This window comes from Blautia sp. MSK.20.85 (assembly GCF_013317245.1).
Lineage (GTDB): Bacteria > Bacillota > Clostridia > Lachnospirales > Lachnospiraceae > Blautia_A.
In genome coordinates, this window is sequence record NZ_JAAIUN010000017.1 from 1 (window position 1) to 57,671 (window position 57,671).

41 protein-coding genes, 1 tRNA gene and 1 riboswitch are annotated in these 57,671 nt (G+C 42.7%); of the genes, 22 read left to right on the top strand and 20 right to left on the bottom strand.

Going from position 1 to position 57,671, the window contains the following annotated elements:
* Window positions 1-13: 13 nt before the first annotated feature.
* The 6 genes from G5B12_RS10350 to G5B12_RS10375 all read right to left on the bottom strand — a co-directional run bounded on the left by G5B12_RS10350 (window position 14) and on the right by G5B12_RS10375 (window position 4,999).
* Window positions 14-87: transfer RNA gene (locus G5B12_RS10350), tRNA-Arg, on the bottom strand.
* Between the two features lie 438 nt (window positions 88-525).
* Window positions 526-1,401, bottom strand: coding sequence for a DUF3881 family protein (locus G5B12_RS10355; RefSeq protein WP_021976387.1), 876 nt, complete (start codon window positions 1,399-1,401; stop codon window positions 526-528).
* Between the two features lie 33 nt (window positions 1,402-1,434).
* Window positions 1,435-2,730 carry a serine--tRNA ligase gene (gene serS, locus G5B12_RS10360; RefSeq protein WP_021976386.1) on the bottom strand — a complete coding sequence of 432 codons (1,296 nt, stop codon included), beginning with the start codon at window positions 2,728-2,730 and terminating at the stop codon, window positions 1,435-1,437.
* 42 nt (window positions 2,731-2,772) lie between these two features.
* The gene (locus G5B12_RS10365; RefSeq protein WP_118170150.1) at window positions 2,773-3,294 is read right to left on the bottom strand and encodes a DUF4446 family protein; all 522 of its coding nucleotides are present in this window, start codon (window positions 3,292-3,294) and stop codon (window positions 2,773-2,775) included.
* Between the two features lie 8 nt (window positions 3,295-3,302).
* Window positions 3,303-4,232 (bottom strand): ParB/RepB/Spo0J family partition protein, encoded by a 930-nt coding sequence (locus G5B12_RS10370; protein WP_174088167.1) that lies wholly within the window; start codon window positions 4,230-4,232, stop codon window positions 3,303-3,305.
* Window positions 4,232-4,999, bottom strand: a complete 768-nt coding sequence (locus G5B12_RS10375) for a ParA family protein (protein WP_118063702.1) — start codon at window positions 4,997-4,999, stop codon at window positions 4,232-4,234. Before G5B12_RS10375 ends, G5B12_RS10370 begins: the two co-directional genes overlap by 1 nt.
* Before the next feature lie 2,186 nt (window positions 5,000-7,185).
* Here G5B12_RS10375 and G5B12_RS10380 point away from each other — a divergent pair.
* Together G5B12_RS10380 and G5B12_RS10385 are read left to right on the top strand one after the other, a co-directional pair.
* Window positions 7,186-7,629: an SseB family protein gene (locus G5B12_RS10380; protein WP_174088168.1), complete on the top strand. Its 444-nt coding sequence runs from the start codon at window positions 7,186-7,188 to the stop codon at window positions 7,627-7,629.
* An 812-nt stretch (window positions 7,630-8,441) separates the two neighbouring features.
* Window positions 8,442-9,395, top strand: coding sequence for an alpha/beta fold hydrolase (locus G5B12_RS10385; RefSeq protein ID WP_021976918.1), 954 nt, complete (start codon window positions 8,442-8,444; stop codon window positions 9,393-9,395).
* A gap of 297 nt (window positions 9,396-9,692) precedes the next feature.
* On the opposite strand, the gene G5B12_RS10390 is transcribed toward G5B12_RS10385, so the two are convergent.
* Window positions 9,693-10,283 carry a TetR-like C-terminal domain-containing protein gene (locus tag G5B12_RS10390; RefSeq protein WP_118071876.1) on the bottom strand — a complete coding sequence of 197 codons (591 nt, stop codon included), beginning with the start codon at window positions 10,281-10,283 and terminating at the stop codon, window positions 9,693-9,695.
* A 588-nt stretch (window positions 10,284-10,871) separates the two neighbouring features.
* Between G5B12_RS10390 and G5B12_RS10395 the strand changes: the two genes are divergently transcribed.
* The gene (locus G5B12_RS10395) at window positions 10,872-14,234 is read left to right on the top strand and encodes a YhgE/Pip domain-containing protein (RefSeq protein ID WP_174088170.1); all 3,363 of its coding nucleotides are present in this window, start codon (window positions 10,872-10,874) and stop codon (window positions 14,232-14,234) included.
* Window positions 14,235-14,390: 156 nt separating this feature from the next.
* On the opposite strand, the gene G5B12_RS10400 is transcribed toward G5B12_RS10395, so the two are convergent.
* From G5B12_RS10400 to G5B12_RS10460, 13 genes are all read right to left on the bottom strand, one after another.
* A complete protein-coding gene (locus G5B12_RS10400) occupies window positions 14,391-16,004 on the bottom strand; it encodes a DUF4340 domain-containing protein (protein WP_174088172.1) in 1,614 nt (537 codons plus the stop codon).
* Entirely contained in the window at window positions 16,004-17,533 is a 1,530-nt protein-coding gene (locus G5B12_RS10405) for a GldG family protein (protein ID WP_174088173.1), read from the bottom strand. The genes G5B12_RS10400 and G5B12_RS10405 overlap by 1 nt, the downstream gene beginning before the upstream one ends.
* A gap of 13 nt (window positions 17,534-17,546) precedes the next feature.
* Window positions 17,547-18,410: an ABC transporter permease subunit gene (locus G5B12_RS10410; RefSeq protein ID WP_021976020.1), complete on the bottom strand. Its 864-nt coding sequence runs from the start codon at window positions 18,408-18,410 to the stop codon at window positions 17,547-17,549.
* Entirely contained in the window at window positions 18,407-19,465 is a 1,059-nt protein-coding gene (locus G5B12_RS10415) for an ABC transporter ATP-binding protein (RefSeq protein WP_118063689.1), read from the bottom strand. Before G5B12_RS10415 ends, G5B12_RS10410 begins: the two co-directional genes overlap by 4 nt.
* A gap of 318 nt (window positions 19,466-19,783) precedes the next feature.
* On the bottom strand, window positions 19,784-20,503 hold the full coding sequence (gene rsmG, locus G5B12_RS10420; RefSeq protein WP_021976018.1) for a 16S rRNA (guanine(527)-N(7))-methyltransferase RsmG: 720 nt from the start codon (window positions 20,501-20,503) through the stop codon (window positions 19,784-19,786).
* A 53-nt stretch (window positions 20,504-20,556) separates the two neighbouring features.
* Window positions 20,557-22,443 (bottom strand): tRNA uridine-5-carboxymethylaminomethyl(34) synthesis enzyme MnmG, encoded by a 1,887-nt coding sequence (gene mnmG, locus G5B12_RS10425; protein ID WP_021976017.1) that lies wholly within the window; start codon window positions 22,441-22,443, stop codon window positions 20,557-20,559.
* Window positions 22,444-23,002: 559 nt separating this feature from the next.
* Entirely contained in the window at window positions 23,003-24,379 is a 1,377-nt protein-coding gene (gene mnmE / locus G5B12_RS10430; protein ID WP_021975972.1) for a tRNA uridine-5-carboxymethylaminomethyl(34) synthesis GTPase MnmE, read from the bottom strand.
* A gap of 418 nt (window positions 24,380-24,797) precedes the next feature.
* The gene (jag, locus tag G5B12_RS10435) at window positions 24,798-25,808 is read right to left on the bottom strand and encodes an RNA-binding cell elongation regulator Jag/EloR (RefSeq protein ID WP_021975973.1); all 1,011 of its coding nucleotides are present in this window, start codon (window positions 25,806-25,808) and stop codon (window positions 24,798-24,800) included.
* A 21-nt stretch (window positions 25,809-25,829) separates the two neighbouring features.
* Window positions 25,830-27,152: a membrane protein insertase YidC gene (yidC, locus tag G5B12_RS10440; RefSeq protein WP_118071871.1), complete on the bottom strand. Its 1,323-nt coding sequence runs from the start codon at window positions 27,150-27,152 to the stop codon at window positions 25,830-25,832.
* A gap of 84 nt (window positions 27,153-27,236) precedes the next feature.
* Window positions 27,237-27,449: a membrane protein insertion efficiency factor YidD gene (yidD, locus tag G5B12_RS10445; protein WP_015526553.1), complete on the bottom strand. Its 213-nt coding sequence runs from the start codon at window positions 27,447-27,449 to the stop codon at window positions 27,237-27,239.
* Complete coding sequence (gene rnpA / locus G5B12_RS10450) at window positions 27,427-27,789, bottom strand: ribonuclease P protein component (protein WP_021975975.1); 363 nt, start codon at window positions 27,787-27,789, stop codon at window positions 27,427-27,429. The genes yidD and rnpA overlap by 23 nt, the downstream gene beginning before the upstream one ends.
* An 80-nt stretch (window positions 27,790-27,869) precedes the next feature.
* Window positions 27,870-28,004, bottom strand: a complete 135-nt coding sequence (gene rpmH / locus G5B12_RS10455) for a 50S ribosomal protein L34 (protein WP_005423866.1) — start codon at window positions 28,002-28,004, stop codon at window positions 27,870-27,872.
* A gap of 207 nt (window positions 28,005-28,211) precedes the next feature.
* Window positions 28,212-28,487, bottom strand: a complete 276-nt coding sequence (locus G5B12_RS10460) for a hypothetical protein (protein ID WP_118071870.1) — start codon at window positions 28,485-28,487, stop codon at window positions 28,212-28,214.
* 90 nt (window positions 28,488-28,577) lie between these two features.
* On the opposite strand from G5B12_RS10460, the gene dnaA reads away from it, so the two are divergent.
* The 19 genes from dnaA (at window position 28,578) to metK (ending at window position 57,597) form a co-directional block, all read left to right on the top strand.
* Window positions 28,578-29,948, top strand: coding sequence for a chromosomal replication initiator protein DnaA (dnaA, locus tag G5B12_RS10465; RefSeq protein WP_118071869.1), 1,371 nt, complete (start codon window positions 28,578-28,580; stop codon window positions 29,946-29,948).
* Between the two features lie 277 nt (window positions 29,949-30,225).
* On the top strand, window positions 30,226-31,341 hold the full coding sequence (gene dnaN, locus G5B12_RS10470; RefSeq protein ID WP_118071868.1) for a DNA polymerase III subunit beta: 1,116 nt from the start codon (window positions 30,226-30,228) through the stop codon (window positions 31,339-31,341).
* A 271-nt stretch (window positions 31,342-31,612) separates the two neighbouring features.
* Complete coding sequence (locus G5B12_RS10475) at window positions 31,613-31,819, top strand: RNA-binding S4 domain-containing protein (RefSeq protein ID WP_021650164.1); 207 nt, start codon at window positions 31,613-31,615, stop codon at window positions 31,817-31,819.
* Between the two features lie 4 nt (window positions 31,820-31,823).
* The gene (gene recF / locus G5B12_RS10480; protein WP_118071878.1) at window positions 31,824-32,915 is read left to right on the top strand and encodes a DNA replication/repair protein RecF; all 1,092 of its coding nucleotides are present in this window, start codon (window positions 31,824-31,826) and stop codon (window positions 32,913-32,915) included.
* Between the two features lie 82 nt (window positions 32,916-32,997).
* On the top strand, window positions 32,998-35,877 hold the full coding sequence (locus tag G5B12_RS10485; protein WP_174088175.1) for a tetratricopeptide repeat protein: 2,880 nt from the start codon (window positions 32,998-33,000) through the stop codon (window positions 35,875-35,877).
* Between the two features lie 29 nt (window positions 35,878-35,906).
* Entirely contained in the window at window positions 35,907-36,788 is an 882-nt protein-coding gene (rsmA, locus tag G5B12_RS10490) for a 16S rRNA (adenine(1518)-N(6)/adenine(1519)-N(6))-dimethyltransferase RsmA (RefSeq protein WP_174088177.1), read from the top strand.
* A gap of 401 nt (window positions 36,789-37,189) precedes the next feature.
* The gene (locus tag G5B12_RS10495; RefSeq protein WP_021975981.1) at window positions 37,190-37,657 is read left to right on the top strand and encodes a DUF1002 domain-containing protein; all 468 of its coding nucleotides are present in this window, start codon (window positions 37,190-37,192) and stop codon (window positions 37,655-37,657) included.
* Between the two features lie 535 nt (window positions 37,658-38,192).
* Window positions 38,193-39,098, top strand: a complete 906-nt coding sequence (locus G5B12_RS10500) for a 30S ribosomal protein S1 (protein ID WP_021975982.1) — start codon at window positions 38,193-38,195, stop codon at window positions 39,096-39,098.
* A gap of 35 nt (window positions 39,099-39,133) precedes the next feature.
* Window positions 39,134-40,804 (top strand): putative manganese-dependent inorganic diphosphatase, encoded by a 1,671-nt coding sequence (locus tag G5B12_RS10505; RefSeq protein WP_118063668.1) that lies wholly within the window; start codon window positions 39,134-39,136, stop codon window positions 40,802-40,804.
* Between the two features lie 13 nt (window positions 40,805-40,817).
* A complete protein-coding gene (locus tag G5B12_RS10510; protein WP_021975984.1) occupies window positions 40,818-41,399 on the top strand; it encodes a flavin reductase family protein in 582 nt (193 codons plus the stop codon).
* Window positions 41,400-41,466: 67 nt separating this feature from the next.
* Complete coding sequence (locus G5B12_RS10515) at window positions 41,467-41,973, top strand: shikimate kinase (RefSeq protein WP_021975985.1); 507 nt, start codon at window positions 41,467-41,469, stop codon at window positions 41,971-41,973.
* Window positions 41,974-42,102: 129 nt separating this feature from the next.
* Window positions 42,103-43,395: a UDP-N-acetylglucosamine 1-carboxyvinyltransferase gene (locus G5B12_RS10520; RefSeq protein ID WP_021975986.1), complete on the top strand. Its 1,293-nt coding sequence runs from the start codon at window positions 42,103-42,105 to the stop codon at window positions 43,393-43,395.
* Window positions 43,396-43,890: 495 nt separating this feature from the next.
* Complete coding sequence (locus G5B12_RS10525; protein ID WP_174088179.1) at window positions 43,891-44,892, top strand: helix-turn-helix domain-containing protein; 1,002 nt, start codon at window positions 43,891-43,893, stop codon at window positions 44,890-44,892.
* 385 nt (window positions 44,893-45,277) lie between these two features.
* Window positions 45,278-51,043 carry a SpaA isopeptide-forming pilin-related protein gene (locus tag G5B12_RS10530; protein WP_174088180.1) on the top strand — a complete coding sequence of 1,922 codons (5,766 nt, stop codon included), beginning with the start codon at window positions 45,278-45,280 and terminating at the stop codon, window positions 51,041-51,043.
* Between the two features lie 73 nt (window positions 51,044-51,116).
* The gene (locus G5B12_RS10535) at window positions 51,117-52,499 is read left to right on the top strand and encodes a SpaA isopeptide-forming pilin-related protein (RefSeq protein ID WP_174088182.1); all 1,383 of its coding nucleotides are present in this window, start codon (window positions 51,117-51,119) and stop codon (window positions 52,497-52,499) included.
* A gap of 135 nt (window positions 52,500-52,634) precedes the next feature.
* The gene (locus G5B12_RS10540; RefSeq protein WP_244096081.1) at window positions 52,635-53,495 is read left to right on the top strand and encodes a class C sortase; all 861 of its coding nucleotides are present in this window, start codon (window positions 52,635-52,637) and stop codon (window positions 53,493-53,495) included.
* 3 nt (window positions 53,496-53,498) lie between these two features.
* Window positions 53,499-54,407: a class C sortase gene (locus tag G5B12_RS10545; RefSeq protein WP_173723269.1), complete on the top strand. Its 909-nt coding sequence runs from the start codon at window positions 53,499-53,501 to the stop codon at window positions 54,405-54,407.
* Window positions 54,391-55,980 carry a pilin N-terminal domain-containing protein gene (locus G5B12_RS10550; protein ID WP_174088186.1) on the top strand — a complete coding sequence of 530 codons (1,590 nt, stop codon included), beginning with the start codon at window positions 54,391-54,393 and terminating at the stop codon, window positions 55,978-55,980. The genes G5B12_RS10545 and G5B12_RS10550 overlap by 17 nt, the downstream gene beginning before the upstream one ends.
* 240 nt (window positions 55,981-56,220) lie before the next feature.
* Window positions 56,221-56,321, top strand: a riboswitch (SAM riboswitch).
* A gap of 88 nt (window positions 56,322-56,409) precedes the next feature.
* Window positions 56,410-57,597 carry a methionine adenosyltransferase gene (gene metK / locus G5B12_RS10555; protein ID WP_021975787.1) on the top strand — a complete coding sequence of 396 codons (1,188 nt, stop codon included), beginning with the start codon at window positions 56,410-56,412 and terminating at the stop codon, window positions 57,595-57,597.
* The last annotated feature ends 74 nt before the right edge of the window (window positions 57,598-57,671 follow it).

Genomic DNA, 57,671 nt, shown 5'->3' on the forward strand with positions numbered 1-57,671 from the left:
ACGCTTTGAAGCCCGTCGCCAAGAGGATTTGAACCTCCGACCCCTCGCTTAGGAGGCGAGTGCTCTATCCAGCTGAGCTATGACGACACATGCCGCAAACCCTTGATTTTACTGGGTTTCTGGGATTTTTCCCTTCGGCCATATATAAGATTATCAACTCTTTTTCGAGTTGTCAATCTACAGATTTTTTTGCTTTGATAACATTAGAACGTTCCCCAATTTGGGGAATGCTTTGTTGTCACCTTTGGCATTTTTCAGAATAGATTCGAACTGAAAGTTGTTTTTCATTTTTTCCCTTTGGGGAATGCCTCGGCTTTCTCTTAGGAGGCGAGTGCTCTATCCAGCTGAGCTACGAGGACATATATGGTTGTGAAACATTTCGGATGCTTCCGGAAGTTTCACAACCATTATTTTACTATATTTATTTTGAAATTACAAGAATTAATTCCGTGTCTGGCAAACTCCTGTTACTTTGCCGGCAAAGCAGCGAAAGTAAAATATTCATCTCAGACCCCGAGATTTTTTTCAATAATGCAGCTGTCCCTGCAGCCAGATCGTTCCTTTAAAGCGGCGGCCAACTGCCGGCTCACCGAGAAGATCTTTGCTGTTGATGCAGACATCAAACTGCATATCGTTGCTCTCAATAGTCATCTGGCAGATTTCTTCGCCAGTCAGGATATTCTTAAATTTCATGATGTCCAGAATCTCGCCAAGTACATTGTACTGGTCACACTCAATTCCATATGGCATGAAATAGGAATCCACAATGGTTAAAATATCGTCAGTAACGATCCTCTGGGAGATCATGGAATACGTATCCATATCTTCCATTGTAAGGCTTTCCATTGCTTCCTCATCACCATTTCTTGCAGCCTCGATAAGATTCGTTCTGTTTTTGGCAAGCTCTCGCTCCACCTTTACAGCTTCTTTATCTTTCTGCACCGGAAAAAGGATCTTTCCTTCTGAAGCAAGACCGGAAACGGTTACAGGTCTGTTTCCGGGATCTTTCAGGCCTCTGCATTTTTCCTGCATATATTCTGCCGGATTCTGCAGATAAAAGATCATCGTCACACCAATACGAAGATCATCACATGCACCTGCATAAGATTCTTTCTCTGTATGACGTTCAACAGTTACTTTTTCCCTGGATGTGATTCCTGTTCCTCTGAAAAACGGGAAATAATATTCCACGTGAAACTCACCGTTCTCATCGTACTGACCACAAACGCTGATTCCACAGTCGCAGCCGTAATTCTTAGAAAACTGTACAAATACACCTTCCGGATGATTTTCCACGCAAACTTTTTCATCGTAGTTTGCGATCACATCACGGATGATCTCTTTTACTTCACTTCTTCTGGTAACCTGTGAAAAGCCAACGGCCTTTAAATAACTATGCACAAGAACACCTCCCTGAAAAAGCCTGCGTTTCTCTTACGCGCGTGTCTTTTTCTCAATCTTTGTCATACCGCCCATGTATGGCTGCAGAGCTTTTGGAATGCTTACAGAACCGTCTGCATTCAGGTTATTCTCCAGGAAAGCGATGAGCATTCTCGGAGGTGCTACTACTGTGTTATTTAATGTATGTGCAAGATATTTCTTACCATCTTTTCCGTTTACACGGATCTTCAGACGACGTGCCTGTGCATCACCAAGGTTGGAGCAGCTTCCTACCTCGAAGTATTTCTTCTGACGTGGGGACCATGCCTCAACATCAAGAGATTTCACCTTAAGGTCAGCGAGGTCACCGGAGCAGCACTCAAGTGTACGAACCGGAATATCAAGAGAACGGAACAGATCTACTGTATTCTGCCACAGTTTGTCGAACCACATTTTGCTCTCCTCTGGCTTGCAGACAACGATCATCTCCTGTTTCTCGAACTGATGGATACGGTAAACACCTCTCTCCTCAAGTCCGTGAGCACCTTTCTCTTTACGGAAGCATGGAGAATAGCTTGTAAGTGTTTTCGGAAGCTCTTCCTCCGGAATGATCTGGTCAATGAATTTACCGATCATGGAATGCTCACTTGTACCGATCAGGTAAAGATCCTCACCCTCGATCTTGTACATCATAGCGTCCATCTCAGCAAAGCTCATAACACCTGTAACAACGTTGCTTCTGATCATGAAAGGCGGTACACAGTAAGTAAATCCACGATTGATCATGAAATCTCTTGCGTAGGAAATTACTGCGGAATGAAGACGTGCGATGTCTCCCATCAGATAATAGAATCCGTTACCTGCAACACGTCTTGCGCTGTCAAGATCGATTCCGTCAAAGCTCTCCATGATATCTGTATGATATGGAACTTCGAAATCCGGAACAACCGGCTCACCGAATTTCTCGATCTCTACGTTCTGGCTGTCATCTTTACCGATCGGTACCGAAGGATCGATGATGTTCGGGATTACCATCATGTCTTTCAGAAGCTCTTCCTCAACCTCTTTCTCTCTCTGGGAAAGTTCCTCGATACGTGTTCCGGATGCAGCAACCTGTTTTTTAACCTCTTCTGCCTCTTCTCTTTTTCCCTGGCCCATAAGAGCACCGATCTGTTTGGAGATCTTGTTTCTCTCAGCACGGAGAGCCTCAACCTCCTGCTTAATCTCTCTGTTCTCTTTATCAAGTTCGAGAACCTTGTCAACCAGCTCCAGTTTGCTATCCTGGAACTTATTGCGGATATTCTGTTTTACAACCTCCGGATTCTCTCTCACAAACTTAATGTCTAACATGATATTCCTCCTGTATTAAAAATATTCTTATTTTTGTAATTTTTATTCTTTCTCGATCTCACCAAGTCCGAAGTTTACGGCTTTTCTCAAAGCTTCCACTTCTTCCTGGCTGAGGACAACATAGGATTCACCTTTTACAATTTCCTTTAAATAAAGAAAACAGTTGTCACGGCTGTGAACCGCATTCAGGATCAGACCTGTGTTATTCTTATCAAGAAGTGCCAGCGCAAAACTAAGTTTTCCGCCTACATCATCAAAGGCATCATACTTCTCAACACCATATTTGCTGAACATTACATTCAGATTTTTTTTGATAAAGCTGATGTCATGATCATGATCTTCCTTTGCCTCATACAGCCGGTCGATCTGTGCAAATTTTCTTACAAAAACTTTTTCCAGTGACTGTGCATCTCCGCCTCTCATAAACAGCTTATATTTCCGTTCCAGGCGGCTCAGACGCATATTGCTGCTCACCACATTAATCAGAAGAATGATGGTAAGGATCAGCAAAATAATGATCACAATCCCGGAATCAATTCCTATGCTTTCAAAAATTCCGCTCATTCTGCCTCCTATCTGATAGATTCGAACAGATCAATGATCCTCTCCAGTTCATCCCTGGAATAATATTCAATTTCAATTTTACCTTTGTTGTTTTTCTTTCGCTGAATGGATACCTTTGTTCCCATAATGCCTTTCATTTTTTCTTCCAGGCTTTCATAAATGGCATCCTCTGCGGTATTTCTCTCTGTTTTCTCTTTTTTTGCCGGAGAAACCAGATTTTTTACAAGTTTTTCCGTATCACGGACACTGAGTTTCTCGTCAAAAACCTTCATGGCTGTATTTTCCTGAAGGGTTTCATCGGAAATTCCCAGAAGTGCTCTTGCATGGCCTGCAGAAATCATATCTGCAATCACCATTTCCTGCACTTTTGAAGTAAGCTTCAGAAGACGCATGGAATTGGTTACCGCTGTTCTGCTCTTGGCAACTCTGTCTGCGATTTCATCCTGTTTCAGGTGAAACTCTTCCATCAGACGTTTGTAGGCCATCGCTTCCTCGATAGGGTTCAGATCTTCCCGCTGAATATTCTCAATCAGAGAAATCTCCACGATCTCCTGGTCCGTAAACTCTTTTACCACAACCGGAACTTCCTTAAGACCAGCCATCTTGGCTGCTCTCCAGCGACGCTCTCCTGCTATGATTTCAAAATAATCCTTCTTATCTGATACCAGCAGCGGCTGAAGAACGCCATACTGTTTGATAGACTCAGAAAGTTCCATCAGTGCGTCCTCATCAAAATGCCTTCTCGGCTGATTCAGATTCGGTTCCACACTGGAAATTTTTACAAGACGTTCTGCCGCAGGTTTTTCCTGTGCTTCCGTTTTTTCTTTCTTTCCCGTAGATCTTGTCCTTTTTACAGTTTCCTTTGACGTTCCACCGGCTTTATTAGGAATCAGTGCATCCAGACCTCTTCCAAGGCCTCCTGTTTTTCTTGCAGCCATTATTCGCCCTCCCTGCTGATAACTTCTTCTGCCAGAAGACGATAGCTTTCTGCTCCTGTAGATCTTGAGTCGTACAGATTGATCGGTTTTCCATAGCTTGGAGCCTCTGCAAGTCGTACATTTCTCGGAATGATCGTTTTGTATATATTCTGATCCAGGTTTTCTTTTACATTCTCTACAACCTGGAGTGACAGATTTGTTCTGGCATCATACATGGTGAAGACCACGCCTTCGATTTTCAGACGTTTATTCAATCTGTCTCTCACCAGTTCGATGGTATGTATCAGCTGTGACAGACCTTCCAGTGCGTAATATTCACACTGAATCGGCACCAGAACAGAAGTTGCCGCCGTCAGGGCATTGATTGTCAGCATGCTCAGTGACGGCGGACAATCCATGATTATGTAATCATATTTCCGACGCAGTTTGTCAGTAATCTTTTTCAGGATATATTCCTTATCCTCAAGATCTACCAGCTCAATCTCAGCACCGGAAAGATTCATATTCGATGGTATCAGGTCAACATTATCTACTACGTTTTTTATAATGGTATCTTTGGTCTCTGCTTCTCCAAGCAGCAGCTCGTAAAGGGTATTTTCTACTGCATTCTTGTCTGCGCCAAGTCCACTTGTGGTATTTCCCTGCGGATCTATGTCAATGGCAAGAACCTTTTTCCCTTTTTCAGCAAGGCAGGCCGATAAATTAATCGCCGTTGTTGATTTTCCAACCCCGCCTTTCTGATTGGCAACTGCAATGATTCGTCCCATTTTACCCCTCCTTTTTTGTATTTTTTAAGGGATTTTTACTCATTGGATACCATTATAACACTTTTATTTTTAAACCGCCACATAATGTTTCACGTGAAACAATAGAAAATGGGTTTTGAATTATTTTATTTATTGTATAGTATACCCAAACCACAGTGCTCTTAAACTGCCCTTACAATACTCTGTTTTATTGCAAAACCACAGATGATTCTTCTCAGGGCAATGATTCCACTTCTCTCTTACAGTACTATAGCAGTTCCAGGAATGCCTCAAAAAGATCGGTCCCATACGTAATCTCCGTAATGATTCCACCTCCCTCCCACAGTATTTTTACTGTAATGCCACAGAACTGAACGCCAGCGTTTTTACCGGATTTTGCCTTACAATATGCTTGCTGTTCTTACTGCAAAACTGACCGCGCGTATTTCAGTACCTGCATGGCAGTTTTTTACATTTCTTACAATATGCAGCTCTTACTGCCTGGCACGTTCTGTTATGCATTTATGAATGCAATTATTTCATATTTTATTATCAGCAATTGCTGCTCTTTTTCAGCGTATATGCCCCCAAGTTTGTCACCATTTAACCAAATCAAGTAAGTCCCCTGCTTCAATTGCGAAAAACAATAAGCAGTGGGTGGGGGACTTGCTTGTATCAGGAGGAGTGCAAGCTCCTCCTGATAAACTGCGGAGCAGCTATTTGGTGTAGAGCTACGTAGCGAAGCGGATTGCGAATATCCGCTTGACCTGAATCAAGTAAGGCCCCACCCTCTGCTTATTTCTTTTCGTAATAGAATCAGGAGACTTACTTAATTCGATTGGATAGATAAAATCATTTACATTTGTCATGTAGTTATGTCTTGCTTCTATATATCAAATTACTCAAACGCCTCTCTATTTCCCTTCAGGATAAAAACAAAAACAACTGATACTACGATGAAGAGCGAAATGTTGTAAAAGATTTTTTGGTATCATTTTAGAAAATATAATGGCATATTTTGGTATATAGCAAAATGAAACAGCGATTTTTGGCGTATTTTAGGAATGTCTGATTTTTGCCATTTTTATCATTTTTATATAATATATAGAAACTATAAGTTACTAAAAACGCTTATTTTATAAGCGTTTTATCGCTAGTATAGTTGAATTTATATTGTACAGGAAAAGCGTATTATTTTTTCATTTTAACCAGCAAGTTTCATTTTGTGCTATTCCTTTTTCCTGGTTATACGCCGCGAAGCGGCGTATTTATATTTTTTATTTCCGAAATATCCCATTATGTATTATTTGTCTCCTGTCCTCGTCAAAACCAGCTCAAACATAGCAGAAACACAGCAAAATAACAGCTCTCAGGCGCCCTAAAACGCCTCTTTTTTTCTATATATGGGCCGTCAAGTGGATATTCGTAATCCGTTTCGCTGCCTGCCCATAGCCGAATAGCTACTTCGTAGCTTATCAGGAGGCATGTAGGCCATCCAGATCATTGTTAAGCAGGCATTTGCAGCAAAAACAGCATTATTTTTTCTATTTTTTTCGTATCTTTCATCGTATTTTTAACCAAATCAAGTAAGTCCCCTGCTTCAATTGTGAAAAGCAATAAGCAGTGGGTGGGGATTTGCTTGTATCAGGAGGAGTGCAAGTTTCTCCTGATAAACTGCGGAGCAGTTATTTGGTTATGAGCAGGCAGCGAAGCGGATTGCGAATATCTGCTCGACTGCGTGCAGGTGCACATGACGGTGTTTGGGTGTTTTTGTGCATTTTTATATATGTACTATAAATCGTACACATATATTATTGCGGTACTATAAACCGTACTTTTATATCGTTTTTAGCGTTAAACCTTCGTATTTTGACGTATTTCTTTTTTCATTTCCCACCTTTGCAGAAAAGTCCGATATATTGGACATATGTTTTTTCTTTTCTCATTCCATACTACTATCCCTTTTGTCAAATATCATTTTTTCTTTTCAAAATCTTTATGAATTCCCCCCTTGTTCTTCTTCTCTTATTCTCAGCTTATCTCTTTACACTATCGCCATATAATTTATCGATAAAAATCTCCGTCCCTACTCCATACCCCGCAGATGCAGGCACGTTTGCGTTTAACTTAATCTTGCCGCTCTATTTCCTGAAATGCTATAATACAATCACGAACAATCTATCTATATCGAAAGGAATATTTCTATCATGAATCCAACCAACAAAGATCAGGCAAAGGCTCAATTAGATAAAACGCTTCAGGGAAATGACAAAATCGAAACTGCAATCGCTGCTCTCCAGCAGGATGCCACTGAAGAAATGCTGGTGCACGTTCTCACGGTAATTCGTCGCAGAATGAAAGAGTATGCTCAGCTGATCGTAGCTGTAGAACCACCAAAAGGTGATGGAAAGATTAATCTCCAGGCTATAAAAACCGGTGATGGAAAACAATGGTGGGCTGCTTTTACCAGTTTTGACGAAGAATTAAAAGGCAGCAGTCAGATCATGTCTACTTTCACAGCAGACATTGACAAAATTTTTCACGCAGCACTCCAGGAACCATCTATTGAAGGAGTAATCATCAATCCCTGGAACCGCACTATTATGCTGAATAAAACTTTAATCAATATTATTCTGGGAAATCCTGTATAATTTGACTCTCTGTATCCACAACCACAGCTATGGCAAGTGAAAACCGGCAGAGTATTTATTCACTCATAAACTGTGGTGCAATTTATTCGGTGCAGAGCTACGAGCAATGCGAGATGCAAATATCCGCTTGTCCAGTAGATAGCTGCACCTCCGTAAATAACTACAGCATCTATGGCATAATTGCTTTACATTTGTCAAAAAAAATCTCCTGCCTCTCACTAAGTGAAGCGGATATTCGCAATCTGCTTCACTACTTGCTCATAACCGAATAATTAACTACTTCGCAGTTTATCAGAAATTGCTTACACTCTTCCTGATACAATCAATCCCCCTGCTTATTGCTTTTCGCAATTGAAGCAGGGGACTTACTTGATTTGGTTAAAAAAGGAACTATTTGCCTGTATTACATGCAATATATGTTTCACGTGAAACATACACTGTAAAACAGTCAAGTAAATAAATTCATCCGCATTTATTACTTACTCATAACCGAATAACTGCTTCACGGTTGTATCAGGACCTGCTTGTGTTCCTGACACAACCTCATCCCTCCACACACCACATTTTGTTTCTCGTAGCTTCACAAGGAGATGGGAACTTTCCTGATTCGATATAAAAAATATCGCTCATTTTCTATCTTGTTTCACATGTTACCTTCCTTACTCCAATCTACAAAAGCATTGTAAATTTTCCACCAATAGCGTATAATAAAAGCCAGAAAATATTCAGAAAAATACCATCAGATCAGTGAATTTTAGTGCATCGAACAGTATTTTCCCAAATCATTTAATACGAATTTCAGGAGGCTTTCAATGAAGAAAAACGGACATAAACTACTTACTCTTGCTGCTTTATTAGGAACAGCCACAGGAGTTATTCATATTACAAATCGTTTTATAGATGCCACATCTCAGCTTAAAGATATGCTGGAGCAACCACATGGTAAAACATATGACTGGCGTTTTGGAAAAATCCACTATACAAAGCAGGGACATGGTTCTCCACTGCTTCTCGTTCACGATATAATGCCAGGCGCATCTGGCTATGAATGGAATGCCGTTGAAAATCAGCTGGCAACAGAACATACCGTTTACACGATTGATCTTTTGGGCTGTGGACGCTCTGAAAAGGTAGAGATTACCTACACAAATTTTGTATTTGTGCAGCTTCTCTGCGACTTTGTTAAGAATGTAATTCACGAAGAAACAGATATTATTGCCAGTGGTTTTTCCGGTTCTTTTGCAATCATGGCATATCGTAATAATTCCGACTATATTCGCAAGATCATGCTTGTAAATCCACCAAGTCTCAGTTCACTGAAGCAGGCCCCATGTGAAGACAATAAATTATTCAAACACATAATCGAACTTCCTGTCTTCGGAACACTGATCTATCATATCGCATGTGCACGTGAGGCTATCAGCAGCATGTTTATGGAACAGTTATTTTATAATCCGTTTCACGTGACCGATACACTTGTAGATACTTATTATGAATCCGCGCATAAAGGTGGTTCCAACGCCAAATATCTCTATTCCAGCTATATTGGCAAGTATTTGAATATCAGCATCAACAACGCAGTTGAATCTTCTGATGCCTGCATTTATATCATTTCCGGCAAAAAAGAGGCTTCTGGTTCTCTCATTGCCGAAGAGTATCAGAAACTGAATTCTTCTATTGAAACTGCAACAATTCCTGATACCAGACATCTTCCTCACATCGAAGATCCTGAGCATTTTCTGGAGCAGGTATCAATTTTTCTGTAAACAAAAAAGCTCCTGCTTGCAGGATTCTCCTCCTGCGGCAGATTGCTTCAGCGGCATAATTGGCATAATTTCTCTCCGGCGCAGCGTGATCCTGCCCGGAGATTTTTTTGTGTTATTGGAACATTACGGAGTAATCACCTATGGCATAAAAAAATGGGGTTGTCACATTGTGATATGCTACCCTCATATAGGACAATGAAATATAAAAGTCCTATATGGAGGCAACAATTGTCAGTGCGACAACCCCATTTTCGTATTTTATTTATTATTGTTTCACGTGAAACATCAGCTCTTATTTTATCTTAAAGCCTGTTCCAAATACATATGTGTTGTATTATCAATCAGCTTATGGGTAAGCTCTGCCATATGCTGTGTAGATTCCTGGTTTTCAGAAGAGAGCCATGTCTTGATCATTCCTACACATCCATTCAGACAAAAGGCGTACGCATACTCAATATCCCGATTATTCTTAGGCAAACGAATAGACAGACGATGCAGAACTGTATCCGCAATCAGCTTTTCGATTCGGCTGACAAACGCCATATCCCCATTTTTTCCGAGCAGTGCAATACAAATATCCTTATTATTATCCAAAATTGTAAAAATCTGCTCAATAAACGGATAAGAACTCTCCTTATTGTTAAGAGGATCAAGCGGATAATCTTCTACTAAATGAGAAACTTCATCCATCAGTTCCGCCTCAATAGATTCTAACATCTGGTAAATATCTGTATAATGAAGATAAAACGTGGAACGGTTGATATCTACTTCTTCCACCAGTTCTTTCACAGTAATCTCTTTAATACTCTTCTTCTGCATAAGACGTGCTAATCCTGCTCGAAGCTGTGCTTTTGTTTTCCGTACTCTTCTATCAACTTTTTCGGCCATTTTTCTTTTCCCCCTGTTATTCCGTAAAGCTATAATAAGTAAAGCGGACATTCGCATTCTACTCTACTTCATGTTCATAAATCACCATATAGTCAAGCGGATATTCGCAATCCGCTTCGCTACTTGCTCATAACCAAATAACTGCTCCGCAGTTTATCAGGACTTGTTTGTACTCCTCCTGATATAAGCAAGTCCCCACTCATTACTTATTACTTATTGCTTATTGCTTTTCGCAATCCCGCGGAGAGGGCTTCCTTGATTCGGTCATTTTCTCTCAACTATAGTATTTCTGGAATTACTATAATATCATGTTCGTGTCTGCAGCCATAAAAATCATCTTTCTGTATTAGACATTTTTCGCATTTATGTCCATTAATATACATTCAGTAAATATTTAATGGTTGTATCTATGTTTTGTGTTTAGTATAATACATCACGTAAAGAAAATCAACACTTTGTTTGATAATGGATTTGAGAGCTATTAATAGAATTTAGTATGTTTAATAGATTTTGAAGCCATTACTGGAATAAAGTTTGATTAAGCAACTAAGCTTTATATAAAACTAAATAAAGAAAGGGATAGGTAAAATGATCAAAGACGAATGGAAAAGCCTACTTCGTAACAAGCTCATGCTTATCGTTGTAATCGCTATCATCGTTATCCCGATCATCTATGCAGGCCTGTTTCTGAAATCCATGTGGGATCCTTACGGAAGCGTGGATAACCTGCCGGTGGCCGTGGTAAACGAAGACAAACCAGTTGAGTATAATGGCAAGACGCTAAGTATAGGTAAGGATATGGCGGATGAGCTGAAAGACAACGACTCAATGGCATTCAACATTGTAGACAGCAAAACAGCAGAGGACGGTCTGGCAAACGGAACCTACTACATGGTTATCACAATTCCGGAAGACTTCTCCGCAAATGCAGCTACTGTAATGGATGATAACCCCAAGCAGATGGAGCTGACATATCAGACCAATCCGGGAACCAACTACATCGCTTCCAAGCTCAGTGAAACAGCAATGCTGAAGCTTCGCGACAACATCGCCTCCCAGGTTACAGAAACCTATACAGAAACCGTTTTTGATTCTATCTCAGAAGCGGGTGACGGAATGCAGGAAGCTGCTGACGGATCCGGAAAACTTGAAGACGGACTGACTACAGCTGCTGATGGTAACAAAACCATTACCAAGAACCTGAAAAAACTTTCCACAAGTACTCTTACATTCGTAAGCGGTGCTGACAGTCTCACAGAGGGACTTAAGACATACACCGATGGTGTAGCTCAGGTTAACGACGGAGCCAAGAGTCTGGATGATGGAGCAAAACAGCTTGACAGTGGTGTCGCTACTCTCACCAACAAGGTACCGGAGCTTACAACCGGTGTTGACACTCTGGATAAAGGTGTGAAACAGTACACCGCAGGTGTTGATCAGTTGAATGAAAACTCCGATGCACTGAAAAGCGGTGCAAGCAGCCTGGAATCCGGTGCCAAAGCTTTAAGCGAAGGTATCAATACTCTTTCCAGTGGTGCTACAAAGTATGTCAGCGGTGCAGATACTCTGGCTGATGGAACAACCGCTTATGTAAAGGGTGCACAGGAACTGGCAGACGGCGCTAAACAGCTCTCCGCTCTGGAAAGCCTTGGAGATGTTTCTGATGGTATCGCTCAGTTAAATACCGGCGTTACAAAAGGAACTAAAGATTCTCAGTCTCTGGTATCCGGAACTGCAGCTCTGGAAGCAGGAACCCAAAAGCTTAACGACACTGTTTCTGCTCTGAAGGGAAGCACTACTGAAGAATCCTTCAAACAGCTTTCCAGTGGCCTTACAAAGGCTCAGAAAGGTATGGAATCTGCTTCCGCCGGTATGACTAAGGCTCAAACTGGTATGGAATCCGCTTCCGCAGCCATGACTCAGGGTGCGTCAGCTGTTACCGGTCAGATCGTACCTGGTCTTAACAGTGCAGCAAGTGCTCTTACTGATGCAAGTACAATGCTTTCTTCCAAAGCAGAGGGTCTTGGTACTGCATTTGGTGGAATGAAAGCTCAGATCAGTGCAGTAAGCTCCGCAATGGATACATACGGACAGACAACAACTTCAACACTTAATGACGCAAACGGAAGAATTGATGCCGCACAGCAGGCTATGAACTCTGCTGTTGCAGAACTTCAGGCAATTCAGAGCGCACAGGATGAAGATGGAAAAATTTCCGCTGAAAGCCTCAGCAATGTGATCAATACTCTGTCCGGTGCTGCCGGAAGCGCTTCTCAGGTAGATACTTCCTTTGCAGCCGGATATTCTGATCAGGTTTCCCAGTTGGGCGTTGTAAATGGTGAAATTGATGCAGTTCAGGGAGAACTTGGAGATGCACTTTCACAGCTGAACAGCAAAACTGAGGATATTAAGAGCAGTGTACAGACTCTGACAGGTGCTGCAGCAACTTTGAACCAGCTTGCAGACGGACTGACAAGTGGTGCTACAGAAATGAGCAATGGTGCAGCAGAAATGGGCAGCGGTGCTACAGAAATGGGCACAGCCGCTACTACAATGGGCGCAGTTGCAGGTCAGCTTCCTACAGATATGATCTCTCAGCTTTCCGCTGTTACACAGCAGCTGTACGCGGGTGCAACAGCTGTAAATACCGGAACAAAAACTGTTTCCGCCGGACTTCAGAAACTGGAGACTGGTACCGCAGCTTTCCCGAAAGCAGCCGCCGGAATCAAAGCTCTGAACGATGGATTTGATAAATTAACCGCAAACAACAAGAAACTTACTGATGGCGCAACAAGTCTGAAAAAAGCAGGAAAACAGATCACAAGCGCACTTCCGCAGGTGAAATCCGGTGCAGGTCAGCTTGCCGATGGTTCTGAAACACTGACTACAGGAATTAAGACATACACAGATGGCGTCGCTAAACTGGCCGCTAACAGTTCTGCTCTTACAAGCGGTACCAGTCAGCTTTCCACTGGAGCTAAAACTCTTTCCAGCGGTGCTACTACTCTTGCAAACGGAACTAAGACATTAGCAAACGGTACCTCAACTCTTCTCAGTGGTACCAAGAAACTTGTAAGTAACAACAGCACTCTGAACAATGGTGCGAAACAGCTTGCAGATGGTGCTGCTCAGATCCAGAGTGGTTCCTCTCAGCTGTATGATGGTTCCAAGAAACTTGGAAGTGGTATGAAAGAACTGAAAGATGGTTCCAAGACATTAACCACAAGCCTCAGTGATGGAGCTAAAACAGTTAAAGATAACTCAGCAAGTGATGAAACAATTAAAATGTTCGCAACACCTGTTGTGAGCGATGAAACAAAACTTACCGATGTTCCGAATAACGGACACGCAATGGCACCTTATATGATGTCTGTAGGCCTCTGGGTTGGTGCACTGGCATTCTGCCTGATGTATCCTCTGGCTCAGTATAAAGGCAAACTGAAATCCGGTTTTGCATGGTGGGCAAGCAAAGCTTCCGTACTTTATCCGGTAGCAATGCTTCAGGCAATCTGTCTGATCCTTCTGTTACATGCATTTAACGGATTCACCCCTGCTGAGATGGGCAAGACAGTTCTCTTCGCCTGCCTCGCAGCAATGACCTTTACATCCATGATGTACTTCTTCAACATTACACTTGGTAAAGTAGGAAGTTTCCTGATGCTGGTATTCATGGTCGTTCAGCTTGCAGGATCTGCCGGTACTTATCCGGTCGAGATTTCTCCTGCATTTGTTGCAAAGATTCACGCATACCTGCCATTCACCTACACAGTTGATGCATTCCGTGCAACGATCAGTGGTGGCAGAAGCATTACTACTTCTGTAATTGTACTGGCTGTACTGTTTGTGATCTTCACGATCCTGACAATCCTTCAGTTCAATCACATGGCCAAGAGAAAGAAAGAAGAAAAAATCGTTCTCTTCGACTGGCTGGAAGAAAGAGGTCTTGCTTAACTAATATGTAACTGACAGAAGCTCCCCCGAACCTTCTGTTGGATATAAAAAAAATAAAACCTGTACGGTGGACTGAAAAACCACTGTACAGGTTTTTTTATTATAGAAAGCCCCGGAACTCCTGATCCATGGAATTCCGGGGCTTAGTTTTATTTTTCACTTTTCCGCCTCAGCCGTTGGTGTTGCTGTGGCTTCTGTTTTTGATTCACCGTTTATCAGTGTCTCATATGCATTAAACATTTCTTTTACCGTCATTTTGTTTACGAGAAATACTTTGTTTCCAACGACAGCTGCGTAATAGTTTGTGTCATATGTGTAGAAGGTAACGGTTGTCTGGTTCTTATCAGAGTCTGTGAATACAGCAGTCATCTCCGGGTCTGTAGCCGGTGTATAAGCGTCCGTCAGTCTCTTCTGGCCTGCCATATTTATCAGCTTGTTATAGAAAGTGGTAAAGGTTGTACTTTCTATCTCCTTACCATCCAGCTGATAAGTCGTTGTCTCTTTATCATTGCCGTCATCATCTTTGGATGTTTCACGTGAAACATTTACAGTATTTGTTGCGCCGCCGTAAGTAACCTGAAGCTGATCCAGATTTTTTACAGACAGATAATTGACGATCAGTGACCAGAGATCTGATGGTGCTTTGTCAATAACTGCGCTCAGAGTATCCGCGGACATTGTATAAATATGTTTGTTATCCACAGTTACATATCGACTGCCATCACTTGCTTCATCGCCAACGTAGATAACAAGTTGTTTATCTACTGTTGTTGTCTTGGTATCCTCTGAAGAACTGCTGGCATCAGAAGCATCCGTGCTGTCAGAACTATCTGTCGAACTGTTTTCTGCTGAAGCTTTATCATCAGTACTGTCGACACTCTCAGAATCACTCTCAGAGGCTGTAGAATCCTTTTCTGAAGAATCTGTACTGTCTGAGCTGTCATCCTTCACCTCTTCCTGATAATCCACTGTAATCGTCGTATACGGCTTATCAAGGCCATACTGTGAAAGATCCTCTGCATTATAATTTACAAACTGATCATATGCAAAATTTCCAAGTCCGGAGGTTACATTTCCTGCTGCTGTAGTATCCGCAGTTTCTTTATCACTGCTTCCATCGCTGGAAACATCCCAGGTAGCTCCATCAGAATTTTCTTCCAGAACATAGGAATCTTTATCCTCGCTTACCTGGACTTTCTTTACTGTGGAAGAATCAATTGTCGGGAAATCTTCTCCCTGTGCATAATCGTAAAGAGATTTCATAAACGGAGTGACCGTATCTGCCGCTACTACATACACAGTACTGTCATCATCATCTTTGGAAATGTAATACTGATTCGTGGAAGTATTCTCATCTCCGATATTAAACTTGGTTGTGCCATCACTGGTATCAACGGTCACCGTATTGGACGGGGAATCCAGCCCATATTCGGTAAGATCGTCTACTTTTTTCAGAACCCTGTCAGCTTCCACCTTTTCGATGGCGGAAGCTGCAGAATCCAGAGTTGTCTGATTTACAGGGAAAGCAGTCTCATCTTTTTTCACCCAGGAATCATCTTTTTTCTCAAAGGTAGTTTCCTTCTTGTCTACGATAAATTCCAGAGATTTGATGTCATCCGTTTTCACGGAAAACACTTCTGTTTTGCTTTCCTCCTCACTGCTGCTCTCTGTCTTTTCCTCTTTGGATACGTAGGTATTCAGTCCCACATACGTACCACCTAGAACTGCCAGAACAACAACAGCTGAAACAAGTTTGGTTGATTTTTTCATTATGCTTTTCTCCTCTTAAGCCAGATTAAAAATCCTGCAACAAGGAACACTCCCGGGATCAGACCAATAGTACAGATCTTCCAGAAGGCTGCATCATAATCCGTTACGGTCAGGCTTGTAGACTCAAGGCTCTTGGATGGGATGGAAACGGAATTGCCGTCATCTGTGCTGGTCATCCAGTTTAAGGACTCCAGAAGAAGTTTTTCATTTCCGCCGGATACCATCTGGTTTACCTGACTCTCCATCAGATTTGCTGTGGAGTAGTAAACGATCTGTGTTTCCTTGTCATCATCCAGTTTCTCAGTAATGGCAACACCAAGATCAAACGGGCCGTCTACATCTCCGTCTTCTTTCTCGATATTGCTGCTCTGCATGTTTGTCTTAGAGTAAGCCTGGTTAGAAGTTGTCAGGATACTGTCAATCGTTACGGTATCTCTTACGTCATCTGTTTTCTGAATACCCTGTGCATATGGAGCCAGTACATAAGAGCCTGCGGAAGCGGTCTCAGAGCTTGCATCTGTGCTGTTAACAGTCGGTACCAGATAATACGGCATCTGCATTCCATAATGCTGGCTGTCGCCCTCAAATACGATTCCTGCTGCACGTTTTACGCCATAATTTTCAAGGACAGCATCGAAGTTCGGCAGATCATCCTGTGTATAATCAGAGAAGATCATGGCCTTTCCGCCCGCCTCCAGATAATCCAGGATCTCTGTTTTTTCTTCCTCGGAAATATCGCTCGTCGGAGATACGATCATCAGGCAGTCAGCATCGTCCGGAACTTTTCCTTCTGTGAGAAGGTTCAGATCCTTGATATCAATGTTGGCTTTCTGGATATCCTCTTTAAAGCTGGAATCCAGATCTTTTTCGCCATGTCCGGATAACGTGTACATGATCGGAAGGTTCTCGGATGTCACATATCCGATAGCACTTGTGATCTGTCCCTCACCGTCAAATCCGGTCGTGGTCTGCTGCCAGGTATTGTAGTCTACAGAAGTAGAATACATATCGTTGTAATTGATAACTTTTTTTCTGTCTCCGCAAACTACGATCAGGCTGTTTGATGCAAGATCATCGCTTGTATATTCAGAAGCAAATTTCGGATTTACAACCGGATCTTTTACTTCAACTTTAATATGTTTGGACTCATCTTTATAGCGTGACAGCAGGTTGGAAATCGTATCATCCTCAGAGCCGCTTGGTGCGATCTGGTAAATGGTCACATCTTTATCCAGTGCTTTCAGCACTTTCTTTGTCTCATCACCGATGGTATAAAGCTTGGATGAACTTACATCCAGCTGTGAATATTTAGACGGGATTGCACCTACGATCATATTGATCACAACTACGATCACGATAAAGATCGCTGCCATAGCCATGCTGTAAGTACCATTTTTAATATGCTTTTTACTGATAGTGCCTACCAGTTTTTTCGGATCTGGTTTATGTTTCTTTTTCCCGGAATCCTGTGCAGTTTCTGTCTCTACTGCCTCGCTTTTATTTTTCTTGAATTTCTCACTGAATTTCATTTCCATTAACCCCCTAGTTCCAGCGTCTCTTCTGAATGGACTGCATGGTGAGAAACAGACAGATTGCAACAACAGAGATAAAATATACGATTCCTGTCACGTCAAACACACCGTTTGTAAAGTTCTCATAATGTCCGCTCAGATTAAATACATTCAGTACTTTCTGGATACCACCCTGGAAAATACTTGATTTTACAACGTATACGATCACAAGGGCAACTTCTCCTACAACTCCGATCACTGCAGAGATCAGAACATTTTTGATCATGGTATAAATGATAATTGCGATCGCCACGATCAGAAGTCCGAATGCCACTGCCGTTGACATGGAAGTCTGTGAGAAAAATGAGGAAATTCCATTCATCATATAGAAAGCAAACAGAAATACAAAAGTAAGTACTGCTGCAATTACCTGGCTTTCCGTAAGTGCTGACATAAATACACCAATTGCCAGATTCGCACATCCAAGAAGGAAAAATCCCAGGATTCCTGTATATGCGGAAGCATAGGAAATGGTTCCAAATTTACTCATGATCAGTGGATAAAAGCACATGATCACAACCGGAATGGCAAATACGGCTACCAGTGCAAGGTATTTTCCAAATACGATATCCCACACAGATATCGGCGCTGTCAGAAGCAGCTGATCTGTTTTTTGTTTACGTTCTTCTGCAAGTACACGCATGGAAAGGATCGGCACACCGATCAGGAACACGAAGGTCAGTGCGCTTAATGTAGATTCAAATTTTGAATAACCTGCTGAGAGCTGATATGCGGAAAAATAAATTCCAGTCAGCACCAGGACAAAAAATATGAAGAGATATCCAACCATGGAGGTCAGATAGCTTTTCAGTTCTCTTTTAAAAATTGCTGTCATGACTGATCCCCCTCTTTTTTATCTGAAGCTTTCTCCGTTTTCTCAGATTTTTCTGTTTCCGAAGATTTATCTTCTACCGGTTTCCACTGTGATCTTTCCTGTTTCCCGGTGGATTTCTTTTTTTCTCCTTCGGTAAGCTCAAGGAATACATCCTCAAGAGAAACTCTCTTAACCTGCATCTCGTAGATCGGGCAGTTTGCTTTTGCCATAGCATAGAAAACTTTTTCGCGGATATCCACATTTTCCTGAATGGAAACTTTTGTTTTCCACAGTTCTTCGTCGCTGTCGTAGGACATTTCCACACCGGTAACGCCTTCGATCGTTTCCAGATCTTTTCGGATGGTATCTTTCTCGCCTTTTACTTTCATAAGGAGACTGTTGGAACCTGCTGCCAGACGTTCCAGATTGTCCGGCGTATCACTGGCTACCAGTTTTCCGTGTGAAATGATCAGAACGTAATCACATACTGCTCTCACCTCGGAAAGGATATGAGAACTTAAGATAACCGTATGTTTCTGTTTCAGGCTTTTGATCAGGTCACGGATCTCGATGATCTGCTTCGGGTCAAGTCCTACTGTAGGCTCATCCAGGATGATCACTTCCGGATATCCAAGGATCGCCTGTGCAAGGCCAACTCTCTGGCGGTAACCTTTGGAAAGGTTTTTGATCAGACGGTCTTTCATGTCTGTGATCTTTACCATATCCATGACTTCTTTTATCTGTTTGTCTTTCTGGTTTCTTGGGATTTTTTTCAGATCAGCCGCAAATTTCATGTACTCAAGAACAGTCATGTCAAAATAGAGTGGCGGCATTTCCGGCAGATAGCCGATACATTTCTTGGCTGCCTCCGGTTCTTCCAGAATGTCATGACCATCGATCATTACTTTTCCCTCTGTGGAAGCAATGTATCCTGTGATCATGTTCATTGTTGTTGATTTTCCTGCACCGTTGGGGCCCAGGAATCCGTAAATTTTCCCCTTTTCGATCTGAAAGGAAAGATGGTCAACGGCTGTATGATCGCCGTATTTTTTGACCAGATTACTTACTTCGATCACTTTACTCTCCTCCTTTTATTCTCCGGGAAATACTTTTTCAATTCTTGATTTCCCATCTTATAAGATGCCAGAGGCAAAAGGTCGTAAAACAGAGGCCCTTTGACTCTGGCGTCTTTTCAATAGAAAATGCCCCTGGATGAAACAGAGAATGGGGGAATCCAGGGGCATCTCTATCATTTTATAGTGTAAAAGTAATTTGTGATAAAAGTAGGATAAATTTGTGATAATTTTGTGAAACAAATCAGCGAAAAATCTCCTGTCACACAAATTCTTCTTTTGTTCGACAGGAGATTACATTTTCTGAGCAGCAAGATTCTGTTATGCCAGTGGTTCTCTGAGCGGCGTTCCTGCTTTTCTCGGGTATTTTCCAGGTGTGTTTTTTACTTTTTCGATGATGACCAGGGAACGGCTGATCTCGGATCCCGGAAGATCGAAGTACTGAATGTCTCGGATCTTTCCACCGAGGATTTTTACTGCTTTTTCCGCCGCTTCGGCTTCTTCCTTTACTGAGCCGGATTTATAGGAGACAAAAAGTCCTCCGACTTTTACGTATGGGAGACAGTATTCGGACAGGGTTGCAAGACCGGATACTGCTCTGGATACACAGAGGTCATATTTTTCTCTGTAGGCTTTGTTTTTTGCATATTCTTCGGCTCTTCCGTGGATGGCTGAGATGTTCTCAAGTCCAAGGAGTGCAAAGGTTTCTTCCAGGAATTTCACTCTTTTGTTCAGGGAATCCAGAAGGCAGGCTTCCAATTCCGGGAAAGCGATCTTCAGGGGAACCCCCGGAAATCCGGCACCGGTTCCGATGTCCATGACCGTTTTTACCTTGCTCATATCTACGGCTTTGACACAGCAAAGGCTGTCCAGGAAATGTTTCACGAGAACCTCATCGAATTCTGTAATTCCGGTAAGGTTCATAACTTTATTTTTTTCTACAAGGAATTCGTAGAACTGGATAAACTGATTTTTCTGCGTGTCATTAAGAGTAATTCCAAGTTCTTCGCAGCCTTTTTCCAGGATTTCTAAATTGTACATGCAGTTTCCTCTCTTATTCTTTGTTTTTTATGTTTTCATTATTCAGAATGTTATCAATGTTTATGTCCGGCTTTGCTTTCCAGGTATACAAGAAGTACAGAGATATCTGCCGGGGATACGCCGGAGATTCGGGATGCCTGGCCGATGGATACCGGTCTGTAAGCCTCCAGTTTCTGACGTGCTTCAATGCGGAGGCTTCCTACATCTTCATAATCAATGTCTTCCGGAATTTTTTTCTGCTCCAGTTTTTTGAACTGCTCCACCTGTTTCATCTGGCGGCGGATATAGCCATCATATTTGATGTTGATCTCTACCTGCTCACATACATCTTCTGGAAGTTCCGGTCTTTCTTTATCAATCGGTGCAAGCACTTTATAGTTAAGTTCCGGTCTGCGGATCAGCTCTGCAATGGTGGTTCCTGATTTCAGCAATGTACTTCCCTGAGATTCCAGAAGGCTCTGTACTTCTGCAGAACCGCCTACAGTCGTATGTTCTACTCTCTCGATCTCTTCATGGATCATTCGTTCTTTTTTCTGCAGTTTATGGTATGTCTCATCATCGATCAGGCCAACCTCCCAGCCTTTTTTGCGGAGACGGAGGTCTGCATTGTCCTGACGGAGCAGCAGGCGGTATTCGGCGCGGCTTGTCATCATTCGGTACGGCTCATGGTTTTCTTTTGTTACCAGATCATCGATGAGAACGCCGATATATGCCTCGGAGCGATCCAGGATCAGCTGTTCTTTTCCTTTTACTTCCATGGCTGCGTTGATTCCTGCGATCAGACCCTGAGCGGCTGCTTCCTCGTATCCTGAGCTTCCGTTAAACTGTCCGCCGCTGAAAAGGCCCTTGATCTTTTTGAATTCCAGTGTCGGGTAGAGCTGGCGTGGATTGATGCAGTCATACTCAATGGCGTAGGCATTTTTCACGATCTTGGCGTGCTCCAGGCCTGGTACGGAATGGTACATTTCGTACTGGACATCTTCCGGAAGGGAGCTGGACATTCCTCCGATGTACATTTCATTTGTGTAAAGGCCTTCTGGCTCAATGAATACCTGATGGCGTTTTTTGTCTGCAAAACGGACGACTTTATCTTCGATGGACGGGCAATAACGCGGACCGGTTCCTTCGATCATTCCGGAATAAAGAGGGGATCTGTCCAGGTTTGCGCGGATGATCTCGTGTGTTTTTTCGTTTGTGTAGGTCAGCCAGCAGGATTTCTGCTCGATCTGTACGGATTCCGGGTCTGTGGAGAAGGAGAACGGTACGACTCTTTTGTCTCCGAACTGCTCTTCCATTTTGGAATAATCGATGGTGTTTCCGGCGATCCTGGCAGGGGTTCCTGTTTTGAAGCGGAACATTTCGATTCCCAGTTTTTTCAGAGAATCCGTGAGATAGTTGGCTGCCTGAAGGCCGTTTGGTCCTGTGTAGTTGCTGACATCGCCGTAGATGCAGCGGGCCTTGAGGTAGGTTCCTGTACAGAGAACTACGGCTTTTGCGTGGTAGGTGGCTCCTGAAAAGGTTTTTACACCGGTGATGTGGTTATCTTCTACCAGAAGTTCTGTTACTTCGCCCTGGCGGATAGTTAAGTTTTCTGTGTTTTCCAGAGTTTTTCGCATCTCGGTGCTGTAAGCCTGTTTGTCGGCCTGGGCACGGAGAGAATGGACTGCAGGGCCTTTGGACTGGTTGAGCATTTTGGACTGGATGAATGTTTTGTCTATATTTTTGCCCATTTCTCCACCGAGGGCGTCCAGTTCGCGGACGAGATGGCCTTTGGAACTGCCGCCTACGTTGGGGTTGCAGGGCATCAGGGCGATGCTGTCTACGCTGACTGTGAACATGACTGTTTGCAGGCCCAGACGGGCACTTGCTAATGCGGCTTCGCAGCCTGCGTGGCCGGCGCCTACTACTATGATGTCGAAAGACTGTTCCAGATTTTTCATGCTTTTTCTCCTTTATTTCTATTTTTTATCTTTGTTTTTATTGTGTGATGTATGTTTTGCTTTCCTTGGCAGGAGGCATGGGGTTCTTGCTTTGGGAAGATAAGGAAAATCGCAAAGGGGCCGTAAAGCCACGGCCCCTCTGCACACCCCTCGGGCTTTTTTTTAGAAGCGCTTGGTTGTGGAGATGTGTGACTTTATCGACTTTTGTCTGTATTCTTCGGTGTTGAATATGGGACGCTGTGCCGATTGTTGCAGTGTAGCTGCAACGAGGCTCTCGACGTGCGGTGCACGTCTGCGGGGGTATACAAAGTTCTGTTTGCCACGTTTCGGCTCAGTGTTGAATTGCCAGTACAGAAGCATACAGGCACAGGTTAGTAACTTTCTGCCTTCCTCAATCGCCGCACTTTGTAAAAAAGGCCCAGGGGTGTGCAGAGGGGCGCGGCCTTGTGCCCCTTTGCGGTTTTCTCACATTCCAATGTGAAATACCTCTGCGGGCTTCCGCAGCCTATGCCTATGCATATGCATAAATCCCTGCGTACTCACGCAACCCTCGTGGGAACTACTTGCCCATACAAAATTTAGAGAATATCTCATTAACAAGGTCTTCCCCAAGTGATTCTCCCAGAATCCTTCCCAAACTCTCATACGCATCCGTCAAATCTATAGAATAAAAATCCTCCGGCATTCCGCTCTCTATACTGTTCTCTACCAGAGAAAGACTCTCCTTCGCTTTCAGAAGTTCCTGCCTGTGGCGCTCATTCGTGATATATACTTCATCATTGAAGTTTATCTCCCCACTGAAGAACATTTCCCGGATTTTTTCTTCCAGATCCGTAATTCCTGTTTCTTCTTTTGCAGAGATTGGAATTACCGGCTGGTTTATTCTGGACTTCAAATCTTCTATATCTATAGCAGATTTAAGATCTGTCTTGCTGTAGAGGACAATTGTCTTTTTCTCTTGCAAAATTTTTATGATTTCTTCGTCGTTTTCATCCAGCGGTACGGAGGAATCTACGACATAGAGAATCAGATCCGCATCTGCTGCCATTTCTTTGGCTTTGGATACGCCGATCTTCTCAACGATATCTTCCGTCTGGCGGATTCCGGCTGTGTCGGCGATCTTTAATGTGATCCCGTGCAGGTTGATGTACTCTTCCAGTACATCTCTGGTGGTTCCTGCGATGTCGGTTACGATGGCTCTGTCTTCTCCCAGAAGCAGATTCAGCAGAGATGATTTTCCTGCGTTTGGCTTGCCCAGGATTACTGTCCGGATGCCTTCCTGAATAATCTTTCCGTCTCCGGATGTTTTTAACAGGTTCTGTATTTTTTCTTTTTCTTCTGCTACGATCTGCTCTAATTCTTCTGAGTATCCTGTCAGATCATAGTGCTCCGGGTCGTCTAATGCCGATTCAATGTACGCTATATGGTACAGTAATTTTTCTCTGATCTGCTGTACGGTTTTTCGGACTGAACCCTTTAATTGGCCTACAGAATTCTTTAATGAGTACTCATTTTTGGACTGTATCACGTCCATAACGGCTTCTGCCTGGGAAAGATCGATCCTTCCATTGAGGAATGCACGCTTGGTAAATTCTCCCGGTTCGGCAATAATGGCTCCGTTTTTCAGCACAGTTTCCAGTACTTTTTTCATAGCCAAAACACCGCCGTGGCAGTCGATTTCTATGGTATCTTCCCCTGTATAGGTTCTTGGTGCGCGCATGGCCATGACCAGAACTTCGTCTACCATTTCTTCACTATCATAGATATATCCATAATGGATCGTGTGGCTTGGAACGTCTTTCAGAGATTTTTTTCCTCCTTTAGAACGGTATACTCTGGATGCGATCTCGAAGGCCTCCGGGCCACTGATCCTGACGATTCCGATTCCCGATGCACTCATGGCCGTGGAAATCGCCGCAATCGTTGTCTCTTCCATTTTTCACTCTCCTTTATCAGGCGGATAAAAACATCCGCATCTGCTATGTAATTCTGCATCAGATAACTGCTGCACAGTTTATCCGGTTAAACGCAAAAATGTTACTCCGGAAAAGCTTTTTACACGCAAAAAACACGTGTTATTCACGCTTTCACCTAGAATAACATCTTCTGTCAGTTTCCATATTTATAAAGCTGATCTCTGCATTCCGAATGTCCGCTGCAGAAATATCTTTTATTATTTGCTCTTCAATGATTATAAAGAATTGTTGTGGAGATTGCAATGATAATTTTTAACCAAATCAAGTAAGTCCCCTGCTTCCATTGCGAATATCCGCTTGACTTTCCGGTTTTATGAAAAAAAGCCGCATCCACGAAGCTTAACGCTCCGGGATACGGCTTATATTCTTACCACTGAATCAGTAATTATTACGTTTCAGTTTTACCACTACATGTCTGTAAGGTTCTTCTCCCTCACTGACTGTCTCTACATAGCGGTTGCCCTGCAGAGATGCATGGATGATTCTTCTCTCGTATGGATTCATCGGCTCCAGAACTACCGGTTTTCTGGTTTTCTTTACCTTGAAGGCGATTCCTCTTGCAAGGTTTTCCAGAGTTTCTTTACGGCGGCGTCTGTAGTCCTCTGTATCAAGCTTTACACGAATGTAAGTAGACTCGCCTTTGTTTACTACAAGGCTTGTCAGATACTGAAGAGAATCCAGTGTCTGACCTCTTTTTCCGATCAGGATACCCATATCCTCACCTTCAAAATCTACATCCAGAGAACCGTCAGCTGTGTTGTATTTCGATGTGATCTCCACTTCTCCAAGATCCATGGATCCGAATACATCACGAAGAAATACTACTGCTCTCTCCTCAACCTCTTTGATCTTCTCCGGATCAGTCAGGATCTCTACCGGTCTGCCCTGCTTCGGTGCTTTTTCACGTGTTTCCTTTGGCTGGCGCTCCTTCGGAGCTCTCGGCTGTTTCTCACGTGCAGGTTTTGCTTTACCCTGGGAATCTCTTGCAGGTCTTTCCTTCGGTGCTGCAGCCTTCAAAGGTGCCTCTTCAGATGTTTTCTCCGCCTGTACAGACTCTGTTTTTACCGGTTTCTTCTCCTTTACAGGAGCTGCCTTCGGTGCAGATTCTTTCTTTACATTTGGAGTAAAAGGCTTGTCTAATTTCTTCTCTTCTTTAATAGCGTCCAGTTTCACGGACTCTACCAGTTCATCGATCTCCTGCATATCAGAAACTGGCTCGATTCTGCGAACTTTGATCACGGCAGGTTTGCTGCCGATTCCGAAGAATCCGGAGCTGCCTTCACTGATAACCTGAATATCAAGCTGGTCACTGGAAGTTCCAAGCTCAAGACACGCTTTTGTGATAGCTTCATTCTTTGTTTTTGCTGAAAACTGAATGTAATCCTCCATTACGAACCCCTCCGTTCCTGATTATTTCTTCTTATTTCTCTCATCAAAGTCTCTTACGAGATTTGCTTTGGCTGTGATGCTGCCTGGTTTTGCATTTCTTGCCTTCTCATAAGCAGTATCAACCTTCTGTGCTCTGTCTGAAGCACCGTTGTTTCCGCTGTTACCCTTATTGATCACAGGTTTATTGATATTCTTGGCGGACTGATGAGCCTGATTGGTGATCTTCTGCGGCGGAAGTCCTTCCTTCGCACGCTTTGCTTCGATCTTCTTCATATTCTCATTAACCAGATCATCAATGTTCATCTTATCAAGATGACGGTTGATGGCAAACTGCTGGGCACTTCGCACGACAGCACTGGCGATCCAGTAGATACCAAGACCAACCGGGAATGTGAAACAGAAGAATGCAGACATCAGAGGCATGACCATGTTCATGGTTTTCATGGAGTTTGCCATTGCGCTGGCCTGATCATTTCCGTCTGCCGGCTGTGTTGCAGCCTGTGGCATAAGCTTCAGGTTCAGCATCTGAGTTGCCCATGCAAGAACCGGGATCAGAAGTGCTACGATCGCAAGTAACAGAGAACCATGATTTTTGAAGAACTCCATGATATAGTACAGCGGCTGATCTGCGATATTCAGGCCACAGAAGCCCTGCATCTTGGAAATATTTCCGGATGCTTTTGTGATCGCATCAGAAAATCCTGAAAACTGATCCATCTGTGCCAACTCTTTCCACTGGGAAGGAGAAAGTGCATACAGAAAATCAACAATAGAGTTACTTGTAGCATTTCCGGCACTGTCCATAACGAGACGTACTCGTGTCATGGAATGGTCTGTGATAAACTGCTGCAGGATATCTGTGTATCCGTTTACAGCTAACAGGTTGTCAACTACACCAGTAAAAATGTTCTTTACACTTCCAACGTAAGCAGGAATCCGGTAGATAACCTGATACAGAGCAAACAGAATAGGCATCTGAATGGCTAACTGTACACAGCTACCGGTTGGAGAAACACCATATTTCTGATAAACAGCCTGGGTTTCTTCGTTCATTTTCATCATGGAGTCCTGATCTTTTTTACCCTGATATTTCTTCTGGATCTTCTGGATCTCGGGCTGCATGATCGCACTTAACTTGGAGAATTTCTGCTGCTTGATCTGCAGCGGTGTCATAAAGGCAAAGATAAGAATACTGAAGATAATGATACAAAGACCAATGTTCTGGATTCCGAACAGGCCGTCAAGCATCTTATATATGCCATCCATGATCCATCCCATCACAGACGCGATCTGTCCGATAATAGGAGTTCCGGTTTTTGTTGCTAAAAACAGTTCCAAATTCATTTCCTCCTAGACTTCTTATTCAATTGTAAAAGTCCGGTAACTATTTCGCCCCGGGAAAAAGAGGCCAAACAGTCACAAAATAATTCATGGCACAGGGTCATAGCCTCCATGGGAAAAAGGATTGCATCGCAGGATCCTCCATGCCGCAAGAAGACTGCCCTTGAATGCGCCATATTTTTCGATTGCTTCCAAACCATATTGAGAACATGTGGGAATATAAGGACATTTCGTTCTCTTCATCGGCGATATATATTTTTGATAGAGTCTTATCATCTTAATCAGAAATTTCTTTATCATGTTCATTCCCTGTTATATGATGCTTTTTTGCAAGATGCATAAAAGCACTCTCGATCTCGTGAAAGCCTTTGCCCTTGGCTGAAGCTCTCGCTACTACTACAATATCAAGGTTACTGTCAAAATCTGTTTCGTTGAGACGATAACTTTCTCTGATCAGTCTGGTGAGTCTGTGGCGAACCACACTATTCCCTACTTTTTTGCTTACTGATATTCCCAGACGATTCTTCATGTGCTGATTCTTCAGCACGTACATCACCAGAAGCCGATTCGCATATGATGTTCCGTTCTGATATACAACTTTAAAATCTTGATTCTTTTTTAAGGACTCTGATCTGATCAAACGGATCCTCCTTAATCATACCGCCTGCGCGGATATTTCTCCGGATAGAAGAAAAGACCACATAAATGCGGTCTTACAGCTTATGCTGATAACTGTTTTCTTCCTTTTAATCTTCTTGCAGCTAATACTTTACGTCCGCCCTTTGTGCTCATGCGAGCTCTGAAGCCGTGAACTTTAGCTCTGGATCTCTTTTTTGGCTGAAATGTCATCTTCATAGGTAAAGCACCTCCTTTATCTATTTTAATAATTGTTATGAAATAACTTATCATTCAGAACATCGTTTCAATTATATAAATAAACCTCCTTTTCGTCAAGGGAAAATTGCAAAAAACCCGATAAAATCAGGGGTTTGAAAAATACCGCCTGCTTCGTGGTTTTTATTTTTTATCATTATGTGGATTACGCTTATGGTTTACGTAACATTATCCACAAAATGTGGATAACTTGTGGATAACTAGTGGATTACCAGTAAAACTATCCACTTTTTCAGGATGATTTTTTATAGCATCTTCAAAAAATCCCTTTATTTGCGGTATTTTGACAGTGGACAATTTTATACACATAAATTCTCCGTATTTTCCACACCTCGTTAACTTATGGAAACCGATTTCCCAGTTATACACTATTTTCCACCCTAATCCACAGTAATTTCCCCAAATTATCCACATTGTTTTCCCCAAAATCTCAACGTTTTCCATTGCTAAAACCCCATTTTCATTGTAATATATAAAAGGATATCTGTCTCCAGTCGCAAACTGGGGTTATTATATTACTCATGGGAGGAAAAAATGAACGCTGTTATTGAAAAATGGGAGGAGATCCTGCAAACTGTCAAATCTGAATATGAGGTGAATGATGTCCCTTTTAATACCTGGCTTAAGCCACTGGAAGTTTATGAGGTTGACGGAAGTCTGATAACAGTGGCAGTTCCTTCAGAACAGGCGGCAATTGGTGTCAATTACATCAGTAAACGCTACAAAATACCTCTTCAGGTTACAATCTGTGTACTGACAGGCATGGAAGAATGTGAAGTGCGATTTGTTCTGAAAAAAGATCTCCTCGAGAAAGAAGAAGAAAAAAAACCTTCCTATGATAAACAGAATCATGATACACGTTACGAAGAAGCTCATTTAAACCCAAAATATACTTTCGATACTTTCGTAGTAGGAAGCAACAACAAATTCGCCCAGGCAGCAGCACTCGCAGTTGCCGAATCACCAGGAGATACCTATAATCCTCTGTTTATTTACGGCGGAGCCGGTCTCGGAAAAACGCATCTTATGCATTCCATCGCTCATTTTATACTGGAACACGACAAAAACAGCCGGGTTCTCTATGTAACCAGTGAGGAATTCACAAATGAACTGATCGAAACCATCCGAAACGGAAATAATACGGCAATGAGCAAATTCCGTGAAAAATACAGGAATATTGACGTTCTTCTCGTCGATGATATTCAGTTTATTATAGGAAAAGAATCCACACAGGAAGAATTTTTCCATACATTTAACAGTCTCCACAGTGCCAAAAAACAGATCATCATATCTTCCGATAAACCTCCGAAAGATATGGAAATCCTGGAAGAACGTTTCCGTTCCCGGTTCGAATGGGGTCTGATCGCAGATATTACGCTGCCAGATTATGAAACTCGAATGGCGATCCTTCATAAAAATGAAGAAATGAACGGTTACAGCATCAGTGAAGATGTTATCAAATACATCGCTACCAATATTAAATCCAACATCCGTGAGCTGGAAGGTGCTTTCAACAAGGTCATGGCCGGAGCCAAGCTTGAGAAAAAAGAAGTTACACTTGAACTTGCAGAACAGGCACTGAAAGATATTATTTCTCCGGATGAAAAAAAGGTGATCACACCAGAATACATCATCTCCGTTGTTGCCGAACATTATGGAGTAACACCTGCGGACCTAAGCGGAAACAAGCGAAACTCAAAAATCGTCATGCCACGCCAGGTTTCTATGTATCTCTGCCGCGAAATCATCTCCACACCTTTGAAAAATATCGGAAAAGCTCTTGGAAACCGTGACCATACTACTGTTATGCACGGTATCGAGAAGATTGAAAACGAATTGCAGACCGACGATAACTTAAAAAATACCATTGATATATTGAAAAAGAAGATTAATCCACAAGGTTAGGGAAGTTTTCCACATTACTGGTGTATAACGTGTTGATTGTATGTGGAGAGATGTGTACAACTTTTTTGCGAAAAAACGGCGGTAATTTTATCCCCGGGTTATTCACATCCAAAACTACCACTTTTACACAAAGTTATCCCACCCGAAAAACCCTGAAAACACCGGCCTCGCGGGAGTTTTTCACAAAATCTGGCCCCCTACGGCGGTTACGGCGGATTTTTTCTATAAATATATTTATAAAAACCACAATTTATCCAGAAAGGGAGTTATACACATTATGAAAATTATCTGCTCCAAATCAAGTCTGTTAAAAAGTGTAAGTATCGCACTCAAAGCAGTTCCATCAAAAACCACCATGCCAATACTGGAATGTATCCTCATGGATGCAACAACAAACCAGATCAAATTTACCACCAACGATATGGAACTGGGAATTGAAACAATTGTTGAAGGTACTATTGAAGAAAAAGGAAGGGTTGCTCTTGATGCAAAAATATTCTATGAAATCATCCGACGACTTCCTGATAACGACATTACCATCAAAACAGACGAAAAATATACAGCAACGATTACCTGTGAAAAAGCAAAATTCAATATTCCTGGCAAATCCGGAGAAGATTTTGCATATTTACCAATGATCGAAAAAGATGAACCGCTGACAATTTCTCAGTACACGCTGAAAGAAATGATCAGACAAACCATTTTTTCTATCGCTGTTAATGAGAATAATAAACTGATGACAGGTGAACTTTTTGAGATTAAAAATAACTGTCTGAAGGTAGTTTCTCTGGATGGACATCGAATTGCGATCCGAAAAATGCCCCTTAAGAGAGAATATTCTGACCGTAAGGTGGTAGTTCCGGGAAAAACTTTAAGTGAGGTAAGCAAGATTCTTTCCGGTGAAGTTGACGATCAGGTAAGTATTTACTTCACAAAAAACCATATTTTGTTTGAATTTGACCAGACTATGGTAGTTTCTCGACTGATTGAAGGAGAATATTTCAGAATTGATCAGATGCTTTCCAGTGATTACGAGACGAAACTCAAAATCAACAAAAAAGAATTCCTGGATTGTATCGACCGTGCAACGCTGCTGGTTCGTGAAGTTGACAAGAAACCAATTATCATTAATATCACAGATGATGATATGGAACTTCGGATCGATTCTGCAATGGGTTCCATGAATGAAGAGATCGATATTGAAAAAGAGGGTAAAGATATTATGATCGGTTTTAACCCGAAATTCCTGATCGATGCCCTTCGTGTTATTGATGATGAAACGGTAACAATTTATCTTGTGAACCCGAAAGCTCCCTGCTTTATCCGTGATGATGAAGAAAATTACACGTATCTGATTCTTCCGGTAAATATCAACCAGAATCAGGCAAGATAATAGTTTGTACAATATAATGGACAAAAAGACAGCAGGAGATTTTTCTCCATATGCTGAAAAAACATGTGGCCGGCGGCGCGTGTCCGCTGGTCACGCACATTACAAAAACAAGATAACTAAAGGATAAACTCCGGAAACTGCCAGAAGGAGGTAATTTAAAATACCACCTTTTGGAAAACGCCGGGAATGGGGGTATTTAATTACCACCACTGAGCAATATATTGGAAAGTGTTAACCAAATCCAGGAAAGAAAATTTAAGAGGGAAAAAAATTGGAGATCAGAATTAAAGACGAATTTATCAAACTTGGCCAAGCTCTGAAGCTGGCAGGAGTTGTGGAGGACGGCGTTGAGGCAAAATATGCGATCAATGACGGACTTGTTCTGGTAAACGGTGAGGTTGAGAACCGCCGTGGCCGTAAGATCCATCCGGGAGATACGATTTCCTACGATGGAAAAGATATTTATGTAATTGGGTGAAGGAATGTACATTGAATCCATCAGATTGAATAATTTCAGGAATTATGAGTTGCTGGAGATGAATTTTGATCAGGGAACCAATATTCTCTACGGTGACAACGCCCAGGGAAAAACCAATATTCTGGAGGCGGTTTATCTGGCCGGAACCAGTAAATCCCACAAAGGAAGCAAGGACCGGGAAATGATCCGCTTCGAGAATGAGGAATCCCATATCCGAATGATGGTAAAAAAGGGCGATCTTTCATACAAAATAGACATGCACCTCCGGAAAAACAAAGCAAAAGGAGTTGCCATTAACGGGCTGCCGATCCGCAAGGCAAGAGAACTGCTCGGTGTGGTAAATCTTGTGTTTTTTTCTCCGGAGGATCTTAATATTATCAAGAATGGACCGGGCGAGAGAAGACGTTTTCTGGATTCAGAGCTTTGTCAGCTGGATGGAGTTTATATCACGGAGCTGGCAAGCTATAATCACATTGTGAACCAGAGAAACCGTCTTCTCAAAGACTGTTATATGAACCCGGGATTAAAAAGTACGTTGGATATCTGGGATATGCAGATGGCAGATTACGGAAAAAAGATCATTGAAAAAAGAGAAGAGTTTGTGGAAGAACTGAATGAACTTGCAAAAGGCCTCCATAAAGGTCTGACCGGTGGGCTGGAAGAACTGGAGATCCTGTATGAACCAAGTGTAACTGCAGCAGAATTTGAACAGAAACTGGCGCAGAACCGGGACAGGGATCTTCGGATGAAGCTGACATCTGTGGGACCGCACAGAGATGATTTCTGTGTAAAGGTAAACGGGATCGATATCCGGAAATACGGTTCCCAGGGGCAGCAGAGGACAGCAGCTCTTTCTCTGAAACTTTCTGAGATCTATCTTGTAAAAAAGAAGATCAAGGATACTCCGGTGCTTCTTCTGGATGATGTACTTTCGGAACTGGACAGTAACCGGCAGACTTATCTTCTGGAAAGTATACATGATATTCAGACTTTGATCACCTGTACAGGACTGGATGATTTTGTCAGTCATCAGTTTGAGATAAACAGGGTTTTTCAGGTGATAAAGGGGCATGTTTATATGCCTAAAGGGTTTTGACAAGCCCGTATGCATATGGTAAACTGATTCTGATTATGGAAAGTTGGTGAATATTTTGGATAAAGAGGAGTTTCGCGTCAAATTGGGACAGATCAACAAGCTGGTTGAAGCCCAGGATTACAAAGGCGCCATGCAGATCGTAGACAGCATTGACTGGCGTCGCGTAAAGAATGTCCGTACGCTTTGTGTTGTGGGCGAGATCTACGCAGCTAACAAGCGCTATGAAGAGAGCAAGGAAATTTTTCTTCTTGCTTATCACAGAGCGACGATCGGCAAGAACATACTTTACCGTCTGATCGAAGTTTCCCTGAAAATGGGACAGATCAGTGAAGCCACAGAATTCTTTGACGAGTACAGAGAGGTGGCAGGTAGTGATAACAGCCAGTATATACTGCGATATAAAATTGCCAGAGCGAAGAATGCATCTCTGAATGAACAGATCCGTATCCTTGAGGAATATAAGGAGAAAGAGTTTACAGAGCGCTGGTCCTATGAACTGGCTAAACTCTACTATAAGGCAGGAGACAAGCAGAAGTGCCTGGATCTCTGCAATGAGATGATTCTCTGGTTCAATGACGGAACTTATGTGATGAAAGCCCTTGACCTGAAACAGCGTATGGGAGTTCTCACAGGAGAAGAAAAAGAGAAATACGAACAGCGTTTTATCCCGAAACTGATTCCGCCGGAAAAGGCTCAGGAGATCAGGGAGAGCAAGGAAACAGAAGCTGTTACAGAAACTGAATATGAGGAGTCCAGACCGGTTACAGATACGATCCAGGTAGATGACGAGCGTGATCTGAACAGTGCAGAGACTTTCCAGGAGAAGATTTCCAAGGGAATCCGTGACATCTTCGGTGGTCATAAGAAGGCTGCGGAAGAAACTGAGGACGTGGAAGAAGAAGAGCAGGATGACACAGAAGAAACTTCTGAGACAGAAGCTGTTGAAGCTGCCAAGGATTCTGCAGATCAGGAGTCTGGTGAGGAGGAAACTCCGGAAGCTGAGACTGCTGCCACAGAAGAAAAGTCCGAAGAAGACGCTTCTGAAGAAGAGGCGGCAGAAACTGCTGAGGCTGGAGATGGTGAGGAACTTCTGGCATCCGGTATTGATAATCTGTCTGCCGGAACCGTACAGTTAAATGCCCGGACACAGGAACCGCAGGACGAAGAGGAAGAAGCTTATCAGGAAGCGGAAGAGGCGGAAGCAGAGAAGGCGACGGAAAAGGAATTAGTTGAAAGTGTTTCTGAGATCGTTGAGGAAGATTCTGTGGAGGAACCGAAGGAAACTTCAGGAGTTCCCCTTAATGAAGACGGCAAGCCTGATTTTTCAGCAACGATCCGTATGCCGGAGCTTAAGATCCCGAAGTCTATGATCAATGTAGATCCGGAAAATGCAAGCAGCGCTGCCGGTATTCCGGACGCATCCGGAATTTTTGGAAGCATTGATGAGATCGCGGCGGAAGTTGCCAAGGATAAAAAAGCAGACGAGGAACCTGAGAAAGAGCAGGAATTCAATCTGGAAGATACCATTCTTGCAGCTGCAAGCGAGCAGGGAATCAATATTCCGGAGGAAGAGAAATCTCCGGATGTACAGCAGTCAGAAGTAACCGAGGAAACAGAAGACGAAGAAGATCTGGATATCGCGGCAGATGAATTTGTTCCGGAGGAGCCGGATGCAGCGGATATTGAGGATATCATGGCACAGATTTCCGCACAGCAGGCAGAAGATGTAAGTGAGTCGGCGCACAGGAGAATTCCGGATCTGGTTCTGGATGAAGATGAAGAGCCGGTTACAGAAGAAGATATGCAGGCTGCGGAAGCAGAATTCCTGAATGGTCCCACAGGCGTGCAGAAGCCTGATACCAAGGACGAATTCGACGGTTTTGATGATCTGGAAGAAGAGGAACAACTTAAGGAAATGCCGGAGGATCTTTCCCTTGAGGATGAAAGTGACGATCGCAGAGCGGATAAACTGACAGACGATGTTGTGATACCTGTCGAAGATGAGACACCTCTTGATGAGGAAGAAGAATTCAGTGACGATGATTTCGGATTCAAAGATGAGCCGGAAGACGATGAAGAGGATGATTTTATCTCAAGTCTTACAGAAGATATGGAAGAAGACGATGAGAAAGAAGAACTCAGCGAGGAAGAACAGCTGGAGCGCTTTATCGAGGATATGCAGCCGGAGATCGATCTGAACACTATTATTTCCAGAAAGAGACAGCTTACAGATGAAGAGAAGCAGCTGTTCACATATTTTGTAGCAGTTCCGGGAATGAAAGAGCAGCTGGTGGATGTACTCTGCGATGTACAGAAAGGTGCGGCTGACAAAACTTCCCAGACTGGAAATGTGATCGTTATGGGCGGCAGAGAAACAGGAAAGACAAGACTGATCTCAAGCCTTATCCCGGCAATCTGCAGAGAGCTGAATATTGAGGCATCCAAGGTTGCCTACATATTTGCGGAAGACCTTAACGGAAAAAATATTGCAGAGATTGCATCCAAGCTTGCAGGAGGTTTCCTCGTTATTGAGAACGCAAACCAGCTTTCCCAGGAAACAGCAGATGAGCTTGATGAAGTAATGAATGAAAATACAAAGAGTATGATCGTGATCCTTGAGGATGAAAAGATCGGCATGCGTAAGCTGATCGCAAGATATCCGAAACTTGCGAAGAAATTTACATCCATGATCAATATTCCTGTATTTACAAATGATGAACTTGTTAATTTTGCCAAGGTTTATACCATGGAAAATGGATTCCGCATTGATCAGATGGGCATGCTTGCATTGTATAATCTGATCGGAATCAACCAGAAGGAAGATCAGCCGGTGTGCATCGGAACTGTGAAGACCATGCTGGATAATGCCATGGCAAAAGCACAGGGCGGATTATTCAAACGCTCCAAGAAGCGTGTGGACCGTGATGGATTCACCGTACTTCTTGAAAAGGATTTCAGCTGAAAATAAACAGAAAAGCAGAGGTAAAAAATATGGCCAGACCTTATCTTGGTAACCCGAAATATACCATTGAAGTCCTTCAAAAGTATCATTTTGTTTTCCAGAAAAGGTTTGGTCAGAATTTTCTGATCGATGAACATGTTCTGGAAAAGATCATTGATTCTTCCGGAATTACGAAGGATGATTTTATACTGGAGATTGGTCCCGGAATCGGAACCATGACACAGTATCTTGCGGAAGCGGCCAGAGAAGTGGCTGCTGTGGAGATCGACAGTTCCCTGATCCCGATTCTTAAGGATACCCTGAAAGAATGGGATAATGTAACGGTGATCAATAACGATATCCTGAAAACAGATATCAAAAAGATCGCCAATGAAAAAAATGGCGGAAAGCCTGTAAAGGTGGTTGCGAACCTGCCGTATTATATTACGACACCGATCATTATGGGACTTTTTGAGAAGAATGTTCCTGTGGATTCCATTACGGTTATGGTACAGAAAGAGGTTGCAGACCGTATGCAGGTAGGACCTGGAACCAAGGATTACGGCGCGCTTTCCCTGGCTGTCCAGTATTATGCGAAGCCGGAGATTGTTGCAAACGTGCCGCCGAACTGTTTCATGCCACGGCCGAAGGTAGGAAGTGCGGTGATCAAACTGACACGTTATGAGAAACCGCCGGTTGAGGTGCAGGATGAACACCTCATGTTCAGGCTGATCCGTGCGTCATTTAACCAGAGAAGAAAGACCCTTGTAAACGGCATCAAAAATTCCGGAGATTTTTCCCTTGGAAAAGAAGAGATCGAGAATATATTCGAGAAGTGCGGGCTTCCGCTGAATATCAGAGGAGAGGCGCTGACACTGGAGCAGTTTGCAATGCTTGCCAACTGTATCTCTGAAGAAAAGAATAATAAATAAAACATTACACAAAAAGAACCCGGGCAGCTGTTCCGGGTTCTTTTTGCGTTTCCGGACGGGACAATTGGAGAGGTATCCCACCCGGATCTATATAACTTGTCATAGAAAGGAGGTTATGTCTGAGGTGTCAGACATAAGTAAGTAATGAAAAATTTACAATATTTATTCTATAAAGGAGATGTTAGGAAAGTTTGTTGAAAATATGAAAAGATTGTGAATATATTTTCCGGGATATACATAAAGTCTGACCATAAATATTGAAAAAAGGGAAAATTCCAGTTTACAGAAGGGTAGGGTGGTGTGTTATACTGAGTGGCGTTAAAAGGGAACTGAAAATTATGGAACTGGAAACAGTTGCAGATTACGTATAATGAGCCAAGGCTCTTTTGGAGGGATTTATTATGAAAAAAATGAACAGGATCACAGCACTGGTCGTTGCGGGAATTATCTCATGTACTTCACCAATGATGGTTATGGCATCAGATTCCAGCTCTGTTATGAGCCAGGCAGAGGAGATTCTTAAAGATAACGAGATTGAGTCTCTTGCGTCTGACCCGGATAAAGTTGGCGATATTATTGTTTATGTAAAAGGGCTTTTTGATTCCAATCAGATTTCTGATGATGAGATTTCACAGGGAATTGATGAGGCAGCAGATCATTATGGTGTGACACTTTCTGAGGATGATAAGAATTCTCTCGTGAATATTATCAGCAAATTCAGAGGAATCGACATCAGTGATGACCAGATCAAAGGTTATGTAAGCGATGCATACAGTACTCTGAAAGATATGGGTGTTACAAAGTCTGATGTAAAGAATATTTTTGAGAAAGCGATCGAGTTTATTAAGGGTATGCTTTCCCGTCAGTAGGAGGAAGGTGTTCAGAATGGCACTTTTATTGGGATTATTATTCTTAAGTTTACTGGAAATGTACAAAATGTACAATATTTAGAACGCTTGTCAATAAAGCAAATGTGGCGTTTTTATAAAAAAAGAGGAAAAACAGAAAAGAAATTGTGCAAATACGCTAAAAGTTCACGAGTTGTTCATAATTTGTTCATATTTATCTGATACTATAATAACAGTTCGAAAGAACACTACGAAAGACGCTGTAATGGTGTGTATCTGTATCATTACACATACAATTTTTTTCATAATAATCGCCCCGGTAAGCCACTACCGGGGCACTCCTCGTTTTATGGGGAAAAATATCAGAAAATGTAGCCTCTGCCAATGTGCGGAGTTTTTTTTGTATAAAGAGGGGATTTTGCATTCAAAAAAATAATAGCGTCGGTGGTTTGCCCATGCTATAATAATTAAGATTAAAATGAAAATCCGGCAGAAAGAATAAGAAAAAGGCCGGAAGTAAATGATGAAAAGATGAAGCGTGAACGGAGGTCAGGAAATGGCGGAGTCTATGAAAGATTTTGAGCAGGAGCTGGAGGCTTCTTTTAAGAAAATTGAGGAAGGTGATATCATCGCCGGGACAGTGGTCAGTGTGGATGAGACAGGAGTTGTTCTTGATCTTAAATATTATGCTGAGGGATTTATTCCGGCAGAGGAATTTTCCAGAGAGCCGGGATTTAATATTAAAGAGGCAGTTCAGCCGGGAGAAGAGATCCAGGCAACCGTTCTTAGGAAAGATGACGGACAGGGAAATATTCTTCTTTCCAGAGCAGAGGCAGCAGATGTACTTGCATGGGATAAACTGAAGGAGCTTCAGGAATCCGGGGAAGCACTGGATGTTGTTGTAAAGGGAATCGTAAACGGCGGAGCCATTGCTTATGTGGAAGGTGTTCGAGGTTTTATCCCGGCATCCAAACTTGCGCTGAATTATGTAGAGGATACAGAAGAGTACCTGAACAAGCCGCTTCAGGTTCAGGTAATTGATGTAGATAAAGAGAAAAAGAGACTGGTACTTTCTGCAAAGGAACTTCTCCGTGAGAAAGCAGAGAAGGAGCGCAGAAACAAGATTTCCAATATTGAGGTTGGTTTCGTGACAGAGGGAACGGTTGAGAGCCTGCAGCCTTATGGTGCGTTTGTTGATCTTGGAAACGGAATTTCCGGTCTGGTTCATATTTCCCAGATCTGCGAAAAAAGAATTAAGAAGCCATCAGAGGCGATAAGTGTGGGAGACAAGGTTAAGGTGAAAGTAATTGCGATCAAGGATGGCAAGCTGAGCCTGAGTATCAAAGAGGCATCGGATCTGATGGCGAAGGAAGTTGAGGAAGAGACTTTTGAACTGCCGGAGTCAGGAGAAGAGGCAACCACATCTCTTGGTTCACTTTTTGCGAACATCAAACTTGATTAATTGTTATATTTTTGGATGAAAAAGGATGGATGTGAATGAAGAAACAGGAGAGAATATTTGTAATCGGACATAAGAATCCGGATACGGATTCCATCTGTTCGGCGATCGCTTATGCGGATATTAAAAACAGGACTACACAGAGTAAGAGATATATTCCGAAGAGAGCTGGTCAGATCAATGAGGAGACCAGATATGTGCTGAACCGTTTTGGTGTACAGCCGCCGGCTTATCTGGGAAATATCGGAACACAGGTCAAGGATATGGATATCCGTCTCAGTCCCCAGGCAGACAAAAACATGTCACTGAAAAATACCTGGGATCTGATGCAGGAGAACGGAATCGTATCCCTTCCGATCCGTGATAAGGAGGGATGCCTGGAAGGTCTTGTGACCATCGGAGATATTGCCAAGACTTATATGGATACCACAGACAGTTATCTGCTTTCCAATGCGCGGACACAGTATCAAAGGATTGCGGAGACGGTTGGCGGAGAAGTGGTGGAAGGAAATGGCCACGGATATTTTGTCAAGGGACGTGTTCTGGTTGGAACAGCCAATCCGAAGATGATGGAGGAATTTATTGAGGAGAATGATATGATCATCATGGGAGACCGTGAGGAGGATCATCTTCAGGCCATCAGCCAGAATGTAAGCTGTATTATTGTAGGGCTGAACATTGTGGTTTCCGAGAAGGTTGTGAAGCTGGCCCACGAAAAAAATATCGTGATCATCCGGTCACCTTATGATACCTTTAACATCGCCCGTCTGATCAATCAGAGTATTCCGGTCAGCTATGTTATGAAACGGGATAACATGGTTACGTTTAATACCGAGGATTTTACAGATGATATCCAGGATGTTATGGTCAAAAACCGCCACAGAGCGTTCCCGGTTATCAATCCTCATGGAAAGTGTATCGGAACGATTTCCAGACGTAATTTCCTGGACATGCACAAGAAAAAAGTTGTTCTTGTAGATCACAATGAGGTGGATCAGGCTGTTGATAATATTGAGAAGGCGGAGATTCTTGAGATTATTGACCATCATAAGCTTGGAACATTGCAGACCATGACACCGGTAGCGTTCCGTAATGAGCCTGTGGGATGTACGGGTACAATCCTTTATGAGATTTACGGAGAGCAGCGTCTGGAGATTCCGGAAAAAATTGCGGGACTTCTCTGTGCGGCCATTATTTCAGATACGCTGATGTTCCGTTCACCGACCTGTACACAGACGGATAAGATCGCTGCCAGTGCTCTTGCCCTGATCGCGGGAATCAAGATCGAGGATTTTGCCAGAGAGATGTTCTCAGCAGGAAGTAATCTGAAAGATAAATCCCCGGAGGAGATTTTTTACCAGGATTACAAGAAGTTTATTGGCGAGGGCAATGTTTCCTTTGGTGTGGGCCAGATCAGTTCCATGGACAGCGAAGAGCTGAAAGAGATCAAGGAGAAGCTGATGCCGTTTATGGTCAGCGAGTGTGGACGTCACGATATCACGAGAGTTTACTTTATGCTGACGAATATTCTGGAGGAATCTACAGAGCTTCTGTTTTATGGTGAGGGCAGCCAGCAGATGGCTGAGATCGCTTTTGAGAAGAAGCCGGACGGAGATGCGTTCTGTCTGCCAGGTGTGGTTTCCAGAAAGAAACAGCTGATTCCGGCGATGATGGAGGCTGCTCAGCTGATGAACAGCGATTACGCATAAGGAGGCCGGATCAATGGCAAAACAGATTTGGAAACCGGGAAATATGATCTATCCGCTGCCGGCAGTGATGGTCAGTGTCACGGACGGAGAGGGCAACGACAATATTATTACCGTTGCGTGGACAGGAACGGTCTGTACGAATCCGGCGATGGCTTATATTTCAGTCCGACCATCCCGTTATTCTTATGGAATGCTGAAAAAAACGGGAGAGTTTGTTATTAACCTTACAACAGAAAAACTGGCTTTTGCGACGGATTTCTGCGGAGTCCGGTCCGGCCGGGATGTTGACAAATTCGAAAAACTGAATCTTACAAAAGAGAAAGCACAGTATGTTTCTGCTCCGATGATCGGGGAAGCACCGGTTTCCATCGAGTGCAGAGTACGAGAGGTGAAGGAACTGGGATCGCATGATATGTTTCTTGCAGATGTACTTGCGGTTCATGCGGATGAAGCATATATGGACAAAAACAACAAGTTCCATCTCAATGATGCGGGACTTCTGGTTTATTCCCATGGGGAATATCTGGCTGGTGGCCGGAAGGTGGGAACTTTTGGCTACAGCGTGAAGAAGAAAAACGGTAAGAAGAAACGCTGAGAATAACACGGCACAGGAACGATTGTTGAGATTTTGTTACAGCTATGTTAAAATGAAAGGACACAGTATGAATAATATTACACTGATAGGGATGCCTGGTGCGGGAAAAAGCAGCATCGGTGTTGTACTTGCGAAAGTGCTTGGTTACCAGTTTATTGACTCAGACCTGCTGATCCAGAAGGAAGAAAAGAGAACTTTAAGTGAGATCATTGAGCAGGATGGAATTGACGGATTCAAGGCGGTGGAGAATCGTGTGAATGCGTCTATCCAGGTTGAGAATACGGTCATTGCCACAGGTGGCAGTGTCGTGTATTGTGATGAGGCAATGCAGCATCTGAAATCAGAAGGAGTTGTGGTATATCTGAAGATTTCTCTGAAGCTGCTGTCCAAGCGTCTTGGCAATCTGAAAGACCGTGGAGTTGTTCTGAAAGAAGGGCAGACACTGGAGAGTCTTTATGAGGAACGGACAGTGCTGTATGAGAAATATGCGGATATTATTGTAGACGAAGAAGACAAAGATCTGGAGGGAAGCCTTCAGATCGTGCTTGATGCACTGAAACGGGGAGAGAAATAGTTTACAAATCCGAAATATGTGTTATAATATACAACTGACCTAAAAAACGGTGTTGCGGAACGTATGTTTCCGTCGTAAATTCAGAGAAAGTTTCTTGCTCATAGAGGAGTAAAATAATAGAGGTGTGTTATGGAACAGTATGTGATTAAAGGCGGCAATCCTCTGGTTGGAGAAGTGGATATTGCAGGTGCGAAGAATGCTGCTCTTGCAATATTATCAGCAGCCATTATGACTGATGAAACAATATTAATCGAGAATCTGCCAGATGTAAGGGACATCAATGTTCTGCTTGAGGCTATTTCAGAGATAGGTGCTCAGGTTGAGCGTGTCGATAAATCTACTGTAAAGATCAACGGTTCTACCATCGGCAATCTCAGTGTTGATTATGAATATATCAAGAAGATCCGTGCTTCTTATTATCTTCTTGGTGCTTTGCTTGGCAAGTACAAGCATGCGGAAGTTCCGCTTCCTGGCGGATGCAATATCGGCAGCAGACCGATCGATCAGCATCTGAAGGGATTCCGTGCTCTTGGTGCGGAGGTTGATATCCGTCATGGTGCTATTGTTGCCAAGGCTGAGAATCTTCATGGCAGCCATATCTTCCTGGATGTGGTTTCTGTAGGTGCTACCATCAATATTATGATGGCTGCTTCTATGGCGGCTGGTCGTACGATCATTGAGAATGCTGCAAGGGAGCCGCATGTTGTTGATGTGGCGAACTTCCTGAACAGCATGGGTGCGAATATCAAGGGTGCTGGTACGGATGTGATCCGTATCCGTGGTGTTGAGAAGCTTCACCGTACAGAGTATTCTATTATTCCGGATCAGATTGAGGCAGGTACTTTTATGTTTGCTGCTGCGGCTACGGGTGGTGATGTTACTGTCCGTAATGTTATTCCGAAGCATCTGGAAGCTACTACTGCCAAGCTTGAGGAGATCGGCTGTGAGGTTGAGGAGTTTGATGATGCGGTTCGTGTTCGTGCGCCGCATAAACTTCATCGTACTCATGTAAAGACTTTGCCTTATCCTGGTTATCCGACGGATATGCAGCCGCAGATCGCGGTTACTCTGGCTTTGGCTGAGGGTACGAGTATTGTTACGGAGAGTATTTTTGAGAACCGGTTTAAGTATGCGGATGAGCTTTCCCGTATGGGTGCCAACATTAAGGTGGAGGGGAACTCTGCTATTATTGATGGTGTGAAGAAGCTTACGGGTGCGCGTGTGAGTGCGCCGGATCTTCGTGCGGGTGCTGCGCTTGTTATTGCGGGGCTTGCTGCAGAGGGTGTTACGGTTGTCGATGATATTGTTTATATTCAGCGTGGGTATGAGAATTTTGAGGAGAAGCTCAGGAGTCTTGGTGCTGAGATCGAGAGGGTTTCCAGTGAGAAGGAGATTCAGAAGTTTCGGCTGCGTGTTGGATGATTGAATTTGAATGATTGAGAGAGTTCCCCGGGTGTGTGCCTGGGGGCTCTTTTTTTTGTGGGTGGTGGGAGGGACGGACGGCTGACGGGGCAGCTGCATGTACGTGCCGGGGGCGGTCGCTTCGCCTGCCGTCCTGGTTGTTCATGGCGGTAGAGTGGCTGGATGGTAGGTGGTGAGCCATCAGCGCTGCGCTGGATGGCCGCAAGGGCTGAGTTTGTTGGTGTCTGACGGTAGGGTGGTGGGCCGAGGCGCTGCGCTGTCGGCTTGGAGTTTGTGTGGGTATTGGTGTTTTGAGGGTTTAGGGTGGTACTGAGTTGTGGATGTTGTCGGCATGGGCTGGGGATTTTTTGCGAAAAGTTTGAATTTATTTTTGTGGGGTTTTGGATTATAATTTATGTAAATACAGGATGAATTTGGGGCTTTGAACTGGACTTGAGGATATGGATTCTGAGTTTGCAAGGGTGTAATGATTTGATCACAGGAGATGATTGAGGTATGAGTGAATATACGGTGTTGCCACTTTTGAATTCTGCTTTTAAACCTGAGACGGCTGTGGAGGTTGTGGAGCGGTTTGAAGATAGCGATTTCAGGAATATTGCCAGGGCTGAGCTTTTTTATTTTTCGGGCAGGGCGAAGGAATGTTGTGAGATTGCGGAGTCTTATCTTGAGGATGAGGCGATAGAGCTGCGGCTTTCTGCGTGTATACTTTATGGCTATTCGAATCTTTCTCTTGGTAATTCGGCTGCGGCGCGGCGTGGTCTGGAGGGGATTCAGAAGTGTATGAAGCTGGTGAAACGTGAAGGGGCTTCGAAGGAGGTTCAGGCGGTTTGTGTTTTGGCCGGGTATGCTGGTGTTGTTCTTTTGCATCTTCCTACAGAGAGGATTCCGTCTCTGGAGGGGTATTGCGGGATGCTTCCGGAGGGGTTGCGGTTGTTTGCGGTTTATGTGATGGCGCATCAGATGTATCTGAACGGGGAGTACTGGAGTGCTTATGGAATGTGTAAGGCTGCATTGCTTATGACGAATGACGTTTATCCGATCAGTATGATCTACATCCGGTGTATGATGGCGATGTGTCGGATCAACAGGAAGGATATGCAGGAATCGCAGTCTGAATTTATGAAGGGATGGAATCTTGCCAAAATGGATAATTTCATTGAGCCTTTTATTGAACACCATGGTCTTTTGCGCGGGCTGGTTGAGGCGTGTATCCGGAAGAATGATCCGGATGGATACCGGAAGATTACAGATGGAGTCCTTTTTTTCAGCAGAGGCTGGATGGTGATACATAATAATGAAACGAAAAAGAAAGTAACGAATGAACTTTCGACGATGGAATTTTCCATTGCCATGCTTGCAGGTGAGGGATGGACGAATAAAGAGATTTCTGCACATCTTGGAATTTCTGTAAATACAGTAAAGCATTATCTTACGGATATTTTCAGTAAATTGAATGTAAAGAAGCGGGATGAACTGAAGAATTATATGCTGAAATAGTATTATGGGGCACTTTTTTGCGTTGGAATGGGCCTTACATGGTAACTGTCTATGCTGTATAATAAATAACGCAAATACATATATATATTGATTGAAAATTATCAACAAAAGACAAAAATAACTATATAAGAAAGGGGAAGAAGCAAAGAAGTTTTTTTTCTGAGTGCCTAAAATGTACGTTTGGATACTAAAAATGTACATATGAGTGCCAAAAATGGTTTTCATATTGACACTTGAAACGCATATATATAAAATGTTGGTAAGGCTAAACTGCTTTCATTACCAGTTAAAAAACTTGAAGCTTTTTAAAAGAGGAATATAAACAAAAATAAGATAATAAAAATTATAGTACACGTTAATGCACACATAGGAAAGCGGGAAAGGTATGAAAAGATTGAAGAAAGATAAGATCAAAAAAATCCTGGCATTTATGGTGGCTTTGGCGTTGATGGTATCTTGTGTGCCAAGTGCATACACGATCTCCGCAAGTGAGACATTTGGAGATGGAACGGAGGATTTTACAGATGGTGAATCTGTCTCCGGATCAGCGGCCGAAGAAGCGACACCGGATGTAAGCAGCGCAGACCAGGGAGAACAGGCGCAGCAACAATCTACGCTTACATATGAAAACGATTCTATGAAAGTAACAGCAGAAGCGCAGGAAGAGGGAGCTCTTCCACAGAATACAACATTAAGAGCTGAAAGTGTGAATGAGAATTCTTCCGTTTCTTATGATACGGTATCTCAGAAACTTGCGAAAGCAGCAGAAGATAAGGGCAGCAGCCTGAAGGGTTTTGTTGCGTATGATGTGTATTTTGCAGATGCTGACGGAAACAGAGTTGAGCCGAATGGCAGAGTTAATGTTACGATTGAGTATAAGACACCGGCAGCACCGGAACTTACCGATGCAGCCAGCACCAGCGTAACGGCAGAGAAGCTTCATTATAACAGCAACACAGGTGAAACAGAGGTTACTACCTTACAGCCAAATGAAGAATTAAAGGTTCTGAATGTGAATGAGAGCAAACAGCTTCAGACTCTTCAGGTGCAGACTTCCAATGCAGCAGTTTTTGCAGTGATGTGGGATGCTCCGGAAGTGCAGGATGCTGAGGATGAGATTTCCGTTGAGGCTGAGGAGCCTGCAGCGGATGGAGATTTCACAGATGGTGATGGAACTTCTGATCCGGAAGTAACACCGACCGAGACTCCGGCAGCAGATCCTACTGTTACGGAAGCACCGGCGGTTGAGCCGACTGTTACAGAAGCACCGGCAGATGACCTTACAGATCCGGATGACGGAAATACAGATGCGACGATCACACCGGAACCGGCAGCACAGCCGGTGATCGTGGAAGTGATTGGAGAAGATGTTAATCTTCGGGTAAGCCCATCCACAGAAGCAGATGTAGCAACAACCATACCGGCAGGAACAAGACTTACCGTTCTGGAAACGGTTACCGCAGAAGATGGAACAACCTGGTACAAGGTTTCCTATGAAGATGTGGAAGGCTACATAAGAAGTGACATGGCGCAGGTGGTTGATGACAGTGAGCAGGAGCCTGCGGAGGATATTCAGGAAGAGGAACCTCAGCCTGAGATTACCAGATACGATTACAAGAGTGACGAAGTGAATGTTAAAGTCACACTTACGGATCCGGCAGATCTTCCGGATAATGCAGAGCTTTCCGTAACACCGGTAGAACTTACACAGGAAGCGGAAGCTCAGATCACAGAAAAAGCCATCAAAGAACAGAAAGCCATTGAAAAGCTTTATTCGTACGATATCAAATTCCTGGTAGATGGAGAAGAAGTTCAGCCGGGTAATTCGGTAAAGGTAGCGGTAACGCTCAACAATGAGAAAAAGATCAACGACGCAGACGTATACCATGTAGACGATGAGAACAATATTGAAAACATGGATGGAAACGTTGATAAGAATGGAAATGTTGAGTTTGAGACTACACATTTTTCTACTTATGTAATCGTAGATAACAAGCGTAATGGTAAGATTAATGTTACAATAGAGCATTATGACGGAACGACGAATCCGGCAAGCAAGATTTATGCGGATGATGTTCGGACACTTACAATCGGTCAGAAGGTAGATTGCAAGAAAGCTGAGAACTGGGATATTTCAAAAGTGGAATTGGTTACTGACAACGGAACATCTACAGTTAAGCCGGGTGAGTTTAATGTGGCACAGGATGCTATTGTTAAAGTATATTATGAACCGGTAACTGTAAATTTCGCCGGTGCGCCGACATTTTATGATTATACGGTAAAAGCTGGATCGAACTATTCCATCAACCAACCAAGTAATTACGGTAAGAACAAAGACAGCAATACTAAGCTGACCATGGGTGAGGCAAAACAAAACTACTCGGAGTACCAATATAATTGGTTGAAAGACAGTCTTAGCGTTAACACATGGACAGGAAGTGCCGCTGTCATTAAAGAACTGCTGAAAGGTCTGGATGCAGACGGAAATGTTGAATTTAATTATCCGGATCCGGGCTTTTTCACAAATTCCGATCTATTGGCCGGAAATTCAACGGATAATTATTTGAGAAAAGTCTACAGGGATTATACGCTGAATTTTGACAGAAGCGGAGATACTTATACATTAACCGGCGTAACAGACGGAAATGGTACAAATGTAACGGAACAGTATAACTTAAACAGAACTGGTAAATCCGGAGAGGATTTCTTCCCGTTGGATTCTGTTCGATCAAGTTATGAAAAAGCTTATACCAGAAAGCAAGATAGTCCCCTTCCCGAGGATAATAAAATCCACAATTACTATTTTGGTATGCGCTATGATATTAAATTCAAACTTGGTGATTATATAGGACCATTAAGTTATAGTTTTACCGGTGATGATGATATGTGGGTCGTTCTGGATGGAAAACAGGTAGTTATTGATCTTGGTGGAATCCATAACGCAGCTACTTCTACTGTAGATCTGTGGAAGTATTTGTTAAATACAAATCAGGACAAAACCCAGCTGACAGATGAACAGAAAAAGGCAGAGCATACCTTAACGATCCTTTATATGGAGCGAGGTGCAGGTGCTTCCAACTGTTATATGAACTTCACCATTCCAAATGCCAGAATTTCACAGGTCACAACAGACGCGCTTGGAACACTGACATTTAACAAGGTGAATAAAGACGGTACCGGACTGAGCGGAGCAAGTTTTGCTCTTTATACAGATGAAGATTGTACTACACAGCTTGAAACAGCTACATCTGTTGGGAAAACCGGAACCGTAACGTTTGACAGACTTCGAGCAGGTACTTATTACCTGAAGGAGATCCAGGCACCGGAAGGATATGTTTTGTCGAACGAGAAGTGGAAAGTTGAGGTAACAAAAAATGGTGATAATGTTACCACAACGCTGAAGGATAGTGAAGGAAATGTTGTAGAAAATAATCAGATTTCTAATCAGAAAAGAGAAGCGATTATTGATTTCAGTATGGATTATGACAAGACTGCAACAGTAGCAGACTGGGACAAGAGAACATACAATATTAATATCACAGCTTCTTCTAAATCAACAAGCAGTTCAATCATAGAGCGAGAGAGCGTAGCCGACATCATGATGGTATTTGACATGTCTGGTTCTATGAATGGGGATGGAAGTCTTCGAGAATTTGGTTACTTTAACTCAGTAGAACAAAGCTTGGATAAAACAAAAGTATATTACTATAATACAAATGCAAACACAGCTAGTGCTTCCAGAAATACATATTATTCCAATCCTATGATTTATGTTGATGGGAAATGGCAGTATTATAATGGAAGTTCATGGCAAACATTGTCTAATAATTCTAATAGAATGGTATATACATGGAATTCCAGGATCACAGCCTTAAAAGAAGCTGCAATTGCTTTTATTAAGGATACTGCATCGAAATCACCTAACAGTAAAATCGGTATAACTACATTCGATGGATACAGATACAGTTATTATTATACTGCAACGCGCGGAAATGAAATACAAGAAATTACAAAGGTAGGAAGTTCACCATCTTCAATGATAAAAGCTGTAAGTAAGATTACAGCAGATGGAGGAACATCACCACAAAAAGGGCTTGAGAAAACAAAGATTCAGTTAAACAGTGTAAAGGATGATAACTTATCTAAGTATATTATTCTGTTTACAGATGGAGCTCCATCAGAGTCGAGTGATACATCAGAGACGGAAACAGCAATAACTAGCTTAAAGAAGGATGCAACAATCTTTACGGTTGCGTTGACTGCACAAAGTGAAACTGTACCGGGATCTAATAAAAATAATATCGAATGGATGAAAGATCTTGCTACAGATGAAGATCATGCATTTACTGCTTCTGATGCAAGCAATATCGGAATTATATTCCAGAAGATACAAGAAACAATTACGGATAACATTGATATCACAAATGCAACGATCACAGATGTAATTGATCCGAGATTCGAAATTGTCAATAATGACAAAGTAATTACAAATGAGGATCTTGAAAAAGGTGCTATTACATTAGCAAATGGTGGTGTTGTATCACTGGATGAGAATGGTAATCAGGTTGTAACATGGAGCCAGCAAACAATTCATAACGTAGCAAATGGTAAGCCGTGGTCACAGACAATTACGGTAAGAGCTAAAGACGAGTATATTGGTGGAAACAATGTCACGACTAACGTATCACCTGCTTCTAAGATTTCTACCGGATATGGAGATGTAGAGTTACCACAGCCGAGAGTCAATGTAAAATCAGACCTGATAGTTAACAACAATGAAACAACGATCTTCTACGGAGACAAAGTTCCGACGAGTGCAGAGATTTTAAATAAATTGTTTGATACGTCAGCACCACAGGGATATGTGAAACAGTTGGATGGTACAAAGAAATTAGTGACCTACACAAAGGGAGCTGATGGAGAAACAATTAGTCAGGATGACTTCACATTAGAATGGTATAAAGATGAAGCTTGTACGGAGAAAATTTCTGTAGAGGAGATGGGAAATGACAAACCAGCTCCTGATTCAAAAAGATATTATTTGAAAGTAACTTATAATAAATTAAATAATGATTTAAAATCAGTTACTTCAAGTGATAAATGTACAAAAAACACAAATGGAAAGATTTCCGGTGACAATGGTTCCGGTAAGCTGACAGCTTATAATTCGCAGGATACGGATAAGAATGATCAGGAGAAGAGATGGTATGGTATTTATACCATAAACATTATTCCTGGTCAGATTCAGATCACAAAAACTCTTGAATCTGAAGCAGAAAAGGATGAAACATTTACCTTTGATATTAAGAAAGACAACGTCAAAATTGCAACAGCAACGGCTATCGTTGAGAAAGGTGCTACTGAGGCAACAGTAACATTTACTACTGAAAAAGATACGACATCAAAAGTTGACACAGAGACACCAGCATTGACGAACTTAGAGAGAGGTGAATACACGGTTACTGAGAATGTAAACTCCAGTTATACTCTGAAAGAAGCAACCGTTGGCACTGAGACAAATTGTCGTTCTAATATAAGTCAGGCGAAAGAGATTACATTTAACATCGGAACAGATAAAGATGGTAAAGAAGTTCTGAAAGATGGAAATACAGATACAACAAACGGAAGAATTGGAGTAGCTAAGTTTACGAATGAGAAATCTGTAGCAGATGTGGAGTTCGAAAAGGTTGATAAGGTTGATGAAACAAAGATAAAAGGTGCCAAGTTTGCTTTATACAAAGCAGACGAAACAACCTGGAACAAAGTTTCTGACACTCCTGTTGAAGGCTATGATTCAATCACTTCCGGAGATAATGGAAAATTCAAACTGCAGAATCTTCCGGTTGGTAAATATCTGTTATATGAAATCGAAGCAGCAACCGGTTATATTTGTCCGACAGAACCATGGAAAATTACAGTTGGAAATGGCGGAACGGTAACAGTTACAGACAGTAAGGATGAATCAGTTGGTAGTATCGTTGAAGGTAAAATAACAATCTACAAGATTACAAATACGAAACTTTATTCCTTACCAAGTGCCGGTGGCCCAGGAATCTATGGATTTACAATCAGTGGTGTAGCGATTCTTGCAACTGCACTCCTGTTGTTTATAAATAATAAACGAAGGGAGGAAGAAGCAGAAAGATCGTAACACATTAATTGTAAATGGCAATACGAGGGGAAATGAAAAAGAAAAAAATGCATAGAAAGAAAGGAGCAGAAACATGAAGAATTTATTTAAGAAAGTCAGTGCAATACTGATCGCAGCAATTATGGTGCTGGCAATGGCATCTACCGCGTTCGCGGATGGACCTACTGCGACAATTACAGTGAATAATGCCGACAATGCAACTTTAACTTATGCACAGGTTATTAGAGCAGATCAGACAACGAGAACAGGTTGGGCTTTTGTAAATGATGATGTGAAAAATGCATATATTGAGGCATATGGAGTGGCTGATGATGATGCACAGGCAGCAATTGAGAAATTAATTGCAAATACGGATGCTGAGAAATTAGGAAAAGCTCAGGCATTAGCAGCAGGAAAAGTTTCTTTTGTAGAGATGAGTAATCCACAGACAGTCAGTGAAGCAGGTGTGTACTTAGTAAAGGCAACAGAAGTAGGATATACCTATAATATTATGTCTGCATATGTTGGATTTGGTGAAGCTCCGAATTTAACAAATGCAATTGTAAACGCAAAGAAAACACCTATTCAGGTAACCAAGAAAGTTCTTGATACTGACAATGTAACAAAAACAGGAGATGTCCTTACTTACACAGTAAGCACAAATGTACCATACATCAATCCTACAGATGAAGATAAATCTTTCTGGGCATATGATGAACTGACAGGTGCTGAATATGTAAATACAGACCAGGCAACAATCACATTAAATGGAGTGGATGTAACAAAGTCTTATCCAATTAGCTTTGATAGCGAAAATAATAAATTCAGCGTTAATTTAAGTGCCATGATTAATGATGCAAACAGCCATGCTGGAGAACAGGTAATAATTACTTATCAGGTAAAAGTTACATCAGAAAATGACACCATCACCAATACAGCAACAGCCGGACATAAAGATGGTAATGAGTATGGAAGCAAAGAAAGTAAAACTTATGAAGGTAACATCACATTAACAAAATATGGTGAGAACAATGTTACACTTGCAAACGCAGGATTTGAAGTAAGAAAAGATGGTGCAGCAGATGCATTAACATTTGTAAAACTTTCTGATGGCGTATATAAATATGTTCCAGCTAATACTGAAGGTGCTGTGACAGAAGTTGTAACAGATGCAAATGGTAAGGTTAAAGTACAGGGACTTGATGTTGGAACATATATATTTAAAGAGGTTACAGCACCACAGGGATATTCTGTAAATACAACTGACGTTAGTGCAACACTGGAAGTTGCTGAGGACGATAATGGAATTGCAAGTGGCGTTCTTACACAGACAACTAGTATGAATGATACCAAGCTTGGATCTCTTCCATCCACAGGTGGAATGGGAACATACCTCTTCACTATCATCGGTGTTGTAGTTATGGCTGGTGCTGCTGGCGCATTCTTCATGAGCCGCAGAAGAGGATCTGAGGAGTAATCCTTCACAGATCGATTGGTCAAGTTTTTTCAAAATATTTATAAACAACAGAACCAAAGTAATCATTAAGTAAATCAGTTACCGCCCGGCCTCTTCGGAGGCCGGGACTGGTAATACAACAGTATGGAGAAACCTATGAGAAAGAATAAAAAGAAAAATTATATTGGACTTGGGTTGCTGTTTCTGATAGGATTGTCCATACTGCTGTATCCAATGATCAGCGATGCCTGGAATAAGCACAGGGATAATCTTCTGATCAGTAAATATAGCAGCAGTGTTTCTTCGAATAATAATTCGGAGGAACTTGACAGCATGTGGAAGGCAGCAGAGAAATATAACGAGCAGATCAAACAGGAAAGTGTACCGGATGCTTTTTCCGTAAGGGATGGAGAGACGGACAGTACATATGAATCTCTTTTGAATCTGAATGGTGATGGAATGATGGGATATATAGAGATCCCTGTGATCGATGTAAAGATCCCGATCTATCATTACACAACAGATGAAACACTGGAGAAGGGCGCGGGACATTTGTTCGGCAGCAGTCTTCCGGTTGGCGGAGAAAGTACACACGCGATTCTTTCCGCGCACAGAGGGCTTCCCAGCGCGAAGCTTTTTACAGATCTGAACCTTGTGGAAAAGGGAGATGTTTTTTATCTGCATATCCTGGATAAGACGCTTGCTTATGAGGTGGATCAGATCCAGACGGTTCTTCCGGAGGAGACCGATTCGCTGGCAATCACAGAAGGTAAGGATTATGTGACACTTGTTACGTGTACACCATATGCGGTAAACACGCACAGAATCCTTGTAAGAGGACACAGAACAACTGTAAAAGCTGCGAAAGAAGCGCAGAAGACAGAGAAGAAAGCTACCGGAGTTTCTAATCCGACACTTCCGATGCTGATCCTTTGTGTTGTGATCGGTTTTGCGATCGCAGGTGTGCTGGTAGCAGTTGTCAATTTTGTTCAGAACAAAAAACGACGCAGGAAATAATTTATGGCTAAAAAGAAAAAAAAGAAAAAGAGCAATGTCGTCCTGAATGTTTTTATTGCAGTAGCTTTTTTGGCAGGGGCAGGAATTTTTCTTTATCCTACGATCAGTGATATGTGGAACCAGTACAGAAACGCGCAGCTGATCAGTGATTATGATCAGGCAGTCACAGGACTTTCTGATGATAATTATGAGAAGCTTTGGAAAGAAGCAGAAGAGTACAATGCGGAGCATACGGTAAATGCGATTGTAGATGCTTTTGACGATGAGGAGGATTATGAACCGACCCATCCTTATGATGAGGTTCTGGATCCGAATGGCGATGGATTGATGGGAAGTATTGAGATTCCGAAGATCCAGGCGAAGCTGGCAATCTATCACGGACTGAGTAAAAACGTTCTGGAAAAAGGTGTGGGCCATGTGGAGGGCACCAGTCTTCCGATTGGAGGCGAGAGCACACATGCCGTGCTGGCGGCACACCGTGGACTTCCCAATGCAAAGCTTTTTACAGATCTTGACCAGATGGAGATCGGAGATATTTTTATCCTGCACATTCTGGGAAAGAATCTGGCATATAAAGTAGATCAGATCAAAACGGTTCTTCCGGAAGAGACCAGCGAGCTGGATATCGTGGAGGGCGAGGATCTGGTGACTCTTGTAACCTGTACTCCTTACGGAGTAAATACACACAGACTTCTTGTGCGGGGAAGCCGTACAGAGTATGTGGAGGAAGAAGAAAGTAATGAGACAATTCCGCAGAAGCTTGCAAAAACAGATCCGAAGAAGGTTCTGGCTGCGGGAGGCATCGTGCTTGTTATCTTGATACTGCTGGTTTATTTGATCGTCCGCCGCAGTGGAAAGAAGCGGGTATCAGGAGAAAAAGAGGAGGCGGAAAAAAGTGGAAAAGAGAACTAAGCGGAAAAATTTTTTAAGCAGCTTTCTGGCAATCCTGGTAATGGCTGTGATGCTGATCGGCAGTATGGCGCAGGCAGTTTTTGCAGATGATTATGTAGCCGGGAAAACCGGAAATATCAATCTGACGATCCAGGAGACCGGAGAGGACGGAACCGTGAAACCGATTCCTAACGTGAATCTGACCCTTTATAAAGTGGGAAGTGTGACGTTTGACAGGAATGTGCATTTTGTGGTTGACAGCGCACTGCAGTTTACGGGAATTGATTTTGAAAATCTGAAAACAGCAGATGAGTGGTATAAAACAGCAGATACGCTTTCCGCGGCAGTGAAGAAGGCCGGACTTAGCGGAAGCGAGATGCAGTCAGACGCAAACGGAAAGATCGTCTACAGCAATATGGCTGAGGGTGTATATCTGATCGTGCAGAGCAATCCGGATGACCCGAATGTATCTGTTTCACCGATGGTACTGACGGTTCCTTTTGTAGAGGAAGGTACTGGCTGGACTTATAATGTGCAGGCATATCCGAAGACGATAACCCGTGATGGTGATAAGGAAACAAAGATCCAGGTTACAAAACGACTGTACTATATTAATCAGGATACTTTCGATGTTATCGAAATGGAAGCAGATGATGCAACCTATAAAGTTGGTCTTTTCCTGGATGATAAGGGAACAATCCCGTTCAGAAGTGACTACATGAAAGATATCCGCCTTGTAAAAGCAAGCAGCGGAACGGCTACCTGGGCAAATGTACCAGATGGAAAATATTATGTATTTGAGCTGGACGAGAATGGCGATCCGATGACTATTAATGATTCGATCATTATAGATGAAGGAAAGTCCTATTACTATGATGTAACTGATTCCAATGAAAATGCGACCAATGAGGCAGAGATCAGCCAGAATGGTTCTACAGAATCGGTATCATATGTAAATAACTATTATTCTTTCATTCCGACTGGATTTGCGTTGAAAGGACATATTACGATCAATAAGAAGGTTCTTGTTGACGGACAGAAGACAACGGTACCGGATACTTTCTATGCAGCTGTATTTGAGACAGGAGCAGATGACTCTCTGAATCTTGTTGAGGGTACGATCAGAGAACTGAATCAGAACGGTTCTGTCGATATAGAGGTTTCTTTCCCGGAGAATACAGAACCTGAGTCAGTTACCTATACAGTTATGGAGACTGATAAGGATGGAAATCCGGTTGATCATGATTCTTTCGCATATGAGATCGACGGTGAAGGTGATATCATTCTGAACGAAAGTGAGAGTTATGAAAACTCCATGGATATCACTAACAGTAAGAATACAACACCGGAGCCGACGGTAACGAATACACCGGTACCGAGCGGACAGCCAACAGTAACACCTTCTGAGAGAACAAGTACACCAGTACCTGGAGGTTCTACATCAACCAATAATGATGGAGGCGGAACAACAGGACGTACTTCTGTAAAGACCGGCGATAATACACCGATCGGTGTATGGGTTGGCATCCTTGCAGCAGCGATCGTAGTTGGCGGTGCAGCAGGTTTTGCAGTAAAAAGAAAAAAGAAAAAATAATAAAATGAATCATTGTAAAGAATGATCATCAGAAAGGCCAGACAGAGATGTCTGGTCTTTCGCTGGATATGGAGAACCGTTTTACGAATATTTTTACTGTAACGGCGGATGAGAGATAAACAACAGGGAATGGGAATATTGTCTTTTTTTTATCAAAAGAGAGTTTTACATAAAAAATTTCTTGACATTTGGTAAGGAGAAGTATATTGTATGTGTTGCAGTAATTTCATAAAAGATAGCCTTTTATTCAGAGTGGTGGAGATACAAAGGATCTGAGAAGCCACGGCAACCCCGGAAATCCAGGAAGGTGCCAACCTGAGCGAGCAATCGAACAATAAGAGGATTGTTTACAGAATTTAAACAGTCCGATTGTACGGGCTGTTTTTTATGTGATTTATAACCGTTGTATAAGTACAAAAGGAGAAAAACATGGAGAAAATTTTATTTACTTCTGAATCTGTAACTGAAGGACATCCTGACAAAGTCTGCGACTCTATTTCTGACGCGATCCTTGACGCTATGATGGCACAGGACCCAATGAGCCGTGTTGCATGCGAGACAGCTACTACTACAGGTCTTGTACTTGTTATGGGTGAGATCACAACAAAGGCAAATGTTGATATCCAGAAGATCGTTCGTGATACGATCCGCGAGATCGGATATGACAATGCAGATTATGGTTTTGATGCAGATACCTGCGCAGTTATCACAGCTCTTGACAAACAGTCCACAGATATCGCTATGGGTGTTGACAAGGCGCTTGAGCAGAAAGAGGATAACATGAACGAGGATGAGCTGGATTCCATCGGTGCCGGTGACCAGGGTCTTCAGTTTGGTTATGCTTCCAACGAGACTGAGGAGTATATGCCTTATGCCATCAACATGGCTCATAAGCTTGCTCAGCAGCTCACAAAGGTTCGTAAAGATGGTACTCTGAAATACTTAAGACCGGATGGTAAGACACAGGTTACTGTTGAGTATGATGAGGCTGGAAAGCCGAAGAGAATCGATGCGGTTGTATGCTCTACACAGCATGATCCGGATGTGACTCAGGAGCAGATCCATGAGGACATTAAGAAATATGTTTTTGATGCGATCATCCCGGCTGATATGGTTGACGCGGATACCAAATATTTCATCAACCCGACAGGCCGTTTTGTTATCGGCGGACCTCACGGTGACAGTGGTCTGACAGGACGTAAGATCATCGTTGATACCTACGGTGGAACAGGACGTCACGGCGGCGGTGCTTTCTCCGGTAAGGACTGCACAAAGGTAGACCGTTCTGCAGCTTATGCAGCTCGTTACGTTGCTAAGAATATTGTTGCAGCAGGTCTTGCTGACAAGTGTGAGATCCAGCTTTCCTATGCGATCGGTGTTGCACATCCGACATCTGTCAGTGTGAATACTTTCGGAACTGGTAAGCTTTCTGAGACCAAGCTTGTTGAGATCGTTCGTGAGAATTTTGACCTTCGTCCGGCTGGTATCATCAAGATGCTTGATCTTCGCCGTCCGATCTACAAACAGACTGCTGCTTATGGTCACTTTGGCCGTACAGATGTTGACCTTCCATGGGAGCATCTGGACAAGGTTGAGACTCTGAAGAAATATCTGTAAGAGATAATAATAGTTCCAAAAGAACAAAGATTGAAGCCCCCGGTATTCGCACTACCGGGGGCTTTTTTATAGAA

What these genes read in the sequence shown, in the direction of transcription:
- G5B12_RS10370 (WP_174088167.1), bottom strand. Translation starts at nt 4,232, where the DNA reads ATGGCTGCAAGAAAAACAGGAGGCCTTGGAAGAGGTCTGGATGCACTG.
- metK (WP_021975787.1), top strand. Translation starts at nt 56,410, where the DNA reads ATGGAGAAAATTTTATTTACTTCTGAATCTGTAACTGAAGGACATCCT.
- G5B12_RS10365 (WP_118170150.1), bottom strand. Translation starts at nt 3,294, where the DNA reads ATGAGCGGAATTTTTGAAAGCATAGGAATTGATTCCGGGATTGTGATC.
- G5B12_RS10520 (WP_021975986.1), top strand. Translation starts at nt 42,103, where the DNA reads ATGGAACAGTATGTGATTAAAGGCGGCAATCCTCTGGTTGGAGAAGTG.
- G5B12_RS10525 (WP_174088179.1), top strand. Translation starts at nt 43,891, where the DNA reads ATGAGTGAATATACGGTGTTGCCACTTTTGAATTCTGCTTTTAAACCT.
- G5B12_RS10375 (WP_118063702.1), bottom strand. Translation starts at nt 4,999, where the DNA reads ATGGGACGAATCATTGCAGTTGCCAATCAGAAAGGCGGGGTTGGAAAA.
- G5B12_RS10545 (WP_173723269.1), top strand. Translation starts at nt 53,499, where the DNA reads ATGGCTAAAAAGAAAAAAAAGAAAAAGAGCAATGTCGTCCTGAATGTT.
- G5B12_RS10530 (WP_174088180.1), top strand. Translation starts at nt 45,278, where the DNA reads ATGAAAAGATTGAAGAAAGATAAGATCAAAAAAATCCTGGCATTTATG.
- G5B12_RS10405 (WP_174088173.1), bottom strand. Translation starts at nt 17,533, where the DNA reads ATGAAATTCAGTGAGAAATTCAAGAAAAATAAAAGCGAGGCAGTAGAG.
- jag (WP_021975973.1), bottom strand. Translation starts at nt 25,808, where the DNA reads ATGGAGGATTACATTCAGTTTTCAGCAAAAACAAAGAATGAAGCTATC.
- G5B12_RS10495 (WP_021975981.1), top strand. Translation starts at nt 37,190, where the DNA reads ATGAAAAAAATGAACAGGATCACAGCACTGGTCGTTGCGGGAATTATC.
- rpmH (WP_005423866.1), bottom strand. Translation starts at nt 28,004, where the DNA reads ATGAAGATGACATTTCAGCCAAAAAAGAGATCCAGAGCTAAAGTTCAC.
- rsmG (WP_021976018.1), bottom strand. Translation starts at nt 20,503, where the DNA reads ATGTACAATTTAGAAATCCTGGAAAAAGGCTGCGAAGAACTTGGAATT.
- G5B12_RS10410 (WP_021976020.1), bottom strand. Translation starts at nt 18,410, where the DNA reads ATGACAGCAATTTTTAAAAGAGAACTGAAAAGCTATCTGACCTCCATG.
- G5B12_RS10515 (WP_021975985.1), top strand. Translation starts at nt 41,467, where the DNA reads ATGAATAATATTACACTGATAGGGATGCCTGGTGCGGGAAAAAGCAGC.
- yidC (WP_118071871.1), bottom strand. Translation starts at nt 27,152, where the DNA reads ATGAATTTGGAACTGTTTTTAGCAACAAAAACCGGAACTCCTATTATC.
- rsmA (WP_174088177.1), top strand. Translation starts at nt 35,907, where the DNA reads ATGGCCAGACCTTATCTTGGTAACCCGAAATATACCATTGAAGTCCTT.
- dnaA (WP_118071869.1), top strand. Translation starts at nt 28,578, where the DNA reads ATGAACGCTGTTATTGAAAAATGGGAGGAGATCCTGCAAACTGTCAAA.
- recF (WP_118071878.1), top strand. Translation starts at nt 31,824, where the DNA reads ATGTACATTGAATCCATCAGATTGAATAATTTCAGGAATTATGAGTTG.
- yidD (WP_015526553.1), bottom strand. Translation starts at nt 27,449, where the DNA reads ATGATAAAGAAATTTCTGATTAAGATGATAAGACTCTATCAAAAATAT.
- G5B12_RS10385 (WP_021976918.1), top strand. Translation starts at nt 8,442, where the DNA reads ATGAAGAAAAACGGACATAAACTACTTACTCTTGCTGCTTTATTAGGA.
- G5B12_RS10460 (WP_118071870.1), bottom strand. Translation starts at nt 28,487, where the DNA reads ATGGAAAACGTTGAGATTTTGGGGAAAACAATGTGGATAATTTGGGGA.
- G5B12_RS10390 (WP_118071876.1), bottom strand. Translation starts at nt 10,283, where the DNA reads ATGGCCGAAAAAGTTGATAGAAGAGTACGGAAAACAAAAGCACAGCTT.
- G5B12_RS10535 (WP_174088182.1), top strand. Translation starts at nt 51,117, where the DNA reads ATGAAGAATTTATTTAAGAAAGTCAGTGCAATACTGATCGCAGCAATT.
- G5B12_RS10510 (WP_021975984.1), top strand. Translation starts at nt 40,818, where the DNA reads ATGGCAAAACAGATTTGGAAACCGGGAAATATGATCTATCCGCTGCCG.
- G5B12_RS10400 (WP_174088172.1), bottom strand. Translation starts at nt 16,004, where the DNA reads ATGAAAAAATCAACCAAACTTGTTTCAGCTGTTGTTGTTCTGGCAGTT.
- G5B12_RS10505 (WP_118063668.1), top strand. Translation starts at nt 39,134, where the DNA reads ATGAAGAAACAGGAGAGAATATTTGTAATCGGACATAAGAATCCGGAT.
- G5B12_RS10380 (WP_174088168.1), top strand. Translation starts at nt 7,186, where the DNA reads ATGAATCCAACCAACAAAGATCAGGCAAAGGCTCAATTAGATAAAACG.
- serS (WP_021976386.1), bottom strand. Translation starts at nt 2,730, where the DNA reads ATGTTAGACATTAAGTTTGTGAGAGAGAATCCGGAGGTTGTAAAACAG.
- dnaN (WP_118071868.1), top strand. Translation starts at nt 30,226, where the DNA reads ATGAAAATTATCTGCTCCAAATCAAGTCTGTTAAAAAGTGTAAGTATC.
- G5B12_RS10395 (WP_174088170.1), top strand. Translation starts at nt 10,872, where the DNA reads ATGATCAAAGACGAATGGAAAAGCCTACTTCGTAACAAGCTCATGCTT.
- G5B12_RS10540 (WP_244096081.1), top strand. Translation starts at nt 52,635, where the DNA reads ATGAGAAAGAATAAAAAGAAAAATTATATTGGACTTGGGTTGCTGTTT.
- mnmG (WP_021976017.1), bottom strand. Translation starts at nt 22,443, where the DNA reads ATGAAAAATCTGGAACAGTCTTTCGACATCATAGTAGTAGGCGCCGGC.
- mnmE (WP_021975972.1), bottom strand. Translation starts at nt 24,379, where the DNA reads ATGGAAGAGACAACGATTGCGGCGATTTCCACGGCCATGAGTGCATCG.
- G5B12_RS10500 (WP_021975982.1), top strand. Translation starts at nt 38,193, where the DNA reads ATGGCGGAGTCTATGAAAGATTTTGAGCAGGAGCTGGAGGCTTCTTTT.